Origin of the sequence: Gordonibacter massiliensis (ex Traore et al. 2017), assembly GCF_019731765.1 — a bacterium.
Taxonomy (GTDB): Bacteria; Actinomycetota; Coriobacteriia; order Coriobacteriales; family Eggerthellaceae; genus Gordonibacter; species Gordonibacter massiliensis.
Window position 1 is genome coordinate 57,672 of record NZ_JAASIO010000014.1, and the last position, 57,416, is coordinate 115,087.

The following is a 57,416-nucleotide window of genomic DNA, read 5'->3' on the forward strand; positions in this document are numbered from 1 at the left end:
CGCGCACCGTCTTGGCCAGCGGGGCCACGTAGGTTGCCCGTCGGCTCTTCGGCGGAAGCGTGGGGCGCTCCGCCACCATGCGGGCGGCGGCCTCGGCGTTCACCACCTTGTGGAACAGCACGTATATCTCGCCCGTCGCCAGCTTCTCGGGCACACCGGTCATGCCGAAGATGGACGTGCCGTCGGGGCACGAATGCCGATGCGGGGGCATGAGGATGCTCGCGCCGCGCCGCGCTGCCATCATGGCCTGACAGAAGCGCTGGTTCTCGGGCGGCATGGGCACGTCGGGCAAAAGCTCGTCCTTGTCGATGAGGCTCACGGCCACCGGCTGCCAGCGCAGGCCCAGCTTGTCCATGATGACGCGCTGCCACTCGGCGTACTGCTCGTGCAGCTCGCGCCCGATGGGCTCAGCACGCGGTTCGTCGGCAAAGGGGTCGTACACGGCGTCGCCCGTCGCCTCCACCAGAAGCGCCCGCTGCGGGCAGTTGCCCGAGCACGTGGTGCACCCCACGCAGTCCTCGATACGCGCCGCGAACGGATGCCCGTCCGCGTCGGCCTCGAGCACCTCGCACGGGCAGAACGCGATGCAGAGCCCGCACTTCACGCACCGGTCCGGGTCGTTCACGATTCGGTAGTCAGCCATGAGTCTCCTCTTCTTTGAGCAAACAAATTCGTTCTTGCCGGCCCCATGCAAAGCCGTTCGGGGAGCAGCGTGCGCACGACCATCGTACCCGCGCCGCCGTGCGCTCGCCGCGCGGGTATCGTCGCCGTGCGTCACCGCACCGGGCGATCTGGAGATCGCCCCTACGGGGACCTTTCTGCTCGCATCCCGCTCGTGCGCTTGCCGCACGGGTAGCGTTGCGGCAACTCATCGCGCCGGGCGGGCAGCAGCCCGCCCCTACGGGAACGTCCCCGATCGAACGGCAAAACGGTCCCGACGACGTTCTCGATGCGGCCCTGCGGACCCGCTCGCAACTGCGGGGCAGCCCAATTCGCGCGAAGCGCGAACATCTCATCTCCCAGAGGCAATCCCGTTCGCGCCCCAGCGGAGCGTGGGGACGGGGGCGCCGCGCGCAGATTCCGCACGAGCCAAACGCCCCTGTGGGGCGTTTGCGCGAGCTCAGGACTGCCCGAGCACGGCGTCCCCGTCCCCACGCTCCGCGCCCCGCAGGTCGAAAGCTACCGCAACTCTTCCTTACACCAAGGCGGATACACCCGCCTACCCGCCGAATCCGTCAAGTGGTACGAACAGAACGGGATGGCGCGCCCGTCAGGCACCGTCACCATCATCGAGCACTCCCGCAACCGCTGCGTGTCCATAGAAACCGCGTCCATGTAGTTCATGATGACCACGGAAAGCCCGCTGGACACCTCGACGCCCTTGCGATCCAGGATGTCCAAGAACACCGACCCCTGCGGGCTGTCGGGCGAGTAGCCCTCGTGGTACTCCTCCATCGTCATGGCGCGCGTGGCCGGGTAGAAGCCCGACGGGTGCGCCGGCACGCCCTCGGGCGGCTCGCCGTGCACGAAGAACACGCCCGTGTCGCACAGCGGGTTCGAACATCCCAGCGGCCAGACGTCGCGCGGCTCGATGAGCCCGTTCGACTGCTCGGCCAGCTGGAAGATCACGTCGCCTGAGCTCATGGGCAGGGCGCGCTCGGCGTCGAAGCGTCCGGACGTGAACGCCGGCTGCAGGGCCAAACCGGCCACCACGTCGGCGTTGTCCAGGCAGAAGCGCAGCAGGTCGCCCAGCTGCCCGTCGTTCAAACCGGCCACCACGGCCACGGACAACACCACCTGGATGCCCACCTCGCGGCAGCGCTCGATAACCTTCATCTTGATGTCCAGGATGTCGCGCCCGCACGTGCCTTCGTACACGTCGCCCGTGAGCCCGTCGAACGACAGGTACACGCCGGTGAGCCCCGCCCACACGAGCTCCTCCAGATACCCGTCGCGCGCGGCGATGACCAGGCCGTTCGTATTGACTTCGATGCCCCAGAAGCCCTTCTCGCGGCCCATGCGGATGATCTCGGGCAAATCCTTGCGGCACGTGGGCTCGCCACCCGTGATCTGCACCGCGCCGTCCGTGCCCACCGCGTTCGCGATGACGTCGTACATGTCCGAGATCTCGTCGAGCGTGGGATCGCCCTCGCCCGTCTCGGCGCTCATGAAGCACACGGGGCAGTGCAGGTTGCAGTTGCGCGTGACCTCGATCTCCAGCAGCGTGCCGCGTCGCTGGTGACGCGAGCACGTGCCGCAGCCGAACGGACACGGCTTCGAAGCGGGAATCGTCCCCTGCGGCGCCGTCTTCGGGAACGCGAGCGAGCGCAGCCACTGGTAGTGCTCGGCGTCGGGCCACATGCGCGTGGCCAGACGGCCGTGGTCGGGGCAGGTGCGCTCCATCCACACGACGCCCTCGGCGTCGGCGTACACGTCGGCCGGAAGCTCCTGCAGGCAGTCCGGGCAGAGCGCGGTGGTCTTGTGCAGCGGCGTGCACACTTCGGCTTGCGCGGCTGCGGCGTTCTCGTTCGCGTCCATGGCGTTACTCCTGGTCGATGTATTGGCGCGGGTCGTGCTCGTCGTTCGGCGGCGTGGTCACCTGGATGCCCATGTAGTCGATCCAGTCGAGCACGCGCTGCGGCACGAACAGCTCGGTTTGGTACGCGGCGGCCTGCTTGATGGCGCGCATGCACGAGATGGCGTGCGCCAGGTCGGTGGCCTCGTCGATGTCGGCCACGGGAGAGAGGAACGCCGAGGGAACGTCGTTCTCCTCGAGCTTCTGCATGTAGCCGTCGAGGGCCGGGCGCCCGTCCATGTTGTAGTAGACGCCCTGATGGTCCATGGGCGTGTTGTGGCTGAAGCCCACGAGCGACGTGCCGCACTCCTGACACGGCGCCTGCACGAAGCCGGGCTTGCCGATGGACTGGAAGTAGTCGAGCCACTGGAACGCCTGCACGATGTGCGACTTCGGCATGGTGGGGATGTCGCCGCCCACGGACACGATGTGCTCGTAGCCCTGCGAGAATATCTCCTTGAACGCGTAGTCGAAATGGTCGTCGAACGTGGCGCCCTTGTCCGTGAGGTAGTGGATCTCCATGGGCCACGGGCCGATGGCGTCGTACGTCTCCTTCATGAGCTGCACGTTCTCGGCCGGCGTCGTGGACACGAAGAAGTCGTACGTGATCTTGTCGACGCTCGGGTCGGCCTCGACGGCCGCGTCGTTCATCATCTGCAGCTCCATGAGCGCGTGCATGGAAAGCTCGCTCACGTCGTACAGGCTGCGCTTGAAGAACTCCGCCGCCTGCGCAGGGCTCAAAAACCCGTTGTGCTCGGTCGTCAGCCGCGTCTTCACCATCCCCGCCACCGGGGGCTTGCTGAACAACAGCAGCGCTTGCTTCTTTTCCGCCATAGTAACGATCTCCTTCTCGTCGTTGCCCGTTCATCGTATCGTATTCGCGCGTTCGCCGCACGGGTGTATCTCGTTTTTCAGCCACCGCAGCGGACGGGACCGGTGCCATCGCGCCGGGGGTGTTTTCGGCCCCTAGCCGCTCCGTGCGCTTGCCGCGCGGCGTGCTCACTCCATAGTCGTCGCACCGGGCGATCTGGAGATCGCCCCTACGGGGACCTTTCCGCTCCTTGCCCGTTCCTGCGCTCGCCGCACGGCTCGCCTGTTCCGTAATCTCCGCGCCGGGCGATCTGGAGATCGCCCCCACGAAGTCTGCCGTCGCCGAGAACCCTTCGCCCAAAGGAAGAGCCCCAACCAAAACTCCCCCACATCAACCGATCACGCGACGGCGTTCCGCGCCCCCGCAAGCCCTTCGCGCCTCAACCGCAGCCAGCGCAGGGAGCGGGTGATCGCTGCAACGACCAGCGGGGGATGCGGGCGGGCAAGCCGCGCGCAGATTCCGCACGAGCCGAACAGCCCAGCGGGCTGTTCGTGCGAGCTCAGGACTGCCCGAGCACGGCTTGCCCGCCCGCATCCCCCGCGCCCCGCAGGTTGATCACCCGGCGCTCTCGCTCCCTGCAGGTTGTTCCCAGCTCAAAGGCTCCTCGACCTTGCGCAGAACGCAGTCGATGGCGTTGTACGACCAGGTGCCTATCATCGGTTCGCCGGGTGTGCACGACGTGAGGCAGTTCACGTTCGACTCCCACATGCCGCCGAAGTCCGGCGCCCCCGGCTCCCATTCGGGATGCCACCAGCCGTAGTCCACGTTCACCAGATCGTCGCGCATGCGCGCGGTCTCCAATATAAAGCGCGCCGAGCCGTTGTCGGTGGCGACCTCCACGCGGTCGCCCGGTTTCAAGCCCAGCCGCTCGGCCGTGGCCTCGCTCACCTCTGCCACCGGATGCGGCGACTTCGCGCGGAAAGCGGGGTTGTTGAAGTACATGGACGCGTTGTACGGCTGCTTGCGCGACCCGGTGATCAGAGGCAGGTGGACCGCTCCTTCGGCCTCGCCGGCCGCCACGAGCTCGAGCGAGCAGAGCGACACCTGCTCCGCCGGCTCGGGCAGGCGCGGCCCGCCCAGCGTCGGCAGAAACTCGCTCGCCAGCTCGATCTTGCCCGTAGTGGTGGCGAAGCCCTGCGGCCGCCCGTCGGGGCCGGGCAGCTCGTGCTTGGCGAACGCGGGCGGCTGCCAGTAGATGCCCAGCTCGCAGAACACGTCCCAATCCATGCCCGCGCGCTCGAGCTGCGCGGCGAACGCGTCTGCCAGCGTCTCCTCGGGCCAGGCGTCCTCCTGGCCCAGGCGCATTCCCAAACCGCGGAACACGTCGTAGTCGCAGCGGCGCTCGTAGTACGGCTCGACGGCGGCGGGCCCGCCGTAGCCCATGTTCGCCACGCCGCCGTGCACCTGCAGCACGGGGCGCTCGATGGCGCCGGCGGCGGGCAGCACGTAGTCGGCGATACTCGCCGTGGGCGTCATATAGTAGTCCAGCACCACCAGCAGGTCCAAGCCCATGAGGGCGTTGAACACGCGGTGCGTGTCGGCGTAGGTCAGAAGCGGGTTCGTGGCGTTCACGATGAGCGCGCGCACCGGGTACGGCTCGCCCGTCTCCATGGCGCGCAGCACGAGGTGCGGGTGCGCCGAGGTCAGGTAGCGCTCCGGCAGCGTGCGGCCCAGCTTCTCGGTGAGGGGCCGGGCGCGTGCGTAGCCGTCGTAGCACTGCAGCGGAGTGTAGGGCGTGTTCAGGCAGCGGGCGCGATGCTCGGGCGCCAGCGCATCGGTCATCTCCAGCTCCATCTCGGAGACGAAGTCGGGGCCTTCGGCCAGCACGCACGTGCCGGGCTTGTCCACGTTGCCCGTGACGGCGCGCAAACAGCAGATGGCGCGGTGCGTGGGCGCCACGTTCGCCCCCACCTGGTCCACGCCGCGGCCCGACACGAGCGCCGCGGCCCCCGCCTGCGCGAACAGGCGCGCCGCCCGCACGATGTCGTCCGCCGGCAAACCGCACACGGCCGCCACGTGCTCGGGCGTGTAGGGCTTCACGTGCTCGGCCAGCTCGTCGAAGCCGTGGCACCACGCGTCCACGAACGCATGGTCCACCAGGTCCTCATCGATGATCACGTGCAGAAAGCCCAGCGCCAGCGTGCAGTCGGTGCCCGGACGCACCGGCAGCCACAGATCGGCCACGGCCGCCACCTGCGTGCGGCGCGGGTCGATGCACACGAGCGGGGCATCGGAGCGCGCGAACGCCAAAAGCGAGCGCCAGAACGCCGAGTTGTCGGACTGCGCCGGGTTCGTGCCCCAGATGAACAGGCATTCCGTGGTTCCCGGCACGATGTCGGCCTCCACGGTCCAACCGAACGTGAGCGCGTCCATCCAGATGCGCGGGTTCCAGCATATCTGCCCGATGCCCATATTGTTCGGCGAGCCGAACAGGTTCATGAAGCGGTGCAACGGCCAGAACGACGCGTGCGGTCCGCCGATGGCGCTGGCGAGCGTCTCTGGCCCGTGCTCGGCGGCCAGCGCCCGCAGGCGGGCGGCGATGTCGTCGAGCGCCTCGTCCCAGCTCACGCGCTCCCACTCGTTGCCGCCGCGCGCGCCCACGCGGCGCAGCGGGTGGTTCACGCGGTCGGCACCGTCGAGCGCGTCCAAATTCATGCGCCAGCGACGGCAGCCGGCCAGGATGCGCTCGTCGTAAGGGTAGCGCGTGGGGTCGGGCGCCAGCTCGGTCACGCGGCCGTCCTCCACCGTGGCCAGAAAGGCGCAGCAGTAGCCGCAGTAATGGCAGTTCGTGCGCTTGGTTTCGGCCATCACGAATCCTCTCCCGCCGTCAGGGCGTCGAGGGCGGCGAACGCCCGCGACCCGCCCGTGCCTTCCACGGCCCCGAGCGCGTCATCGAACAGGAACCGCAGCTTCATGTACAGGTCGGCCCCTTCCCAGTCGATGCGCCAATCGTACAGAAGCTCCAGGTAGTGGAACACCGGCACGGACGACTGGGACACCGTGAGCTGGAACGAGCAGCTCATGCACGCCGTGACGATAGCGGCGGCCTCGACCGCCTGCGCCTCCTCGCCGTGCCGCTGGGCCATGGCGTCGGCCACGAACGGTTTGCCCGCCGCGCGCAGAAGCGAGCCGCAACAGTACGAGCGCTTGCGGATATGATCCGTCTCCACCATCAGGCCGTCGGGCAGCAGCGCGCGCAGCCCGTCGGCGAACTCGCCGGTGTCGCGGTCGGGGCAGGAATCGTGCACGCACACCTTCACGTTGGCCGGATCGAGGCCCGCCTCCCGCGCCACCATCCCGCGAGCCGCCTCGTCGTCGATGCGGTATCCCAGATCGGCCAACACGGTGGGGAGCGCCACGACCTCGATAGGCGCCGTGCGCTCGTCGGCGGCGAGCGCCGCGCGCAGCGCCATGACGCAGTTCGGGCAGGCTGCCACCACGCGCTCCACCTGCGCGGCAACCAGGCTGTCCCGCAGCTGGTCCTCGAACGAGGCGCGCACGGCGTCGCCGTCGGGCTCGTAGGACAAGATCTTGCCGCAGCACAACAGCGAAATCCCGTCGACGCGTCCGGCGTCGGCGAGCGTGTTGTAGACGGCCTGCACCAGCGGCAGCCCGTAGTTGATGAACGAGCAGCCGGGGAAGAACAGCGACGCGCAGCGGCGCGGCTCATCCGAACCGGGCGTCACGACGGCTTCGAGCTGCGGGAACCCGCAGGTGACGGTAGTGCCGGTCAAAGCGTCCTCGAACTGATACTGCTCCATGCGAATCCTCTTGCCTCCCCCTGAATCGCGCGGTTATCGCAACCGCGCGGCGAACGTCGCGCGCATCACGCGCGGACAAGCGCTTCCCTTGCCGAAAGCACCTGTCCGCGGGCGGTGCGTCCCAAACGCGGCGAGAGCCCGGCGCGAACGCCGGGCTCCGTCGCATGAGCTGCGGGCCTCATGCGAAGCCCGCAACCCGTCGAACCTCGAACCTTAGAACTGGTTGTCGCCGTACGTCCACTTGGTGATGAACTCCGCGTCGTTCTTCGCAACGCGGTTGTAGTAGCGGTTCTCGCCCGGGATCTCGGCGCGATCGTCGGTGTTGACCACCATGAAGCGCAGCAGGCAGCCGCCGCACAGCACCAGAATGGGGGCTATGAGCGTGGCCGCGGCGGAATGGCCGCCGCCGATGTACATGACCAGCGGAACAACCAGGCCCAGGCCCACCATGCCGACCCAGAACAGGCCCGCGTAGGAGCCCTTCACCCAGCGGAGGGCGGCCGCCTTGGCGGTCACGTTGCCGGCACCCGCGAAGGACAGCACCATCGTCAGCAGGACGATGAGCTCGGCGATGACCAGGACGATGTCCACCACGTGCAGGATCTCGAGCACGATCTCGGACACGACCAGGCTCTCCAGCGAGATAACGGCCGGCCAGCCGCCGATGGACAGCACGACGGCCGCGCAGCCCGTCGAAATGGCCGAGATGGTGAACAGCACGGGCAGCGCCGGGGTGGCCCAGAACGCATGCGCCTTCAGGGTGGACAGCATGATGCCGGTGTACATCATGATGCACAGGCCGAAGAAACCGGCCACGATCAGGAAGAAGTCGGCAGCGGGCTTCAGGAAGTCGGACAAGCCGGCGAAGATCGGCCACGCGTCGCCGATGAACGCCAGGAAGAACAGCAGGGCGAACACCGCGGCGATGACCAGGAACGTCGCGCCCCACTTGATGATGGACTTCGACGTGGTCCACACCCGCCAGAACACGCCCGGCTGACCGAGGTCGATGACGAGGAACACGCAGCCCACGGCCACGCAGGCCAGCGACACGAGCACGGGAAGCGCGAACACCTCGGCATAGCCCGGAACCACGAAGCTGTTGAAAATTGCGGCCAAGAACAGAATGCCGCCCGCCAAGCCGCCCAGGAACAGGTACAGGGCGATAGGCGGTTCCCAGTAATGATGCTTCATTATGCCTTACCTCCCAACTCAGGAATATAGTAGATCTGCGGATCGGTGCCGAACTCCTCGAACAGGCGCTCGGTTTTCACGGAACCGATGAGCTTGGACACTTCGCTGTTCGGATCGTCCAAGTCGCCGAAGATACGGGCTTTCTGGTGGCAGGTCTCCACGCAGTACGGCTTGGCGTCGGGATCCAGCTGGCGCTTGTCGCGGCAGAACGTGCACTTGCGCACGAAGCGGTGCATGCGGTCCTCGAGGTGGGAGGCGTCGCGCATGCCGTACGGGCAGGCGTTCACGCACACCTTGCACGACAGGCACTTCTTGGGGTCGACCCACACGGTGCCGTCCTCGTCCTGCTGGCTCGCGCCGGACGGGCAGCACGGAACGCACTCGGGGTTCTCGCAGTGCATGCACAGCAGGGGCTGCCAGCTCTTGTGGACGTTCGGCCACGTGCCCTGGGCGCCCTCGGTGACCACGGGGTTGTAGACGATGTCAAGCGGAAGCTTGTTCCACGTACGACAAGCAACCGTGCAGGAGTGACAGCCGATGCAACGACGCTGGTCGATGACCATAACGTAACGAGTCATGTATCTATCCTTTCTTCCTACTCGGTGGCTATTCTTCGACGGGCGCGTACGACATGTCGTAGTGCTTGCCCGTTGATTCGTCGACCAAATGACCGGTGGCGGCATCGTACAGCCAGCCGTAGTTGGCGTCGTGGAACGCGCCGTTGTCGGGGTCCAGCATCCAGCCGCTGTTCGGGTCGTACACGTAGGGAAGGTCGCCCAAGGTGGCGTAGCCCGCCTCGACGTTCCAGGTCAGGTTCTCGGGAACCTCGAACGGAGCGGCCTGACCAGGGTAGCAGCGCACGCCGGCCGCGAACACGATCTCTTCGCGCTCCATGGTGTACATCTTGCCGGTCTCGTCGTCCACCAAGCACTCGTTGGCGGCATCGTAGCGCCAGCCGGTGTGGGCGTCGTGGTAGCCCTTCGTGCGCGGGTTGATGAGCCAGCCCGACTCGTCCAGACGGAAGTGCGTGTCCTTCTGGTACAGGCTGTTGTTCTGCCACACCCACTCGTAGCCCTCGGGCACGGCCTCGGCCGGCTGCGGCTTCTCGAACGGGATGGGCTCGCGGGCGAGCTTCTGATCGCTCGGCATGACCGTGATGCCCGGCTCGGACGAGGAGCCCGGGATGGAGAACTGGGTGTCCTCCTTCTTGTACTCCTTGTCGTACTCGCCGCACTTGTACACCTTGCACATGAGGCCGCGGTTGGCCCACGAGCCGCCCATCGGATCGCAATGCTCGTCGTCCACCGAGGTCAGCACGTTGACGTTGGACTCAAGGCAGCCGAAGGGGTTGTCCAGGTCGGCCGAGCCGTCGCGCTCGGGGAACCACCAGCCGCGCGGCGCGAACACCACGTTGGGATGCACCTCGGGCTCCACGTTGGCGCGCATCTTGATGCGGCCGCGGCGCGTCTCGATCCAGCACCAGTCGCCGTAGGCGATGTTCAGCTTCTCGGCCAGATCCGGGTTGATGGAGAAGTACGGGTCGGGATACAGGTAGCGGATGCCCTGCATCTGGAAGTGCTCGGAGTGGTGGTACGGCATGAAGCCGCCGCCCGTGGTGAGCACGATGGGGTACTCTTCCGCCAGCTCCGGCGTGTCGATCTCGTTCTCGATGCAGCCGATGTAGGTGGGCATGCCGGGATAGCCGAGCTCGCGCAGGATGGTGGAGTTGCACTCCACCTTGCCCGACGGCGTCCAGAAGCCGCCGTTGGTCTTGAACTTGTTCTGGTGTAGCGGCGGATAGTACTGGCGATAGTAGTCGACGAAGTCATCGTAGCTCTCCACGCCGGGCAGGTTCAGGGGCTGCAGGATGTGGAAGTACGCCTCTTCCTCGGTCTCCCACGGCCAGTTGGCGGGGTCTTGGCCGCACGCCAGGCCCAGCTTGCGCCAGAACACCATGTCGGTGTGGCGGTCGTACTTGGGCTGCATCGCGCGACGGCCGCCCATGATGGAGTCGGTGGCGCCGTAGTGGGTGACGATGGTGGGACGCTCCAGCGCGCCGGCGGCCGGGAACACGTAGTCCGCGAACAGCGCCGTGGGAGTCATCCAGTAATCGACGACCACCAGGAACTCGCACTTCTTCAGCGCCGCGAGCGTCATTTTGGCGTCGCCGTAGGAGTTGATGGGGTTCGTGGCGTTCACGATGAGCGCACGCACCTGGTACGGATCGCCCGTGAGGATGGCCTTGAACACGCTGGGGCCGTGGGCCTCGCAGAACCACTCGGTGGGCAGGCTCTTGCCCCACGTGCGCTTCGCGTTGTCGGAGATGAGCTGGTAGCCGGGCCAGGAGGTCAGCTTGAACTTGTTGGAGCCGATCTGCTTCGCCTTCTGCTCTTCGGGCAGGCACTCGTTGAGCTCCATCTCCTCGTCGGTGAGGAAGCCCATCGACGGGCCGGGCATGCCGTCGCCGCCGGGAACGTCAAGGTTGCCGCAGACGGCGCGCATGAGGGCGATGGCATGGCTGCCGGTGGTGGAGGCGCGGCCGATCTGGTCCCACGTGCAGCCCCACTGGATGCAGCCGGGCGTGTTCATGGCGTACAGGCGGGCGGCTTGGCGGATCTGGTCGGCGTCGAGCCACGTGATGGGCGCGGCCCATTCCGGCGTGTACTCGGCCACGTGCTCCTGCAGCTCCTCGAAGCCGTCGCACCACTCGCCCACGAACTCCCAGTCGACCAGGCCCTCGTAGATGATGGTGTGCAGCATGGCCAGCGCGAGCGCGGCGTCGGTGCCGGGACGCAGCGGCAACCACAAGTCGGCCTTGGAAGCCGTCTCGGAGTAGCGCGGGTCCACGACCACGATCTTCAGGCCGTTCTTCTGCAGGTCGGTGTAGCCGTCCATGCCGCCCAGCGTGGAAGCGCCCGGGTTCATGCCCCAGAGGATCAGGCACTTCGCCGAGGCCAGGTCGGTCTCGAACGGCGACCAGCCGGCCACGCAGGTCTCGGCCATGAACGTGGGGATCCAGCACAAAAGCGCGTTGTGGAAGCCGTTCGGCGTGCCGAACTGGTTCAGGAAGCGGCGGCGCGCCCAGTCGTCGGTGCGCGTCGTGCCGCCCGCGGAGGCCACGGCCTCGGCGCCGCTCTCCTCTTTGATTTGGTTGAGCCGATCGGCAACCTCTTGGATCGCCTGGTCGTACGGCACCTTCTCCCATTTGCCCTCGCCCTTGGCACCCACGCGCTTCAGCGCGTGGTTGATGCGGGCGGGGTGGTTGACATGCAGCAGCGCGCTGGTACCGCGGCAGCACAGCCCGCCATGGTTCGTGTAATTAGGATCGCCCTCGATCTTGATTACGTCGCCATCCTTGACGTAGGCAAGCACGCCGCAGTTAGCATGGCAGAAATAACAGAGCGACTTGACCATCGTGACGCCGTCTTGATGGATGTCGACCTCGGTCGATACGGTGTCTGGGCTCACAAGGCCCTTGAGACCGGTCGACGTCTTGGAAATCTCCATCTACCTTCCCCTCTTCTTCTCGTCCGTTTACCTTACTTTGAGCCCGTACCGTTCGCATGATTATGCACGGAAGTTCCGCTTGGCTCGAACGCTCGCACTCGTGCGCATCATGCACGCCAGTGTATTAAACGCCCGTTCCATCCACATCACACCGGAAGTTCTAAATTCCGCGAGCGGGTAAGCCCGATGGTATTAATTGATCGGACCGCGATTTCCGCGCCGACCGCTCGTCTGGGCATCCTACCGTTCGGCGGTTCACCACCCCCTGCGCGAGCTTCGGCACAAACGTTCGCACCCCCTGCGCGAAATGACGTTGCAGCTCCTCCGACCGCTCCCGATCGACTACTGGTTGTCATCGAACCGCGCACGTCCTGAACCGTTGTTCGATGCCAACCAGTAGTAGATAGAATCGGCTATTTGATTATAGCTATGCTGAATAGAGTGTGCCACCCTAGCGGCGTGTTTTTGCGGCGAATAACACGTAAACGGGGCATGCGGCGTGTCCGTGATGGAACGGTGCAAGGTCGAGGCGACGGAAGGCCGCCAAACGCGCAAGGTTCGGACGGCGGCCGTGCAAGGTTCGGGCAAGGTTCGAGCGACGCCGGGACGGTCGGATTACGGTCGCCGGGCAAGGTTGCGGCGCTAGGATAGAGGAGGCCGGGGCAAGCCCGGCACCTCGAGTGGAAGGGGGCCGTCGTGGAACCGTCGCACGCACAGCCACGCAATCAACGAGAAACCGGTGCTGTCGAGACCGCGCACCCCCAACGTCCCCCTTCCCTGCCGATCGCGGTGCGCGCCCTGCGCGCGCTGGCCGCGGTATGCGCCCTCGCGCTGGCGCTGGCTCTGTGCGGAACCGCGCGCGCCGAGGCCGACGATGGCATTTCCGGCACGTGCTATGTGGCCTGCGTGAACGCGCATATCGACGGCGCGGAGGGCGGCAACGTGTTCGACGTGTCGTTTCCGCAGTACGGCATAACCGCCACAGGTTATTGCATTTCGGGCTCGGTCTACGGCACGCCGCTGCCGGGAACCTACCCGTTCGTCGGCGAGCCCGCCGACGACGGAGGCTACCTCATCACGGTGAACTGCCGAGGCGCCTCCATGTACGAGAACCACTACTCGCCCTTCGGCGCGCAGAACGTCGGCGGGTTCAAGATCTATCCGACCGGCGCCGTAGAAGTGGTCAAACGATCCGCCGCACCCGACGTCACGGAAGCGAACGGCTGCTACCGCCTGGACGGCGCAACGTACGGAGTCTTCGCCGACGAGGCGTGCACAACCGAGCTGCTCGCAATCGCGACCGATGCAGCGGGTCGCGCCCGCACGGCTGCAACCTTGGCGCCCGGCCGCTACTGGGTGCGCGAGAAGACGGCGCCTGCGGGCTTCGTCCTCGACGAGCGCGCCTCCCCCGTCGAGCTGACCCGCGAGCATTGCCGCACGGGCACGGCGCCCGTCGTGGCTGTCGAGGACGCTCCCCTGCTCGCCCCCGCCGACGTGCTGGCGGCGAAGATCGACCGCGAGACGGGCGCGGCCGAGCCCCTCGGCGACGCGAGCCTGGCGGGCGCCCTCTTCGCCGTCGAGCATTACGCGGGTCGCTTCGACTCGCTCGCGGAGGTGGCCGCGGCAGGCGTGCGCCCCACCCGCGCCTGGACCGTCGTCACCGACGAACGAGGGCGCGCCTCAGTCGGGAAAGACGAGCTTTTCTCCGACGGAGGCGACGGCCGCGGCCTGCCGCTCGGCACCGTGATCGTGCGCGAAGTGCGGCCGCCCGTCGGCTACCTGCCGCCCGAACCCTCCGTGTTCGTGCGTACCGTCGAGGTCGCTCCCGACGCGCCGGGCACGGCCGCGTTCCACGCCCCCGTCGTGGCCGAGCAGGTGGTGCGCGGCGACGTGGCGCTGTTCAAGTTCGGCGTAGCAGACGGAACGGACGGCAACGTCCCAGGCGGGGACGCGCCCGCAAGCGGCTACGAGGACGCCGACGCCCCAAGAAAGCCGCTGGCAGACGTGGCGTTCGACGTGGTGCTGGCCTCGACCGGCCAGACGGTTGCCTGCATCGTCACCGACGAGAACGGCCGGGCCTCCACCGCCGACCTGCACGACGGCGCCAAGGACGGCGCCCTGCCCTACGGAACCTACGAGGTGCGCGAGGATCCGGCCACCACCCCGCCGGGCTACCGCGCCGCCGAGCCCTTCACCGTGCAGGTGGACGAGAACGGCCGCACCTCTTTCTACGAAGTGGAGAACTATCTGGTGCGCGCCTCCGAAGCGCCGGCAAGCGGGCACGGGGCCGAAGGCTCGGCGCTCGCCGAGACGGGCGACGCCCTCGGCATGATGCCTCGCTGGACGGCGCTCGCTGCAGCGATCGGCGCCGCGCTCGCCGCAGCGGCCGCGAAGCGCGGCCGGCGCCCGTAAGGAGCGCATCGGAAAGCGACCATCCCACATCAAAAAACACCCGAGATGCGCATGCGGCGGTCGCGCTGTAGGGCCTGTATCAAAAGTCGTCAGAATACGCGTTTCTCGTAGTCGCCCCGTAGGGCAAGGGCTCTGCCCTTGCCGTCTACCTGAGGAAACGTCGCTTGCCGAGCGGCAAGGGCAGAGCCCTTGCCCTACGCGACGAGCGAAAACGACGCTTTTGATACAGCCCCTACGGGCCTGTCGCAATCGATCGACCAACTTGATTAATTCTTAATTATAGTTTATAATTTTTGAAAGGACGATCATGGTAAAGAGACGCGACCTTGTCAAGGAAGTCGAGGCCCAAGGGTTGAAGAACTACGGTGGAGCCGACCACGACGTTTTCAAAAAACCCGGCTTCCAAACGTCAATCCCACGACATCGGGAAATCGATGAAGGGCTGGCGAGAGCAATCAGAAAGCAGGCGGGAATCGAGAAACGGCCTTGACCCTGCCAAAAACACGAAAGGAACCGCCCATGCTGTATGTGTACGAGTTCGAACTGTTCGAAGGAGAAGACGGCTGGATTCTCGCGTTCCCGTTCGATTTCGATGGAGGAACCCAAGGGGCCGATCTGGCCGAAGCTGCAGCTATGGCAGCCGATTGGCTGAAGCTTGAAATCGAGCATCGCCTCATGCACGGCGAGGACATTCCCGAGGCCACCCTCGGTCATGAGCCTACGCGCGAAGACGGCCGCGTTCTTCTCGTAGCCGTGGAGGCGGGCCTCGACACCATCCCCGCAGTCACCGCGTCCGAAGCAGCCGAGCTTTTGGGCGTATCCCGCGCGCGCGTGTCTCAAATGCTTAAAGCCGACCTTCTCGAAGGCTTCCGCAAGGGTCGCGACTCGTTCATCACGCGCTACAGCGTGGATGCGCGCCTGCGCGAGAAGCCGAAGGCGGGACGCCCGAAAAAGTCCGCGAAGACGTCCTAGCCGCCAATCCCCGCAGGGGCGGGCTGCTGCCCGCCCCTGCGAACGGTTCCCGGCATCGCTTCGGAAACGCAGCCCTACCAGGGGGTCGAGCAGTCGCATCCCGTGCGGATCTGGCCCTTGCCGTCGGCGCGGCGCTTCAGTTGGTCGATCTCCCAACGCTCGAAGATGAGCGCACGGTGCGCGCGGTACACGTCGAACGCGCCCTCGAGCTCGATGCCCGCGCACGTGAACGAGCCGTTGATGGCGCCGTAGAACTCCGCGGCCTTCTCGTTGAAGCCGTTCTCGCGGAACAGGTAGATGCTCGCCGCATGGCTGCGACCGGAAAGCGGGATGAGCAGCTCGTTGCCGCCCCCTTTCAGGAAAACGCCCTTGTTGTCCAGCGTCACGTTCCTCAACGCGCGTTCCGCCTCGAACCGGTCGGCCCACAGCTCCTTGTTCATCTTCGCCCAGTACGCCCAGGCGTTCTCGAAGCGGCAGGCATCGTCGTCGTAGATGGACTTGAAGAAGCCTCGGCAGTCCTGCGCCTGCTCAAGGTGCTTCTTGAATTGGGGCCATACGTCGCCGGCAATGCTCGCCAACGAAAGCAACTCGCGATAGTCCTTCGCCTGCGATGCGGGCACCGCTTTTACCTGCTCCTTCAGTTCCTCGTACTTCATATCGCTCCTTCACGCCGCCGGGATCGAAACCCTCGACGGCACATCGCCCCCTTGCGCGCGGCACTCGCAGCGCCCGCGCTTCCAAACCCTAGCGGCGCGGCTTGTAGATGCGCGCCGTGGTCTTCACGAACCGCACGTCCTCGTCGCTCTCGGCCACCGGCACCTCGCATCCTGTCTGGTAGCCCGTCTCGGGCCGCACGTCCGATTCCTCGTAGTACTCGGGCTTCTCGAACCCGATGCGGGCCATGATGTCCTCGAATTCCTCGCGCGCGAACGCGGCCTGCACGGCGTTGCCAAGCGCCCGCGCGCGGGCCACCGTGTCCGCGTCGCGCGCCCCGGCCGCCACCACGCCGTCGTACACCAGCACGCCGCCGGGCCTGAGCACGCGGAACGCCTCGGCGAACACCGCCTCGGGACAGTAGTCCACGTTCACGCTGCTGTTGGCGAACACCAGGTCGAACGAGCCGTCCTCAAGTCCGGCCGCCGCAAGGTCCTCCGGGTAGGCCACGAGGTATTCCATGTTGTTCTCGGGCAGCCCGTTGCGGCGCCACGCGTCGTCTTGGTAGGAGCGGGCGATCTCTATCCACTCGGGCGTCGGATCGACCCCCACCACGCGCCCGCGGGCGCCCACGTAGTCGGACAGCTTGACGACGCCCTTGCCCCGACGGCAATCGAGGTCGAGCACGCGCTTCCCCTTGATGTCGCCCAAGAGCGTCATCTTGCACTGGCTCGCGAACCCGTATTCGTTGGGAAGCTGCTCGTAGTACGCCCTCAGGCTCTCCTCGTCGATCGGCTTGTCCGCCTGCATGACTCCACCTCCGCTCGGCCGTGCTCGCTACTTGTACGAAACGCGCGAGTTGTTCACCAGCCACGACAGGGCGGCTTCGCGGCGCGCGAACACCCGCGCCTCGTCGCCCAGGCCCTGATCCTCCAGCTGCTGGCGAATCTTCTCGCGCTGCTCGGCGTCGTTGCCGGGCATCTGGGCCGTGATGTCCGCGTCGGTGAGCTCGATGTCCAAGTGGTCGGCCAGCGCGTCGATGGCGCAGGTGATGCGCAGCGCGTCCAGAGGCTGCCCCGGAAGCAGGTCGGCCGGATCGGGATCCTCCACCAGGCGCTTCGCCAGCTCGTCCAGCACGAGGTCGGGGAACTGGGCGTCGTTCTTCGCCATGTCGGGCAGGCCGAACTGCTTGGCAACGCCCTCGCGGAACTCGGCCACCGTCGTGGCGGGTTCGAAGTGCTCGGCGACGAACGCGTCGGTCAGCTCCGGCGTGCGGCAGCTCAGGATCTTCTCCACCGTCACCTGCATGGTCAGACGCGACGCGTCGCCGTCCTTCGCCAGCGGCAGCTTGATCTTCGCCTCGGCGCCCTTCGTCTCGCCCGGGGCCATGCCCACCAGCTCGTCGTCGAACGTGCGGGGCATCTCGCCGCCTCCCACGTGGTACAGCGAATGCTCCAGCACGAAGTTCGAGGCGGGGTTGCCGTCGATGCAGGCATCAACGGTGGTCACGACCACATGGTCGCCCATCATGACCCCGCGCTCCTCGGCGATCTCGTGGTATTCCGCCAAGGGCTCGAGCAGCTTCTCGATCTGGGCGTCCACCAGGCTCGCGGGCACCTGGGGCTTCGGCAGGTCGAGTTCGACCGGATCGTACGAGGTGAGCGTGTACTTCTTCATAATCTTCTTCTCCTTAGCTGTTTGCCTTGCACGTTGGTTTTTCGGCGCGTTGGTTCGCGGTGCTCCCTAGCTTGCCCTACACGTTGAGGTCTTCGACGCGGCGGCGCAGCTCGCGCTGCCGGTCCGACAATATCATATCCGCGTTGTGCGCGAAGTAAGACGCGCTTCCGTACTGGGCGATGTAGCGTGCCGAGCTGGTGCGCGAGGTGAGCTCCGTCGTGAACACCGTCATCTCCTGCGCGTCGCCGAACGCCTCCTCTACGAAAGAGAACGCGCGGGAAAGCCGCTCCTCCACCTCGGCCGCGCGCCCCTGCAGCGCCTCCGCCCTGTCGGCGAACGCGGCCGCCACGAGCGCGTAGCCCTCGGCCGGATCGGCGACCTCCTCGGCGATCCTCGCCAAGGCGGCTATCTCGTCCAGCTCGCGCTCGGCCGTCGCGCGGCGGCCCTTCGACAGGTTGCCCGCGGCCACGCCCAGCTCGAGCTGCGAGGCGCGCACGCGTCCAAGGTCCTCCAAAAGCTCCCGAACGTCGCCGCCCTCCTCCACGGCGGGCTTCATGCCGCGCAAATCGTCGCGCAGCGCCACGAGCACGTCGGTCTCGTCGACGATGTCCTTCATGTCGCCGCACACGGCGTCCAGCAAAAGCCCCACGAGCGACAGGCGTTCGTCGAACTCGGCCGCGCCGGCTCGGTCGATTATACCGGCAACGTCCCCGCCGGCAAGGATCTCGTCGATGCGGTAGTCGTCGCGGTACTTGTTGAACAGGTCGTAGTACGCGGCGAACTCGCGCGCTATCGTCTCGTTCTGCACGTACTGAACGATCAAATCGTAGTCGACCGTCTTGCCCAGCCGCTCGAATATGCCGATCATGTCCGACAGGTCGTCCCACCCGCGCGCGGTGACGAACGACTTGCCGTCGAGCGACGCCTCGATGGAGTAGAAGCGGTTCTTCTTGATCTCCAAAAACGTGAGGATGGCCGGGTGCGTGCCCTTCGACACCGCGTAGGCCTTCCACGCGCCGAAGTCGGGCTCGACGTTGATCTTCTTCACGCGATCGAGCGTGACGATGTCGAACTCGTGCACGGACTTGTTGTACTCGGGCGGGTTGCCGGCCGTGACGATGATCCACCCCTCGGGCACCGCATGGCGCCCGAACGTCTTGAACTGGAGGAACTGCAGCATAGACGGATAGAGCGTCTCGGACACGCAGTTGATCTCGTCGAGGAACAGGATGCCGCGACGCACCTTGCTCTTCTTCATGTAGGAGTACACGGACGCGATGATCTCGCTCATGGTGTACTCGGAGGCCTCGTATTCCAACCCTTCGAAATCCTCGTGCACGATGAACGGCAGGCCGAGCGCGCTCTGGCGCGTGTGGTGCGTCATGGAGTAGGATACCAGCCCGATGCCCAGCTCGCTGGCGATCTGCGCCATGATGGCCGTCTTGCCGATGCCGGGCGCGCCCACCAAGAACACCGGGCGCTGGCGCGCGGTATCCAGAAGGGGCCGCCCGCGGTCGTCGACCGCCAGGTACGCCTCGATAGTGTCTTTCACCTGCTGTTTCGCTTCCGCAATGTTCATAGTTCGCTCCTTGAGTCCACCGATTGCCGCCCTTCGCCTCGCAGGCCCCGCCCGCCGTCCGTCACGTCAATCCCCTCTCGTCCAGAATGACCTTGAGCGCCCACGGGGGCACCGTCGGATCCGAGTAGCCGTCGTCCAAGAACACGAACACCGCGTCGTAGGCCGGCTGCCTGCGCGGGAACGTGCCCTGCCCGTCCGTGAAGTAGACGAGGCCCCGCAAGTCGGAGAACTCGCCCTTCTCAACCAAAAGGTTCACGTATTCGAACACCGGCCGGAAGTCCGTGCCGCCGAACCCCTTGAGCTCCAGGTTCTCCAAGTACAGGTCGAGCTCCTCGAGCGAGGTGATCTTCGTGTCCTCCTGCACGCGCGCGTCGCACTGGATGACGTGGATGTTCACGCGGTCGGTGAAGTTCTCGGCCTGCTTCAGTATGTTGTACGTCTTGCGCATGAACGCCTGCACCAGATCGCCCGACACCGACTCGGACGTGTCGATGGCGATGGCGAAATCGTGCACCGCGCGCGTCTCCTTATACTCGAGCGGCTCGATGAGCGGCATGTTGCCGTACTGGTCCAGGCCGTACGTGTAGTAGATGTAGTCGAACTCGTCGGGGTTCACGCGCATGCGCTCATGCAGCGTGGCGAAGCGCTTGAGGAACTCCGCGTAGTCGTGCTTCTCGCGGTTCACGGCCTCGAGCGCGGCGGCGAAGTTGCCCGCCCCCTCGCCCTGGCGCAGCATATGCGCCTCCAGCTCGATCTGGATGTGCCGGCTCACGTCGGCCCACTGTTCGGCCAGCTCGTCGTCCACGGCCGGCTCGTCGTCGCCGGAGCCGCCCTCGTCGTCGCGCTCGTCGGCCGGCTCGTCGCGCTCGGCCTCGTCGTCGGGCGACTCGCGATCCTGCTCGTCGTCGCCCCCGCTCGGCGCGGGCATCTCGGAGGCGCCGCGCGTGTCGTCGAGCGACTCGCTCCCCTCCGACGTGGGCAGCTCGCCGCCCTCGCGGTCTTCCGACTGCTGGCGCGCGGCGCTCATGGATCCGCGCGCCGAGCCTTCGGCTCCGTCGTTGTACCACAGCCCGTGCGTGTCGCGGTAGAACATGGGCGCCAGCGAGCGCAGGTCGACCTGGCTGCCCTCGTTCGAGAAGAAGTGGTAGAGCCGCTCGGCCGTCACCACCCCTCCCACCTGGGCGCGGATGACCTTGAGCGCCTCGCGCGCGCGTCGGTCGAAGTTGCTGGGAAACGCCTCGCCCACCAGATCGAGCAGCAGCGCCTCGATGGCGATGTCGCAGGCCACGTCCCACGGCTGCCGCAGCACCGAGTACAGCATGAACGGATGCCGGAATATGCAGTGGAACAGGCAGTGGATGACGTCGCGCACCACCTCGTTCGGCGAGAGCTTGAAGCGGTCGACCACGTACTCGGGATCGTAGTACAGCTTCAAGCCGTCGCTCGCGATGCCGTAAACGTCGAAGCTCGGCACGAGCGGCATGCGCCAGAGCGCCCGGTCGAGGAAGCGGAAGCGCACCGCGAGCGACGTGCGCGCGTCCTCCAGAATGTCGTTGGCCACGGGAAGGCACCGCTCGTAGCGCTCGCGCTTCTCGGCCATGCGCGCCTCGGTGGTCAGGGCTATCTTCTCCGGTGCGGTGCCCCGGGCGCGCGCACGCTCCCGTTCCTCGAGAACCACGTCCCCTTCCGCTATGGGCGTCAAATCTTTCATAGGCGTTTACAAGCTGAAGTCTACGCCCGCGCTCGGCATCGTGCGATGCTGCAGCTCGAGCAGGCAGGCGGTGGCTTGCGTCCTCCCCTCAAGCGACGTGGTCCTCAGTTCCGCTTCAACGACGTCCTCGGCAAGCAGCCCCCGGTCTGCCAGCCACGCCAGCGCGTCCAGGTCGCCCTGCTCGGCGAAGTAGCGGCACGCGGCCGCGCTCTTGCGCTGGAATATCCCCTCGTACAGCTCACGCATGCGCTCGTCGAGGCGCATGGGGTGCGTCAGGCGGTACAGGGCGGCCGGCGCGAACTCCCGCATGGTGGCGGCGTGCGTCACCCACGAGTCGTAGTATTCGAAGTCGAACACGGTCCCCGCCGGGCCCGCGTCGAACAGATACGACGGGGAGCGGTACCGCGAGGACAGTTCGGGCACCCGGAAATCGCCCTTCTCGTAGCCGTCGATGGGCTCGGGGAACTCCACGTGCACGACCGGAATGGTACGCGCCGTGGAGAACGCCCCGTTGCAGACGCTGTGCAGGTGCCCGTGCACGTACAGCTCGCTCACGCCCGAGGCGCCGCAGAACGCGAGGCTCGCGACGTGCGTCACCTGGCGCGGAATGCGCACCACGTCGTCGGGCCCTACGTACAGAAGGCAGGTGTCGCCGCCCATCTTGCTGCCGTCGCGCTGGCACAAAAGCCCGTTTTCCAAGTAGAACGCGGGGTTGCCCGCGTCGAGCGAAATCGACTGCAAAGGCGCGCGGGGCATGAGCTGGTTGTCGCCCTGCACGAGCAACGCGTCCTCCCCGATGAAGCGCACGTTCTCCGAAAGGCGCAGCGTGAGAAGCGAGGTGTCCAGGAACGCGCGCGCGCCGATGCGCTCGAGGCTCTCGGGCAGGTCGACCCGCACGAGCTGCCGGTTCCCGCGGAACGCCTCGCGGCCCACGGAGAACACGCCCTCGGGCAGCTTCACCGCACGCACGGTGGCATGGCGCTTGAAGGCCTCGTCGGCCACCGCGTGCGTGCCGGGCCGCACCCGGTAGCTCGCCACCCGGCCCACCAGCTCCAAGAACACGTCGTGGCGATACAGGCCGCCTTCGGCGTCCAGCTCGAGGAAGCGGTTCGCCGCGGACACGCTCAAAGCCCCGTCGGCGATACGCTCCTGCGCGGGCGTGTGGTCGAAGGCGCGGAATCCCAGGTGCTCGAGCGCCGGCGGCAGCTCGACGCGGCAGGCGGCCGTGAAGGCGAACGCCTCGGACCCGATGTCCCGGCACCCGCTCGGCAGGCGCACCTGCGACAGCGCGGCGCAATGGTAGAACGCCTTCTCCCCGATGGACTCCACCGAAGCGGGAAAGCCCACCGCGGCCAGCCCCGTTTTCGCGAAGGCCATGCGGCCCACGCTGCGCAGGGAGTCGGGCAGCGCGACCTGCTCGAGCCCGCCGAGCGAATCGAACGCGCGCTCGTCCACGGCCTCGCATCCGGCGGGCACCTCGTAGGCGGCGCACGGAACGACCAGGCGGTACAGGTGGCGCCGGTCCTTCGAGAGCAGGGCCTTGCCGTCGGTGACGAAGCGCTCGTTGGCCGCGTCGACGGACACGCGCTCCAAATGCGGCAGCCCCAGGGGCTTCGCGTCGAGCGCCTGCACAAGGGGCCCGAACACCACGTGCGCCACCGGCGCGTCTGAGAACGAGTTGCCCTCGAGCCGCACCGTGGGCATGGCGAGCTCCACCTCGACCAGCGAGCCGCATTGCAGGAACATGGTGGGGTCGACCTGGGCGAGCGCCGCCGAGAGCCGGACGCTTCTCAGGTTGACGCAGCCGTCGAACACGTGGTTGCCCGCGAACTCCACCGTGTCGGGCATCGAGGCGCGGCGCAGCTCCGCATGGTCGCGGAACAGGTTCGTGGCCAACGAGGTCACGCGCGCGCCGCCGACCTCGGCCGGAATGTCCACGCACTCCGCGCAACCCTCGTAGGCCACGAGGCGCACCGAGCCGTCCTCGCGCAGGCGGTAGCGGTAGTCCCCGTGCCGCAGCTCCTCGCCGTCCGCGTCCTTGCGCTTGAAGTTCGGCAGGAAGTATCCTTTTGAGACAAGCTCCTCCGCCGGGGAGCGGCGCACGTCGTCGCCCTCGAAGTCCCGCCCCTCGGCGGGGGACCGGCGGATGCCATGGTCGAAGGCCCACGGCTCTCCCCCCTGATCGGCCCCTTCGTCGTCGGGACGCCAAGGCTTGCGCCCATCGAGGTGCCACGGCCTGCGCCCCTCGAACTCCTTGGCCGAGGCATGCGAGGAAGAGCTCCCGTTTCCGGAGCTTTTCTCAAAATGATCTTCTTCGCAAACTTGCATCACTTTAATCCTATAATAAAGTACCAACATACTTGTTACGGGGGGTTCTTCATGGACGACGCGACAGACAGCCTGGACATCAACTACGCGAGCGATCTCCAGCTCATCAGATCCATGCATGAAGACGATTCGTTTTGGGACAGCATCCTCGATGCCAAGCTCGACTTCCTCAACAACGGCACCGATCCCCATCTCGCGCCCTGCGTCAGGCCCGAGATCGCCGATTCGTGGATCAACTCGCGCGACAACGGCCTCGATCCCGACGAGGAGAACCTGGGAGAGTACATATCCGAAGAGGCGTACGAGGAAACGCTCGCGAAGAACGCGCAGCTCATCGCCACGGTGAAATCGCTTTTGAGAAGCGTCGAATCGCTGAACCTGCAAAACGACTACATCTTCGAGTTCCTCGACGCGAACGGAACGCCCCTCGTGCTGATCGGGAACCTGCGGCTCCATCGGTTCGTGGGGTTGAACTACCGCTGCAACGAGCGGAACATGGGAACGAACGCCCACTCCCTGTGCATGCGCCACAAGAAGCCCTTCGTCATCATCGGCCCCGAGCACTATTGCTTCAAACTCCAGGGCCTCATCGCCTGCGCCGCCCCGCTCATCGACCAATCCGGCACGAGCATCGGCGCCCTCACGCTCACCCAGCCCATATCGGACAACTCGCTCACCTCGGCCAACAAAAAGCTGCTCGCCCATGCGATGAGCCTCGTGTCGTCGCTCGCCACCACCATCAACGGGCAGATGAGACTGCACGAGTACGACATCCAACTCGCCGAGACCGAGTCGAAGTACAGCAAGGCCTCGCTCGAAGCCCAGCGGTTCGAGGTCATCTCGCGCAACATCATCGGCACCGTCAAAGACGGCATCCTCATCTGCGACGCGCAGGACACGATCACCCTCGCCACGCCGGAGGCGGCGCACATGTTCAAGACGGCGCCCGACGAGCTGCTCGGTCTGAACGTGAACACCCTCATCAACGACAACCGGAGCTTCGAGGAGGTCATCGAGCAGGGCGGCAGCTCGTCCTTCGCGGTGGACGGCGTGCCCTACGAGGCCAAGATCTCGCGCATCTACGGCAGCGACCGGGACTTCGAGGGTTACATCGTCTCGCTCAAGGAAGCGAAGCCCCTGTCCTCGATGGGAGCCTCCCGCGGCAAGGCCGGCGACGTGGCAACGGTCACGTTCGAGGACATCCTCGGAAAGAGCCTGCAGATATCGCGGGCGAAAAGCCTGGCCGCGCGCTTTGCGAAGTCGAACGAGAACATCCTGCTGGCGGGCGAAAGCGGAACGGGCAAGGAGCTGTTCGCCCAGGCCATACACAACAAGTCGTGCCCGAACGGGCCCTTCATGTCCATCAACTGCGCCGCCATCCCGCCGCGCCTCATAGAAAGCGAGCTGTTCGGCTACGAGAGCGGCAGCTTCACCGGGGCGGAGCGCGGCGGCAAGCCGGGCAAGATCGAGCTTTCGGACGGCGGCACGCTGTTCCTCGACGAGATCGGCGACATGCCGCTCGAGCTCCAGGCCACGCTTCTGCGCGTCCTGGAGAACAAACGCGTCATCCGCGTGGGCGGCAAGTCGTACAAGCAGATCGACTTCCGCCTGGTGGCCGCCACGAACCAGAACCTTCCCCAGCTGGTCGAGCAGCATCAGTTCCGCGAAGACCTGCTCTACCGCATCTCGGTGCTCACCGTCGATTTGCCGCCGCTGCGCGAGCGGCTGGGCGACGCGCTGTACTTCGCGCGCTACTTCCTGAACGAATGCCAGATCAAAACCGGCAACGGCCTGGTAAGGCTTTCGGACGAGGCCGCGAAGCTCATCGAAACGTACACCTGGCCGGGCAACGTGCGCCAGCTCAAGCATGCGATCTACTCCGCCTACTACACCTGCGAGGACGGGACGATCTCCGTCGAGGACTTCCCCAGCTACATCGTCAACGCCGCCAAGACCCCCTCCGACGAGGGCGTCGAAGCCCCGCTTCCGCAAGCTGCTCCGGCACCCCAAAACGAATCGTCTTCATCTTTCAAGGTGCAAAGCGCCCCCGCCTCCGCGCAAAGCGCCGAAAGCGGCGAACCCTCCCCCGCCGCGAAGGCTCCGCTGCCCACGCTCTCGCTCAAGGAGCTCGAGAGCATAGCCATCAACGAGGCCATCCTGCAGGCGGATGGCAACATCGCCACCGCTGCCGCCATCCTCGACATCAGCAAGGCGACGCTGTACCGCAAACTCAAGGAAAGCCAATAGCCTTCCCGCCTCGAACCAAGGGCACCCGAGGTCCGAAAAGCCAAACGGGCTGGAGATGAGCGTTAAGCACCTTCTCCAGCCCGATCATTCAACACAGGCACGGTTTATGCGAGCCATGCCCTCGCCCCCCTCTTTTTCAGGCCGAACCTCGGCGCCCGCACGCGGGAGCCTGGGCACGAGCCTTAGAAGACGTGCCCGCACTTCTTGCACGCCGTACGCGTCCCTAACACGTAACTGCCGCACTCCGGGCATACCTTCGTTCGTCCCGTCTCCACGCATTCGTTGCAGAGCGGCCGCTCGAACGGCGAGCAGAAGAAACAGGCCTTCTTCACCTCTGCGTTGAGGTGGTCGACCGCCTTCTCCTCGTCATGCGCGACCGGGGCCCCGCACTTCTTGCAGGTGTCCCGTTCGTAGGGGTTGTACCACCCGCACTCGGGACACTCGACGGGAAACTTGTAATCCGCCTTCTTATGGCAACGGCGGCACCATGGGCTGCAGGTTCTACAATTAGGCATGTGCGCTTCGCCTCATTCTAAAACATCCGCCGTACGCCGCCGGACAGGTCACGGTTAGTTCGTCGGCGGCTTCGGAGCGCCGGGCGCTTTTGGGGCCGAAGGGGCGCCGGGAGCCTTGGGGGCGCCGTCAAGACCCTGGGGCTTGAGCGAGATTTCCTTGGGAGCGGCAGAAGCCGGAGCCGCAGCCTGGTCCGCAGCCTTGCGGGATTCGTTCAGATCGGCGCCGCACTTCTGGCACGTCTCGTTCGTGGGCTTGTTGAACGCGCCGCACTCGAGGCACTTCACAATGGTAACGGTATTAGCTGGTCTGTAACACATGGCTTTCTCTCCTTACGTTCACGTCTTGCTGAGGCTGGCGCCCCGGCCGGAAGCCGGGGCGCCAGCGAGACGAAAAGTCTTACTGCTCAGGTACGTAGATCCAGGTACGGGGCATTTCCTTGGCCTTCTCGGCCAGCTCGTCCACCGTGCCGTACTTCATGCAAGCCGACTGGCAGTGATGCACGCAGGTCGGGAGCTTGCCCATGGCCGTACGATCGGCGCACAGGTCGCACAGCGACGTCATCACGGGCAGGTAATTGTACTCGAACTTGCCGTTGGGCATCTTGCGCGGGCCGTCCTCGAACAGCTGGATGCCGTTCGCTTCGCCGGCCGCCCAGCCGTGCTCAACCTTGCAGGCCATCTCGCAGGAGTGGCAACCGGTGCACCACGTGTAGTCGATCAGAAGTCCGTATTTTTCCGCCATCTTAGAAACCTCCCTTGCGGGTCACGATCTCGCTGGGCGAGCAGTCGTTCTCCTTCGTGACCGGATAGATCTTGCAAATTTGGTTCGCGTACGGGGCGCCGTACAGCGTAGGACCGGTAACACCCTGAACCGTGAGGTTGTTGATGTTGGAGTCGAACACGCCGAACAGGTTGGGCTCTGCGCCGTCCGTCTCGGGGAACCACCAGCCGTGCTCGGAGCGCACGGTGTCGGGCTTGAGGGACGCGTTGATGCGCACGCGCTGCTTGCACTTGCCGCGCATGTTCTCGACCCAGATCCAGTCGCCCTCGCACACGCCGATCTTCGCGGCGGTGTCGGGATGCAGATCGGTCAGCGGATCGGGATGCGACTCGCGCAGACGCGGAACCTGACGCTCCTCCGAGTGGAAGTACTCCCACGTACGGGCGCCGGTGGTGAGGACGTACGGGTACTCCTCGAACAGCTCCGGCGTGGAGATCGGGGACTCAGGCGGCTCCTCGTAGTACGGCAGCGGATCGAAGCCCCACGCGTCGAACAGGGTGTTGTACAGCTCGCACTTGCCCGTGTTCGTGTTGAAGCCGGGCTGGCCGTCGTCGCGCAGCCAACCGAGCTCGAACTTGCGGTACGCCCAGTCGTCCGGCCAGTCGATGACCTTCTCGGTGAGGTCGAGGAACGTCTGGTCGGTCTTGTGCGGCCAACCGGCATGGAAGCGGTTGCCGGACTGGATCCACCACGTCATGAGCTCGACGTCCGTCTCCCACGGGAACAGCCTGGGATTGAGGCGCTTGCCCAGCTCGAGGATGATCTGCTCGTCGGACTTGGCCTCGTAGTAGTCGGCGACCTTGACGATGGAGCGCAGCGGCCACCACCACACGCGAGCGGAGTTACGCTCGCAGCTCATGCCGCAGGGCAGCACGATGTCGGCGCAAGCCACGGCCGTCGGGGTCATGAACACGTCGACCACGACGTTGTAGTCCACCGAGCGCATGGCGTTGTACACGCGCGGGGCGTCGGCAGCCATGTTGGCGATCGGGTTCGTGGACTGGATGAACAGCATGCGGATCGGGTACGGCTCGCCGGTCTCGATGGCCAGGAGCACCGTGTCGCCGTTGGCGGTCGGGTCGAAGCCGAGGGCGTGCAGCGGGGAGGTGTCCACGCCGAGCATCTTGCCGAGCATCTCGTCGGAGAGGTTCCACATGCCGCAGCCGTAGGAGTCGGGAATGTCGTAAGCGCAACGCGGGATCATCATGCCGCCGGGCACGTCGATGTCGCCGCAGATGGCGCCCAAGGAGAGCAGAGCCTGGGCCAGAGGAATGCCGCAGACGGTCTGGTCGACCTTGAGGCCCCACTGAATCGTGGAGGGGTTGCCGGAAGCGTAGGCGCGGGCAGCGGCGCGGATGTCCTCGGCGTCGATGCCGGCGATCTCGGCGGCCTTCTCGGGCGGGTAGTCCTTGCAGCGCTCGGCCAGCTCGTCGAAGCCGTAGCACCAGTTCTCAACGAAGTCGTGATCGTAGAGATCCTCTTCGATGATGACACCCAGCATGGAGATGACGACCGCGGCGTCGGTGCCGGGGCGCACCTGCAGCCAGTGCTCGGCCTTGGAGGCCAGCCACGTGCAGGAGGGGTCGAGCACGATGAGCTTCGTGCCGCCTTCCTTCATGACGTCGACGATCCAGTGGCCGAAGAAGCCGTCGCCGTTGGACACGAGGGCGTTGTTGCCGCAGATAAGCATGTAGTCGGGGAACACGTACTCCGGATCGGCGAAGCGCTTCTCGAGGTGCTGCGAGCAGTCAGCCACGAAGAAGTCGCCCATGAAGCAGTGACCGATGGTCGTACGGGGCAGGTAGCAGGCGTCGCCGGACAGGAAGCCGAGCACGAAGTTCGGGCTGCCGAAGGCGGCGTAGCTCAGGTAGGGGGTCTGCCAGCAGATGTTACGGCCGGTGCCCTGCATGGACACGATGGACTCGGGGCCGTAGTCCTCCCAGATGGCGCGGACGTGCTCGGCGATGTCGTCGTAAGCCTCGTCCCACGTGATGCGCTCCCACTTGTTCTCGCCACGCTCGCCGACGCGCTTCAGGGGGTACTTCAAGCGGTCAGGATGGTAGAACGTCTCGACGACGTCGAGGCAACGCATGCAAAGACGGCCCTGGTTGTAGGGGCTCAGCGGGTCGCCTTCGATCTTCTCGACCTTGCCGTCCTTGGTGTAGTACAGAACAGAGCAGCCGTTGTGGCAGCCGGGGGCGGTCCACATGTTCGTACGCGTGACCGTGTACTCACCCTCTTGCCACTGCCAATCTGTTTTGTAGACGTCTTTGTTGACGCCTTCGAGTTCGTTGGTAAGCATACTTGCTATCCCTCTCTCTCCGATTCTCCTCTTTCGGGCAGTTCTTAGACTTCCCCGTCTTTCAACGTCGGACGACGAGGCTTCGTCCAGTCGCGTCCCGAAGCATCCTGCGCCTTCTGCTGCCACGCTTCCTTGTTCTTGTTCGGGTCAGCCAGGTGCTCCGTCTTGCGCTTTTCCTGGAACTCCCGATCCAGGTCCAGCCTCTTCTTCTCCTCTGCCATTTGCATGTCCTCCTCTCCGACAAACCTCCGCCATGGTTGAACATGGCCTTACAACGTGAATCAGAAAGGCTTTCGGCGTTGCTCCTTTGCCGGTTGCGCCTTCTGATATAGGTAGTTGCATGCTCCGTGCCAATCGGGCGCATCCTTGCGAGAGAATTTGCAAAATGCCTGTTCAACGGCATGAAAAATGTTTTCATGGCCTTTTTGGCGATCGGGAGGCCGCAGGTGGTCGCAGCGATTGTCTCAATTTGCTTCTCGAAATCGAGCGCCATGCGGCAGGCGCGGCTCGCATATTGAGAACGCCCTTGTCCCTTCCGTCTCAATTTTTGAGACGGGCTCGAAGCCGCGTCGGCACAGCGGGCGCCGCAGCCTGCCGACGCATAAAAAAGCGATGCGGACACCTCTTGGGGAAGTGTCCGCATCGCGGTCATGCGGACGGGCGAACCCGTCCGCGCCCAACCGGGCAGGATCGTATGCCGAAGCAGGCTATCCCGCTACTGCACCTCGCCGGCCGGCGAGAGAACGGCCTCCGGCGTTTCCGAAGAAGGAGCGTCGTCAACACTGTAAAGCTTCGTGAACGACAGCACGACGGCAGCCAGCACGCACGATGCGCAGATGGCTATGGCGCCCACATGCCAACCGGCCGCCTCGACGACGGCGCCGATGATCGGCGGGCCGAGGAGGATGCCCACGTTGAACCCGATGGACACCACGCCCAGGGCCACGCCCGCCAGTTCGGGCTTCTTGACCGTCTGGGCGGCCATCGTCCACAGCACGCAGGGGAACCCTGCGTCGACGAAGCCGTACACGACCACGAAGCCGATGAGGAACGCCGGGTTGTCCATGAACATGCCCACGAGCGACGCGATGCCGTAGCAGATCAGCGCCGCAACGCCGAACAGCTTGCGGTTCTTGACGCGGTTCAGCAGCGCGCCGATGACCACCGCGGCGATCACGCCGAAGATGGAGAAGTACCCCACCCACATGTTGGCTTGGCCCTCATCCCAGGTGAACGTCTGCGCCCAGCACGTGGCGATCCAGTTGACAAAGCCGAAGCAGCCGATGCAGAAGAGCATCGTGGCCAACGAGAGCACCCAGGCCGAAGGCGACTTGATGCCCTCGACGATGGACACGTCCTCGCTCTCCACGTCAGCATAGCTGTCCTCGGGACGGGGACTCTTCACGCACAGGACGTAGAGCACGAACGCGACGACGCACGCAACGAGCCCGAACCACCACACGCCTTGCCAACCGAAGCTCGTCGTGAGCAGCGCGCCCAAGAAGAACATGACAGCCTGGGCGCCCATCTGGTACGCCGCCCAAATGCTCATGGGCAGGCCGCGCTTCGCCTCGGGGAACCACATGGCGATGAGCGACGGTCCGATGACCGACATGAGGCCCACGCCCACGCCCTCGACGATACGGCTCGCCATGAGCACGGGAACGCTGTCGGTGAACACACCGATGAGCGAGCCCAATATAGCGCATGCCAGGGCCACGATGCCGCCCTTCTTCGGCCCGAGCTTGTTCAGCACGATGGAGGCCGGGATGGCCATGATGATGCCCACCAGCGAGAACAGGGAGCTCAGCCAACCGGCCGTGGCCATGTCGATGCTGAATGCGCCCATCAGGGTTGTCATGCAGGGTGCCACTTTGTTCTGCACGAGCGCCAGCGAGATGCCGGCGAAGATAGTCGCGAACGCGACGATCCAAGCTCGTTTCGTCTTCATTAAACTACTCTCCTTCAGTTACACGGAAGCTCGATCTGCTACACCACCGCTTGGGTCAAGTCGTCTTCGATGCCCGTTGCGCGAGCCGTCGCCTTGTCGGAGTCGTGATCGTACGTCTTCACGAAGAAGAACGCGATCGCACCCAAAACCGAAGCGATGGCCAGCGGAATGGTGGCAGTTGCCCATCCGTAGTTCTCGATGAAGAAACCGGTCACCGGGGGGCCAAGCAGCGTGCCGATGTTCAAGCCCACGTTCAGAATACCGATAGCCGTTCCCGAATACTCCGGGCTCTTGGCCGTCGAGGGGCACAAGGTCCAGTACACCGTCGGGATAGAGCCCTCGAGGAACGGGTAGATGAGAATGAAGGGCAGGATCAGGCCCGGCTCCTCCATCCGGAAGCAGAAGAACAGGATGAACGTGTACAGCAAAAAGCCGATGACGCCCACGAAACGACGGTTCTTAAGCTTGATGTGGTTCAACAGCCAGCCGATGAAGATGACGACCGGGATCTCGATGGCGTACATGACCGACACCCACCAGTTCGACTGGTTCATGTCGCCGCCGAAGAGCGTCTGCGCCCAGTACAGCGAGATGTACGTGGCGAAACCGAAGCAGCAGAACGTGAAGATGGTGCCGGCGATGGTGAGAATCCACGTCGAAGAGGACTTGAAGCCGTCACCGAGCTTGAACTCTTCCTCGTCCTCGCCTTCGGCGTAGTTCGGCGTGCCCTCGGGGGGCGCGTCGACCTTCCACATGTAGAGAATGAGCACGACCACGCAGAACGCCACGCAGAACCACCAGACGCCCTGCCATCCGAACGCCGTGCTCAGGCCGCCGCCGATGAAGAACAACAGCGTTTGGGAGCACATCATCCACGAACCCCAGAGGCCCATGGGCAGGCCGCGTTTCTCGGCTGGGAACCACATGGAGATAACCGTTGGTCCGACCACGGCGATCATGCCCACGCCCACGCCTTCCAGCACGCGGGTGGCCATGAGCACCCAGAGTTCGGTCGCGAAGGCGCCGATGATGCCGCCCACGGCCGCGCAGGCCAGCGAGATGACGCCGATCTTCTTCGGACCCATCTTGTGCATGAGCATGGAGGCCGGGATGGCCGTGATCATGCCCATGATGGTGAACACCGACGTCAACCAGCCGGCGTCCGTTTCACCGATGTTGAAGTACGCCATGACGACGTCGATTACGGGCGGTACTTTGTTTTGGACGTTGGCTAGGGCAAAGCCCCCGAAAAAGGCGATGATGACGACGGTCCACGCCGCCGCAGTCTTTTGCTTTTTAGTCAATCCAACTCCTCCTTATTCCGACAGTCCCCGTTTACATACGAAACCGGCTTCGGAAACGCTCTCGGACTCGAACGGCCGCAGGGATGACAGCCCGTCGAACTTCCCCCCGACGAACTGCACGCCCGTTCACCTGGCTGATCCCAACAGCCAAAGTCAAAGACGCCTCGTAATCATCGATGCAAGAACCGTGCCACTTTCCAAGTTGGATGACAAAGCAGGTCAAAGCGCAGCGTTCTCGAAACGGCTTCGCACCGGGCCGCGAAGGAGCCGTCACAATTTGAGAATCGTTCCAAAATAAGAAAAAGCGCCATCGCAGAGAGCGAATGGCGCTTGCGTGCGAACCCAGCTTGCGAGCCTAGCTGCGACGACGCGCTGCGCGCGCGGGGATGCCGAGCTCTTCGCGGTACTTGTTCACCGTGCGGCGCGACACGGACACGCCCTCGCGCGCCAAAGCCTCGGACAGGGCCTGGTCGCTGAGCGGGTTCGAGGAATCCTCCTTGGCCACGAGCTCGGTTATGCGATGCTTGACGCTGATGGAGGACACCACGCGGTCGGCCGCGTGGTAGGCGGACGAATGGAAGAAGAAGCGCAGCTCGAACACGCCGCGCGGCGTTTGCATGTAGTTCCCGCTCGCAATGCGGCTCACCGTGGACTCCGACACCCCCGTGGCCTCGGCCACCTGGACCATGGTGAGGGGGCGCAGGCAGTCGTAGCCTCGCTCGAAGAACTCGACCTGCATCTCCACGATGCAGCAGGCGATCTTGTGCAGCGTCGAATGGCGGTAGTTGATGCCGTCGATAAGGCTCTCGGCTTCCTTGAGCTTCTCCTTCAGATACGTTTCGGCGTCGCGTTCCTTCACGTTCGAGGCCATCGCCCGGTACGTGGGGTTGATCTTCAGATGCGGCAGGTAGAAGTCTTGGAGGCTCACCTCGTACTCGCCGTTGCCGCACGCCTCCACCACGACCTCCGGCCAAATGGGCCGCGACGGGCTGCCGAACTGGCTGGCCGGACGCGGGTTGCACGTGCGGATGACGTCGAGCGCCTCGTTGAGCTCGGCGAGCGAGAGCCCCATGTCGCGCGCGATGGACGCGGGGGTGCGCGACTCGAACTCGGCGAGGTGGCTCTTCACGAGCCGCTCGAGCGTGGGGGTGAACTTGCCGTTCTTCCGCAGCTGCAGCTCGAGGCACTCGGCGAGGTTGCGCGCGCCCACGCCCGTGGGCTCGAACTGCTGGACGAGCGAGAGGACGCGGGCCACCTCCTGCTCGGGCACGCCGAGCGCGGAGGCCACCTGCTCGACGGACGTCCTCAGATAGCCGCTGCCGTCGATGTTGCCGATAAGGTACTCCCCGATGGCCATCGCATGAGGAGAGTCGGCCTGCAGGCGCAGCTGCTCGAGCAAGAACTCGTCGAGCGTCTCCCCTTCGGTCAGGTACCGGTCGAACGAGAACGAGCGCTGGGACATGTCGCCGCGTTCGGCGTCGAACGTCTCCGGGCTGCCGTGCCCCCGCTTTTCGAAGAGCGCGTCGGCGCTCACGTCCTGCACGTACCGGTCGGGGGTCAGAGGGTGGCGCGGCTCGACCCAGTCGTCGTCATCGAAAAACGGGTTCTCCTCGACGCATTTCCGCGCGTACTCGGAAAGCTCCAGCGCCGACATGCGCAGGATGGCGATGCCCTGCTTGAGCTCGGTGGTCAGATGGAGATGCTGCTGCAGGGAGAGGTCGGGCCTCTGGTCGATGTTCACGCGGCCGCCCCTTCCCCGCCGTGCGGACGCGCATCGAAGAAGGCGCCCTTCGCCGCGCCTCGCCGCGCGCGAACGCGTCCGGCGCACGCCGAAAGCCGCAGCCGGCACGGCGCCGACCGAAGCACACGCTGGTTTCCCGCCAAAAAGCCCTGTCGCATGACAGCCTCTTCCCCCCGTCGGAAACAGCTTGCCGAGAGCGCGGGCCTCCTCCAACCCGGAACCCTCGGATGGAACGGTGCCTATAGTAGCACGATCAAACGGAAAGACGACGAAATCGACAGGGGAACGATTCGCGCGCTGCGGACGCTCTGCGAGAGCGGGCCGCTTTCGGAAGCGCGACCGCCGAACCCTCGAAGCGCGCGGCAGCCGGGTCGCGAAAAGCGCTATCATGAGGGCGAAGCACCGACGAGCAAGGAGATTGCGATGGGACACGCAACGCATACGTTCACGTTCATGGGCACGGCCGCCGGATGCGGGGTGCCGGCGTTTTTCTGCGACTGCCCGGCCTGCGACGAGGCGCGCCGCGACCCGCGGGCGCGGCGCGGCGACTGCGGCGTCATGGTGCGCGGCGAGAAGACCGTGCTCATCGACACGCCGCCCGACGTGCGCCATCAGCTTATCCGCGAGGACGTGCGAAACATCGACGAGCTGCTGTACACGCACGCGCACTTCGACCATTTGGGGGGCCTCGGCGAGCTGGAGTACCTGGTGCAGCTCGTGCGCAAAGCGCCGCTGCCCACGTACGGCAGCGCCGAGGCGCTGGAAGGGGCGAGCATCGAGTTCCACTACATGACCTACTGCCTGGACATGCGCGAGCTCGCGCCCTACGAGCAGGTGGAGCTGGACGGCGCGCGCTACACGGCGTTGCCCGTGACCCACGCTCCGGGCACGTACGGCTACCTCATCGAGACGCCCGAGACGCGCCTGTTCTACGCGTCGGACACCGGAAAGCTGCCGCCCGAGACGGCCGAGCGCGTGCGCGACGTGGACGTCATGGCCATGGACGCCACGTTCTGGAAGCGGAACTGGTCGCCCGACGCGCACCACAGCGTGCAGGAATGCATCGAGGAGGGTCTGGAGCTGGGCGCGAAGACGCTCTACCTCACGCACCTGGCCATGCACTACGACGAGCCCGTCACGCTCGCCGAGCTGGAGGAGTACCTGCGGCAGTACGGCGGCCGCGTCAAGCCCGCTGCCGACGGCCTGTCTTTCGCGTTTTGAGAAAGCGCGCCGCCGCGGGGAGGTAGGTTCCGCGGCGGCGGCTTCGTTCCGATGGCCGCCAGGCCACCGGAACCGAAAGGCGTAGACCTACGCCGTGGAGCCGCCTCAACTGCTGCCGGCTCCGGCGGTGCAGGCGTAGCAGTGGTTGCCGAACGCTATGTCGCGCGCCAGCGGCAGCGCGGGGTCGGCCGCCAGCTCCGCGATGGTCAGGCCGTTTTTGCATGGGAGGCCGGCCGCTTGGTTGAAGTCGCAGTCGTACAGCGCGCCGTCCCAACCCACCGACAGCTGGCTGCGGCACATCATGGCCGGCACGGTGTCGGGGTTGAACGCGTTCACGAGTCTGCCCATGTAGCGTTCCAGGTTGCCGGTTTTGTGCAGCAGGTTCCCGAAGCGCCCCAGCGGGTTGTTCGCGATGGCGAACACGTGGTCGAACACGATGCCGTAGTCCTCGGCGAGCTTGGCGCGGTACTCCTTCTCAAGGGCTTCCTGGTCGGGCGGCAAAAACGCGCCGCTCGGGTTGAACACCAAATTGAGCACGAGCCCGTCCTCGTTCGCGCCCTCGGCGCGCCCGTAGCCCAGCGCGTTCAGCTTCTGCAGCATGGCTATGACCCCGTCGAACGTGTGCACGCCGCGCTGCTTCTCCACGGGCTTCTCCGTGTAGTGCGGCAGCGAGGCGAACACCGTCGCACCCAGCTCGGCCAGCACTTCGGGCAGGTGGCAGTACGGCTCGTCCAGCATCACGACGAGGTTCGAGCGCACGATGACGTCCAGGCCGCGCGCGGCGGCCTCGCGCACGAACCACTCGAAATCGGGATTCATCTCGGGAGCGCCGCCCGTCACGTCGAGCGTCTTGAAGCCGCGGCCCGCGGCCACGTCCAAGCACGCCTGCAGGGTGTCGCGCGCCATGACCTCGGTGCGGTTCGGGCCCGCGTCCATGTGGCAGTGGCGGCACGCCAGGTTGCACAGGCGCCCCACGTTCACCTGCAGCACGTCGAGCCGCTCGTGCGTGCGGCGCGTGTCCTCGTCCGTCCGCTCGAAGAACGGCGGGAACGAGTCCATGACGGCTTGGGCTTGTTCGTCGGTTGCGGGCATGGCTACATTTCCAGCTGCTTGACCACGTTCTTCATCTGCACGCCGTGCACGAGCGCCGCGCCGCCGCGGATGGCGTTCGCCACGTGGATGGCCTCGGTCATCTGCTCTTCGGTCACGCCCTTCTCCAAGCACGACTGCGTGTAGGAGTCGATGCAGTACGGGCACTGCACGGCCGCCGCCACCGCCAGCGCGACGATCGCCTTCTCGCGCGCCGTGAGCGCGCCCTCGGCGAACACCTTGCCGTAGTAGGCCATGTACAGATCCCAAAGCTCGGGAGCTTCCTCGCCCATGGTCGAGAACTTGTCGAGGTCCTCCGGGTTGTAGTAGGTTTCCATGCCTTCCGTCCCTTCTCTCGCGCTGCCTGTTCGCTCGGTGATCCGTCGAGTAATGATAGATTATGTCTTATACTAGATTATCACCATTAGCGTGTTTTGGCTAGCCTCGCCTCAGACGGATCGACGGGCCCCGAAGGGGTGCGGACGGACTCGTTCGAGCGGCGAACGGGGTTCGGGGCGCTTTCCGGTGAAGAGTTTCTGGTGATGAACTTTTTCGACGGGGCCGGCAGACGACCTTGCCCTATACTGGAGTCATCCGATGGCATTCGGATTCGCCAGCGCCACGAGCGCTGCCCGTTTTTTCATCATCGACGACATTTTCGATGCAGCCCGCCGCCCGGCGTCGGCTGTTCGTCGTCTTGCGTCGGCGGATGTTTTCCGCCGCGTTCGCGCCCGAAACGCCCGAGCCGCCCGGCTCGGCAGCATGGCGCATGAAAGAAACGACAACGAAATACGCACTTCGACCGAAAGGACCCTATGTCTTTGCATGCTGCACGCTTTTTGCCCGACAACGCCTACACCCGCGCCCTGCGAGGCGCCGTCCCCGTGCCCACCGGCGGAAAGGACAAGCTCGCGTTCCAAACGCTCATGGTATTCTGCATGGTCACGTGCATGGTGACCATCAACTGGCTGCTGCACGCGTCGGACATCACCTGGGCCGCGTACGCGCAGGCGCTCTACGAGTACCCCCTCACGTTCGCCGCCGCGTTCTGCGTGCGCCTGTTCGTCGCCAACCCCATCGTGGCACGTGTGGCGCCCGCCGTCGTGTCGTCCAGCCTGTCCGGGTTCAAGCGCACGGTGGCCATGACGGCCGTGAACGTGGTTTCCATGGTGACGTTCATGACGTTCTTCGGCGTGCTCATCTCGAACGGGCCCGCCGGCTTCACCTGGCTCGCCTACGTCGAGGGCCTGCCCGTGTCCCTTGCGCTCGCGTTCTTCGTGAACCTGCTCGCCGTGGGCCCCTTCGTGAAGATCGCCTACGCGTACGCCGTCAAGCCCGGCCTGGCTCGGACGCGCGAGAAGCTCGGCGAAGCGCGCACGGCCGCCCGCTCCCTCGTTCCGAGCGCCCTCGCCGACAAGGGCGAGTAGCCGCTCGGCCCGCCGGGCACGATTCCGCGAATCGACATGAATTCTCGGTCAAAGCAAAAATACCTGACCGACGGTCTTGCCAACTAGTAGATACCGTCTTATAATCGAGAAGGTCTGAAACACAGGAGCCGGAAGCGCGGAAGCGTTCCCGGCTCTCCTGTTTTCGCCCCTCTCGCACCCCGAGGCCCTCCCCTCGCAAGCGCGCCCTTTCCGCCGCTATTCATCCTCCCGTGTGGACGAAAATCAACAGGGCCTAGTACGCACGGATCGATATCGGCTCTCCTCGCACCGGTACAATGACGGCGTCTCGCGCTTTCGCGCATGTCATACGAACACGTAGAGGGGATGAATCGATGAAAGCCTACAAGACGGTTATCTACAGCTTCCTGATAGGCGGCGTGCTCGCGCTCGTCGCCCAAGCGATCGTCACGGTGTGGACGCAAGCGCTCACCGGCACGCCCATGCAGTTCTTCATCGGCGGGGCGACGCTCATCAGCATGGGCGTTATCGGCTGCGTTCTGGGCGGGTTCGCCACCTACCAGATGGTCGAGGAATGGGGCACGTTCGGCGCGCTGCTGCCGTTTTCCGGCTTCGCCATGGCGGTGGGCATGAAGATGGTGGGGCCCTGGACGAAGCAGAACGCCACGGCGGGCAAAGCGGTGTGGCAGGGATTGTGGCTGGTCATATGGTTCAACGCCGTGGCCGCCGGCATAAGCATCCTGTTCGGCTACGTCTGCGGCGCCGCGGGCGTCGAGCCGCTCGTGTCCGTTGAGAAGAACACGACGGCGCTCGTGTTCCCGCTGGCCTTCCTCGCAGGCGGCCTGCTGTGCGCGCTTTTCCAGGTGATCTACCTGGTGGTGAAGAGCATCACGCCGAAGTGCCAGCCCGTGTGGATCCTGCTCACGGCCTGGTTCTGCGGTGCCGTGTTCGCGCCGCTCGGCGTGTCGGGCGCGCTGGCGAACTTCGCGGGGCAGGGTTTCAGCGTGATGATTCCCGTGGGCGGCTACAACATGTACAATGTGGGCGTGTCGTTCGCGATGGGAGAGTTCGGCGAGGGGATCGTGCACTTGGGCTCGTTCTTCCTGGCCGTGGCCGGCCTGTTCTTCACCGGCTTGGCCACGTTCCTCATCTACAACGCCAAGTTCGGCCGCACGCCCATCCATGAAGTCCACCGCGCGAAGGCGCAGCACCTCATGGACGAGCTCGACGAGATACATCCGAACGCGGCCGGCGCGCCCGTCGTGGCATCGGCCGAGGCGGTGCCCATGGCCGTGGCCGAAGAGGCCGTGGACCGGTCGGTCGGATAGGGCGCGAAAAGCGGCTCCCCGTCGCATAAGGCGGGCCGGGTTCGGGAATAGGAGGCCCGCATGGGCAAAAAGGGAAGCGCCGCGAAAGCGCGTGCCGAGATAGAGCGCCTCAAAGCGAAGCGGCGGCTCGACATCATCAAGATCCTGGCAGCGCTTGCCGTGATGATGCTGATACTGCTGGGCAAACCGATGCTGGAGGTTGCCGGCATCCTGCAAGAAGGCAACATGGTGGTGAGCGGCGCCATGTGGATATCGGCGTTCATCCTGGCCATCTTCGCGGGAACCGCAGGCAGGGACTTCTCGAAATGCGGGCGCAGCATCGAAGAGGTGCGCACGCGATCAGGTCTGTAAGCCGCGCCGAAGCCGGCGCGTTCATACCCTAGAACCATACCAGCAGTGGTATGGTTCGCGAGGGCCCCCTTCGTATAATAGCGGCGTCAGCCGACTCCGAAGGGGGCCCTCATGTCGATCATGTCCGTTCTCGTGCCGTTCGTCGTACTCGCCACCGGCTTCACCGTCATCATGATCCTGCTCTTCCGCAACCTGCAAAGGCTCGACGAAGAGGCCGGCGAGGCCTGGAGCCGCGTTCAGGAGCAGCGCATGGAGCGGCTGGACGCGTCCCGGCGGTTGATCGACGCGCTGTCCGCGAGCGCCGAATTCGGCGACGCTCCCACCGACGACGTCCGCCGAGCGCTGGACGCCTGCAGAAACGCCGACGGAATCGAAGCGGCCGCGGCGGCGGACAGCGCGCTCGCGGACGCATGGCGCGCCCTGTCCGCCGCAACCGACATGCGCCGCGCAACCGCGCTCGAGCGTGCGCACGAGGCGATTGAGCGGCTGGGCGAGATCGACAGCCGTCTGCCTTTGCTCGAACGCCTCTACAACAACGCGGCGACGACGTACAACAACGCCGGCGTGACGTTCCCCACCCTGCTCGTGGCCAAGCGCGCCGGATACGCCGCGCGGCCGCTCTACCGCCCCCTGCACCTCCGCGGCGCCAGCGACCAGGCCAGCGCCGCCGACGCCGAATCGCTCGCCGACAAGTCCCCGCGCATCATGAACGCCTACATGTTATGGGCCGTGGGCATGTCTGACGCCACGCTGGAAGAGGCCGACACGCACTGACGGGGCGGAAAGAGGCTGCGGCAAGCCCCCGCCCGCCTATCCCAGCGGAAGGGCCATGACCAGGGCGTCTTCAGGGGGATCGTCGTAGTACCCCGCGCGCACGGCAACCACCAAAAAACCCAAGCGCGCGTAGAAGGCGCAGGCCACGGCGTTTCCGGCCCGCACTTCGAGCTTGAGCGCGGCATGGCCCTCCTCGCGGGCGCGCCGTGCCGCCTGCTCCACGAGCGCGCGGCCCACGCCCGCCTTGCGCAGCGCGGGGTCCACGGCCACCCGCACGATGGCCGCTCCCTCCGGCGTGCCCCACCAACCCAGGTAGCCCGCCACGTCCCCGTCCACCACGGCGGCCGCGTAATGCGCGCACGGGTTGTGGCGCAGCTCGAGCGCGAAGGCGAGCGGCGTCCACGGATCGCGGAACGACGCCACCTCTATGCCCATGACCCTGCCCAGGTCGCGCTCCGCCAAGGGGCGTATCGCAAGGGTCGAAACCGCTCCCCCTGCCGTCCGCTCCCCCCTCGATATCTCCGCGCCTCCCGCTTTCGCGAAGCGGGGCGCTTCCGCCGCCGCCCCGTCGCCGAACACCGGCCCCGCGTACGTCCACGGCGGCTCGCCCTCCTGCGGCTTCTGCCCTATCACCACGAACGATTGGCTGGAGAAGTAGTAGTCGTCGCGCTCGAACAGGGCGCCCCACGCGTCCGCGAGCGCGCGGATCTCGTTTGCAGCCGCCTCGTCCACGCAGGGCGGCACGTTGCGCCGGAAGTACACGCACCGCTCGAACAGGGCGCGGCGCTCGTCGAGCTCCTTGCCGGCCGTGTCGGCCGAGAACGTGCGCACGCGCACGTTGTCCAAGCCCGCGCGCTTCATGAGCGTGTAGCACTTCTCGCCGTTGTAGCGGTCGGTGCGGGACGTGTGCGGGGTGTTCGGCAGCACGTGCCGCTCGTACAGCGCGAACAGGCGGCGCATGACGGCGTCGGGGTCGGGGTACGACAGCTTCGCGGCGTCGTCGACGGTCTTCACCACCACGAAGCCGCCGGGTTCGAGCAGCCGGCACGCCTTGTCGAGCGCCGCCTGCGGATCAGGCAGATGCTGCAGCACGTGCGAGAAGTACACGAGGTCGAAGCGCTCCTCGTCGCCCGGCTCGTACTCCTCGAACGTCGTGCACGCGAACGAGAAACGGGGGTCGCCGGCCGTGAGCGCTGCCGCCTCGGCCACCGCGTCGGCCATCGGGTCGATGCCCACCACGCGCGTCACGCCGGCGTAGGGGGCGAACTTGAGCCGCGTGTTGAACCCGTCGAAGCACCCCACGTCCAGCACGCGCACGCCGTCCCTCCCGGCCAGGTTCACGGCCTCGAACGCGGCGTAGTCCTCAGGCGCGGTGCGGTACGCCTGCTTCGTGATCTGCCCTTTGCCCCACGACATGGCCGCCTCCTTTCCCTGCATCCTTCTCCAGCGCCCCGTATTTCGCCTGCAGCCGCGCGTTCGCGGGCTTGCACAGCGCTCCGCACACCAGCGACAGCAGCGCGAAGGCGGGAACGAGCACGAAGAACGCCTCGTAGCCGCCCGTCCATTCGAACAGCGCCGCGGCCACGAGCGGGAACACCAGGTTGAACGGCGCCAGCACCACGGCGCTGATGCCGGTGTTCATAGCCAGGTCGCGCTGGCCGAACGTCGTGCGCATGTACGACGTGTTGATGGCCGCGTACATGCCGTACAAAAGCCCCTCGATGAGCAAAAACGGCGCGAACATCCACGGCACCTCGAACCAGTACGCCGCCGCCATGCCCACCGACACGGCCAACGCGAGCGCCGGCAGCACCACGAGCGTGCGGTTCTGCCCGATGCGGTCGTACAGGATGCCGCCGAGCGGCCGGCCGAACCCGTTGCCCAAGCCGAGCGCGCCCACGGCCGCCGTGGCGAACGCAATGGACGACCCGATGCCCGTCATCATGACGGACGCCTCGGCTATCACGGCGCCGCCCGCGCCCATGACCACGCTGCGCCAGATGCAGAACAGCCAAAACGACGGCTCGCGCACCGTTTTCGAACCGGGCAGGCTCACGCCCACGGCGTCGCGCTTCGGCTTGAGCGCCGCGATGCGCGGCGGCGGCTCCTGGATGAAGTTGATGGCGACGAGCGCCTCCACCAACGCCAGCGCCGCGATGACGACGAACGCGAGGCGCCAGCCCAAAGACGAGTAGATGAGCGCCGAGGCCAGCGACCCCAGCACCAGCGCGCCCATGCCGAACCCCATGACCAGCACGCCCGAGGCGAACCCCACCTTGTCGCCGAACCACGCGAGCGTGTTCGTGGTCCACACGGTGTAGCTCATGCCCGAGCCCAGCCCGCAGCACACGCCGTAGAACACGTAGAGCTGCCACAGCTCGGTGATGAACTGGCACGAGAACAGCCCCACCACGATGAGCGACGTGGAGGCGACGAAGCACGTGCGCAGCGAGAGCACCTTCGAAAGGGGGCCGATGGACAGCATGCCGAACGACAACCCTATCATGGCGACGGAGAACACGAGCGACGTCTGGCTGCGCGACCAACCGAACTCGGCCTCGAGCGGAGGGATGAAGATGGACCAGGCGTAGATCGTGCCGAACATGAGCATGGTCAGAATGCCGCATACCAAAATGGCGTAGCGGTTCTTGCGTATGTCGGCCACGCTCCTCGCCTCCCCCTGACGTTCCCCGGCGAAGACGGCGTGCGCCTCCGGACGGAAGCCGCGCGCGGACGCGCGCGTTTGCTCGCCTTGCAACCTACCACCGGCGCGCGGTTCCCCCTACCGTGAGGAGTATGAAAACGGGGGCATCTAGTACGGACGACTATACGCGCGCCCGCGCGCGCACGGCACAATGGTATCTGCCGCACGGCATGCCCGCGTTTGCCCGTGCGCGCGTGTAACCGTTGAAAGAGAGGGGATCCATGCCTGATATGACCGTCGGCCAGATCAAGAGCAAGCGAGTGCTCTATCTGGCCTTATCCACGCTCACGTTGCTGTTTCTGGGGCTCATCTACGCGTTCTCCATGTTCGCGGCGCCCATATGCACCACGTTCGGCCTCGAGAAGAGCGCCGTGGGCCTCACGTTCAACATCATGATGATCACGTTCTGCGTCGGCGCCGTCATCGGCTCGCAGATCGAGGGCAAGATCGGCGTGCGCAACACGCTATTCGTAGCCGCCGTGCTGTTCTTCTGCGGCTTCGCCGGCACCGGCCTGTTCGGCCAGGGGAGCATCACCGTGGTGTACCTGTGCTACGGCGTGCTGGGCGGCCTGGGCGTGGGCGTGGGCTACAACTCCGTCATCGCCACGACCAACGTGTGGTTCCCCGACAAGGTGGGCTTCTCGTCGGGCGTGCTCATGATGGGCTTCGGCCTGGGCTCGCTCATTTTGGGCACGCTCTCGGTGAACCTGGCACCGACGCTCGGCCTGGGCACCGTGTTCGTGGCCATCGGCGTGATCACCGCGCTCGTCGTGGTCGTGCTGGCCTGCACGCTGCGCCGCCCGCCGGCGAACATCGTGGCGCTCATGGCGCCCGAGAAGGCCACCGCCAGCGGCTACGACCCGGGCGAGCAGGACACGCCGCTCAAGTCGTCCACGTTCTACGTGTACTGGGTCTGGGCCATCATCGTCATCGCCATCGGCCTGGCCACCATCGGCAACTGCGCCTCCGACGCGCAGGCCGTGGGCTTCGACGTGGGCTTCGCCACGCTGCTCGTGGGCTTGGTGTCCACCTGCAACGGCCTGGCGCGCGTGGTCATCGGCCTCATCTACGACAAGACGAACGTGAAGATAACCATGCTGGTCGACGGTCTCATCGCCGTGGCCGCCTGCGCCTGCATCATCGGCGCGTTCACCACCGGCATCTCGGCGCTCTACGTGGTGGGCGCGTTCTGCTGCGGCTTCTGCTACGGCGGCGTGCCCGTGGTGGCCTCGGCGTTCGCCCGCCAGCGCTACGGCGCCAAGAAGTACCCGCTCAACCTGTCGCTGGCGAACTTCGCCATCGTGTTCGGCTCCATCCTGAACATCGTGGTGCAGGGCGCCGTGGGCGGCGACAACCGCCTGGCCGTGTTCATGGTCATGGGCGTGCTGTCGCTCGTGGCCGCGCTGGACGTGCTGCCGTTCTCCAAGAAGTGGAACAGCGACATGAAGATGCTCGAAGGCCGCAAGGCCAAGGCGGCGACCGAAGGCGTCGACGCACCCGAGACGGCTACGGCCGCCTCGTAGGCCCTCTCTCGGAGGCCGGCCGCAAGGCCGGCCTCCCCGCAGGGGCGATCAGGAGATCGTCCCTGCGGGGAGAACCGACAGGTCCGAACTCAGGGGAAAGGAACCGTCATGGGAAAGAGCATGAGCGCGCGCAAGGCGAAGGCGTACGAGGACATCGAACGCCTCAAGGCGAACCGCCGCAAGGACATCATAAAGTGCGCCGCCGCCCTCGCCGCCATCATCGTGCTGGTCACGGTGAAGCTGGCACTGGAAACGAGCGGCGTTTTGGAAGTGGGGAACATGGCCGTCGGCGCCGCCATGATGATGGCGGGCATCGGACTGGCCATCCTGGGAGGCACCTCGAGCGTCGATTTCACCCGTTCGGGCAACGAGATCAGGGGCATCCAGGCCAGCGTGGGCATCACGAAGCAGGATATCAAGAACTACGAGCAGGCGAAGCGCGAGGGATAGCGAAACGAGGGGCGAGGGGTTGCCCTCTTCCCTTCGCGTTAACGAAGGGGCGATCTCCAGATCGCCCGGCGCGATCGGCTACGGCAAAACGAAACGATGCGGCGAGCGCACGGTGCGCTCGCCGCATCGTTCATCTTCTTCGGGCGTTTCGGCACCGGGCGATCTGGAGATCGCCCCTACGGGGGTTAACGCGAATTGTTCGAAGGCGTGGTCGTTGTCACTCAGTGGCCGGTGACGCCGTTGCCGGTGAGCTCGGTGGCCAGCACGAAGGCGACCAGAAGCAGCCCTAGGATAACCCAGCAGAATATCTTCGCGGTCTTCGTGGAAACCGGGCCTATCCGGTCGCTGCGCGGGTCGTCTTCCACGCGGTAGGCCGCCGCGCGGATCTCCTTGGTGAAGCGCGTGCGGCACTTCGTGCAATGATCCTCGGATGCCGATTCCTTGCCGCAGAACGGACAGATGATAGCGCCCATCGCGAACCCCCTTCAATCGATTAGGCCGCCTGCGTTCGGCGTCTTCCCGGAAAACGACGCCGCCCGCAGACATCTCGGTCGGGTTTGCCGGAAGGATTCGACGGAGCCGGCCGCACGCGATGCAGCCCTGCAAGCGAATCGGTCGATCACGGAATCGTCCCGGCAAACCCGACCGACGAGGCCTCCGGCAGCAGCCCGGAAACCCCGTCGGTCGGTCGAACAAACCTTCGCGCAACCGTCAACAGCCGCGCGGTGGAACCTTACGCTTTCGCGTCGGCAGCCTCATCGGCGATATCGTCGATGTTCATGCCCTTGGCGCCCTTGGGAAGCAGGAAGCCAGCCAAGAAGCCGAAGGCCATGGGAGCGGCCAACAGAGCGATCAGCGGAGAGAACGCCCAACCCGCAGCCTTCAGACCGCCCAGGATGATGGGCGACAGGATGCCTGCGGACTTGCCCAGAGCGACGATCGTCGCAACGCCGGAGTTACGGAACTCGGTGGGGTAAGACTCGGACATCATCGGCTGAGCAGCGGTGATGGCGTAGTTCAGAGCGAAGCCCATGAACACGAACGCGATCAGGTACGGCCAGAAGCTCGTCTCGGCGGGAAGCTTGACCACCTGGGAAACGATGAGGCAGGCAACCACCGACAGGCCGTAGCCGAAGATGAGGTTGCGCTTGCGGCCCATGGCCTCCGACACGAAACCGGTGGTGCAGTTCGCCACGACGGACGCGGCGTTCTGCGCCATGGCCAGCATGTACGACGCGGTGACGGCGCCGCCCGTGGCCTCGAGCATCAGGGCCGGCAGCCAGGCGTTCACGCCGTAGATGCTGAAGTTGCCGGCGAAGTAGATGATAACCAGCGCGATGGTGGTCTTCAGGTACTTGCCCTTCCACACCTCGGCCGGGCTCGACTTGGCGGAAACCGGCGGCACGAGCACGTTCTCGGGCTTGAGCTCGTAGGGGATCTCCTTGCCCGCGCGCTTCTCGATGCGCTCGAGCGTCTTCACCGCGCCGTCAAGCTTGCCGTGCACGGCGCACCAGTGGGCCGATTCCGGCGTGAACTTGCCGAAGATGAACGCGTAGATAACCGGCAGAGCGCCGATGGCGTAGCACCAGTGCCACGTGGCGACCTGGACCATGACGGTGCCCACGAGAGCGGCCACGACCCAGCCCACGATCATCCAGGCCATGCCGAACGTGATGAAGAACGAACGCTGCTTCGTGGGAGTGAACTCCGTGAACAGCGTGGTGACGATAGGCGTGCACACGCCCAGGAACAGGCCGGCCAGCACGCGGAAGACCGCGAAGACCTCGTAGCTCGGGGCGAAGATGCACGGGATGGTGAGCAGGCCGTACATGAACGTGCCCATGGTGAGGATCTTGCGGCGGCCGAACTTGTCGGACAGCGGGCCGGCTGCGAACGAGCCCACCACGATGCCGATGGTCGACCAAGACGACAGGGCGCCCTTGAGGGCGTCGTTGCCCGCAGGACCGAAGAACTCCTGCATGATCTGGGTGTTGGTGTAGGAGATGATCATGTAGTCGTAACCATCGAACATCATCGCTATGCCAACGAGGAAGAAAATGGAAATGGTAAACTTGCTGACTCCGAGGGAGTCGATCGCCTGGGAAATGGTGAACTTCCCCGGCGACTTAGCAGCTGCACTCATAATCCGCTCCTTGGAACGTTCCCCGACCCTTATGAGCTGTTCTTTCAAGTCGGAGAATCTGATAGGCGGCCGTCGGACAGTGCGGATCCCGCGCAAAAGAAGGCGTTCCCGCTTCGTGCGCTAGCCCTGGATTTGTAGACTCGGATCGAGGCATCGTCTTCTTTTGCTCTTTCAGCATTTCCCCGTGAAAACGTTTCGACCCTGCCAGACGGCCATGGAAAGACGGAGGGGACCCCAATCTCGAGAAAGAGATCCCCTCGCCGTTGGAACTGCTACTCTTCGCCGAGAATCTTCTCGACGGCCTTCTTGTCCTGGTTCAGGCGCTCGGAGTCATCGATCGGCTTGAACGTCGCGCTCTCGATGGACTTGTCAGCAACCTTCTCCTTCTCGGCGCCGCACTTCTTGCACGACGTGGCATCGGCCGCGTTGAAAGTACCGCACTCGGTGCACTTCCACAGAATTTTCCCCAATGGAGGCGGACGGAATCCGCCTTTCTCCTGACGAGCCATAGCTCTACCTCCTTCGTTCCAACATTACTTTGCGAAAAGCACCTGATTGGGCTTCTCAGCCAACTTAGCGGACAGCTCCTCGAGCGTGCCGTAGTACATGATGCCGGACTGGCAGTGATGCACGCAGCTCGGAAGTCGGCCCTCGGCCACGCGGTCGGCGCAGAGGTCGCACAGATCCGTGGGCAGGGGCAGGTAGGTCCACTCCCAATTGCCGTTGACGTTCTTCACGGGGCCGTACTCAAGCGTCTTGATGCCGTACTGGCCGATCGGAAGATCATGTACCTTCTTGCAAGCAACTTCGCACGTATGGCAGTTGGTGCAGAATTCGTAGTCGATCAGCAGACCGTTAGTCGCCTTCGAACCGGGTGTAGTCATAGCCACCGAAGCCACCTCCCTTAGTCACAATCTCGCTGGGCGAGCAATCATTTTCAGGCGTCACCTTGTAGCACTTGCAGAGCGTGCTCTTGTACGGGGCGCCGTAGTGCGTCGGGCCGTACACGCCCATCGTGGTCAGGTTGTTGCCGTTGCTGTCGAACACACCGTACAGGCTGGGCTCGGCGGCCTCCTGCTCGGGGAACCACCAGCCGTGGCGGGCACGGACCAGGTTCGGCATGAGACCCGGAGCGATGTGGGCCTGCTGCTTGCACTTGCCGCGCTTGTTCTCGAACCAAACCCAGTCGCCTTCCTTGATCCCCTGCTCTTTGGCGATCTCGGGCGAGATGTCGGCGATAGCCGTGGGGTGCACTTCGCGCATGGTGGGCAGCTGGCGATGCTCGGAGTGGAACAGGCCGATGTGGCGGTGACCGGACGTGTAGATGTACGGATACTCCTTGTACAGCTCAGGCGTGCGGACCGGGCTCTCGAACGGCTCCATGTGATGCGGCAGCGGATCGAAGCCCCACACGTCGAACAGCGGCGAGGAAATCTCGTACATGCCGGTCGCCGTGACAAAGCCGGGCTGGCCGTCTTCGCGGAGCAGGCCCTTCTCGTACTTGTGGTACGTCTCGTTCCAATCCCAGTAGTCGTACACCTTGTGGGTGAGGTCCTCGAACGTGTAGGGAACGCCGTTGCCCTCGTCCTGGATCATCCACGTGAGGAAGTCGCGCACGGTCTCGAACTGGTTGAAGAAGTCCGGGTTGAAGCGCTTGCCCAGATAGAACACCAGCTCTTCGTCCATCATGCACTCGTAGTAACGGCCGGCGGACGCGGTCAGCGTACGCAGCGGCTGCCACCAGGAGCGGAAGGAGTCGCGCTCGACGGACATGGCCACCGGAAGCACCAGGTCGGCGAAGGCGACCGCGGTCGGGGTCAGGTAGTAGTCGACGACGACCGTGTAGGGGACGTTCTTCCACGCGCGGTACACGCGGGGAGCGTCGCCGGCCATGTTGGCGATGGGGTTCGTGCCGTGGACCCAGAGCATCTGGACCGGATAGGGCACGCCCGTCTCCATGGCCTCGAGCAGCAGGTCGGGCGGAATGAACGGCGTGTAGCCGGCCTTGTGGATGGGCGACTGATCGGTGCCGATACGGCGGTCGAGCATCTCGGGGGAGATGAACTCGAGGCCGCAGCCGTACTTCTTGGAGCTGTTGTACGCGTAGCGCACGAGCACGTTGCCACCGGGGACGTCGAGGTTGCCGCAGAGGGCCGTGATGTCGGAGATGGCGAACGAGGCCTCCATAGCGGAGATCTGCATGTCGATAGCGAGACCCCACTGGATGGCGCCGGGCTTGGCGGCCGCGAACAGGCGAGCGGCGTCGTAGATCTGCTGCTCGGGGATCCAGCAGATTTCCGCGACCTTGTCGGTCGGGTACTCCTGCAGGCGCTCGACGAGCTCGTCGAAGCCGTAGCACCAGTTCTCAACGAAGTCGTGATCGTAGAGATCCTCGTCGACGATGACGCGCAGCATGCCCATGGCGAGCGCGCAGTCGGTGCCGGGACGAACCTGGATCCAGACCTCGGCCTTCGAGGCGAGCCACGTGAGGGCGGGGTCGATCACGATGAGCTTCGTGCCCATGCGCATGAGGTCGACCAGCCAGTGACCGACGAAACCGTCGCCGTTGGAGGCGAGGGGCTCGTTGCCCCACACGATAACGACTTCGGGGCACTTCCACTCCGGGTTGTCGTAACGGTCGGGGTGCAGCTGGGAAGCGTCCAGGATCCAGCAGTCGCCGTCCTTCATGAGGTTGGCGGTCATGCGGGGCTGGTAGCAGGAGTCGGCAGAGAGGAAGCCGAACGACATGTTCGGGCTGCCGAAGACGGCGCGGAGGCACATGGCGCCGTGCCACATGGCGTTACGACCGGTGCCGGACAGGGCGACGATGCCCTCGGGGCCGATGCCGTTGTAGTCGTCATGAATGGTCTTGCAGATCTTCTTGTAGGTGTCCTCGAGCCAGTCGAAGGCCTCTTCCCACGTGATGCGCTTCCACTTGTTCTCGCCCTTTTCGCCGTCGCGGAGGAGAGGCCACTTGAGGCGGTCGTTGTTGTAGATGTTCTCGACCATGTTCAGGCAGCGCAGGCACAGACGTCCCTGGTTGTACCCGAAGTTGGGGTCGCCCTCGATCTTCTCGAGCTTGCCGTCTTTGACGTACGTGAGCACGCCGCAGCCGTTGTGACACCCAGGTCCGGTCCAGACCGAGGTGCGGGTCACTTCATAACCATCCTCGTACCAACGCCAGTCTGTTTTGTACAGATCATGGTTGTATTCGTTGATCATGAAAAGCCCCCCTTTCATAAAAGAGATACCGATAAGATGAACTCTTATTCTTCAGAAACCCCGAAGCACGCTTTCCCGGGATGCGCAGCCTCCTCAAACCACGCATACCGCGTCCCCCGTGTCCGTTCGGTCTCCTCTTCCGAGCGGAAGATCGGGGTTTCTAAAAGACCTGCATGATCCTTTTCTCGGCGTTCGCGCGGCTCTCTCTGAAACCGCTCTTGCCGGAAGGATCGGATCCGCGCGGCGTTTACGCCGTCGGCGGTTTCGGCGCGCCGGGAGCCTTGGGGGCACCGGGAGCGGCCGGGGCGGCGCCAGGAGCCTTGGGGGCGCCAGGAGCACTGGGAGCGGGCGCGTTGGCACCCGTGCCGGCGGCATCCGCAGCGGGAAGCTCGGTGCCGCACTTCTTGCATTTATCGTTCTCGGGCGGGTTGAAGGCGCCGCAGTTCGGGCACTTCTTCATCATCTCGTCGAACGAAGGTGGTCTGAAGCACATATCGTGTTTCCTCCTCTTCCATTGTGTGAAACCGGATCGACAGTAGATCGCAAATACATTGGGGTGCATTCACAGCGCATAAGCTACCATGCGCCGATTCGCGGAAAGTACCTTCGCGGGTATGAAAAAGGGCGATCTAGTACTGGTAGTCATACTCACTAGCGCGCTAGTGTCGAGGCTTTTATCAGGCAAAACGCAAATCGTTCATGCAGATGGGACGATGCGGGGTTTACGGGCCTCAAACAAGCGGAAGGACCCGCGCAGCGGGTCCTTCCAAAGCGGTTGCGACGTTGGCGACGCGCGGACGGCGCGCGGGCGGAAGGCCGGCTAGGCGGTTGCGCCCTCTTCGGTCTCCACGACGGCCGTCTCCACGATGCGGCGCATGATCTTCACGCGGGCGGCGGCCTGGCACGCGGCCTCCACGCGGCCGTTCGCCTCGATCTCGGCCAGGAACGCGTCGGGATCGTTCGTCGACAGGTACTCGGTCAGCTCGGACTTCTCCACCTTGACGCCTTCGGCCTCGATCATCTTGTCGAGCACCACGTTGAACTTGAGCTGGAACACCACGTCGTCGCGCAGCTTCTCCTCGAACTGCTCTTCGGTGAGATGCTCTTCGCGCAGATAGCGCTCCTTCGTCGAGCCCATCAGGCGCAGGCGCTCCTCGTACTGCGTGTGCGAGGCCTCGATGTTGGCGGCGACGACGTCGGCGGGAAGCTCTCCTTCAAGGCGCGCCACAAGGACGTCCGAGCACCTCTGGAACTTCAGGTTGTCCCAAATGCGCCTCTCTTGGCGCTCGAGGTCGCGCTTGATGCCCGCACGCAGCTCCTCGATGGTGCTGAGGCCGTCGAACGAGCTCTGCACCCAGGCGTCGTCCAAATCGGCGATCGACTTGATGCCCGAGCCCTTCTCTGCGGCGGCCACGTACGCGAACAGCTGGGCGTCGACGTCGGTTTCGGAGGCGGCGGGCTCGGGAGGCATCGCGATACGCACGCTGTCCTGCGAGGAAAGCGTGAACGCGTCCAAATCGAGCTGGGGTGCGGTCGAGGTCTCTTCCATGAAGTTCTCCTTACGATTGCGGGGCGCAGCGCCCCTCGATGTTTGCATGACGGCGCGCCGGCAGCGCGCCGCGGTGGGCAAGTTTTCAGTCTTGCTCGTGAGACTTGATATCCTCCTCGCGGAACGTCTCTATCAAGCTGAGCATCTCCTGCGATGAATGCACCCCGAGTTTGTGGTAGATGTTCGCTATATGGGTTTTGGCCGTGTGCATGGATATGACCAGCTTCTGCTGGACGTACTCCGCGTTGCGGCCCTTGGCTATGAGGAAGAATATCTCCGTCTCGCGCGGAGAGAGCTTGTAGAGCTCGGCGATGGTGCGGCACGTGCGCCGCCACGGCGTGTCGACGCGTTTGGATTCCGCGCCGGGCTTCGCCGGCATCGCCGTCTTCGACGAGGTCGCGGCCTCGTCGCGAGCGATGGGCGCGGAAGCGGAGGCCGCAGCGTCGCCCACGGCTTTCTTGGAGGTTGCGGCGTCGGAGGTCGGGGCCGCATCGGTCGCGGCAACGGACGTTGCGCCCGCGGTGCCCATCGCGCCCGCCGCGCCGGCCTCGGCCGTCATGCGGGCAAGCTGCACCTCGAAAGGATCCTGCTCTCGAAACGGGGTGAGCACCGTGGCAACCAACATGGTGATGGCGGCTCCGCACAGCGAGTAGAGCACGAGCGAGGGATCGGCCGCTCCGAGGCCCGTGACCACGCCCTTGCCCACCACAAGGCCCACCGCCAAGCTCACGTACACGAGCACGCGGCCGCCGTCGACGAGCAGGAGCGATCCGGGCTTAAGCCGCCGAGCCAGCCCGACGCCGAGTATCAGGCCGCCGAAGTCGAACAGGTTGAATCCCGCCAAAATAATGGTTTCTGATGCGAGGAGAACCCCCCCCCCCCGCCCAAAAACGAAAGACCCACGATGCCGAGGACGAAGAACAGCAGCGAGAAGCGATGTATCGTGTCGATATCCGCATTCGTCTCGGGCGCTTCGGGGATGAAGAAGATGACGATGCCCGCCACGACGATGCCCACGAGCACCACGGCGTTGCCGGCCATGAGCAGCGCGACGCCGCTGTTGATGAACCCGCCTTGCAGCAGTCCGAACACGAACGCGTACACCGTCGTGGGCAGCAGCGTCTTCAGCGAATGGCGCAGGATGCTTTTGCGGGGCGGATTGATGGCCGGCGCAGGAACCGCCACGTCCACCGGTTCGATGGTGCGCCAGTTGGCGATGAGCGACACCGTGGCCACCGCAGGCATGCACAGGGCTACGATATAGCTGATCGGCGGCACGAAGCTGCACGTGAGAAATGCGATTATGCCGCCGGCCATCATATCGACCGCGAACGAGCGGAACAGGTGCCCCGCCGCCGCCTCCATATAGTAGTGGAGCCATAGGAACATGAGGAACGCCTCGGAGAAGCCCAGCAGCACCACCGACGCGATGCGCCACGGCATGTCGGCCGAAAGCGTGGCGAGCGACAGAGCCGAGGCGACCGTGGCCAGCACGCCCGCCGCTCCCAGCAGCAGCGTGGAAGGCGCCGTTTTGTTGCGGTTCAGAAAGAAGCGGCCCACGCCGACGAGCGCCGCGAAGGACAAGGCCAGCGTCAGGTACAGCGTGAACTGGCGCTCGAGAAAGAACGAGAAGGAAGGGTTGTTGGTCGCGCCGATGAAAATGGGAGAGAACAGTACCAGGTAGTGCCAGCTCAAGATGACCTTGAATCCGATCATGGTCAAAGTCTTCGTGCTGGAAGCCTTCCCCTCTGATCGCTCCGGCACAGATTGCGTCATCCGGCACGCCCCTTTCCCCCTGATGAAAAGAACCGAGCAGCCCGTCACTCGTCCTTTCCAAACCTTACTCGTTTTGTACGAAAGAGCCTATGGCCCATGGTACTAGAGCCATCCATTTTCATACCGCGATAGGTACAAGCGCCTTGGGTTCCATGCTAGGTTGGTTGTTGCGCCCGCGAAGTCCCGCACATCCGCTCTACGCGGCTCGCGCGCCATCGCTTTCGCTTCGGCGCCCGCGCTCGCGCTCGAACGGCAATCGACTCATCATAAAGTATAACGTAACCCGACGGATAAGTTTACTGTTTGCCAACAAAAGGAAGGAAGGCCGCAATGCCGGGAGGATGCTGGATATGCAACCCGTTGTGCGGGAAGTGCCAGCCCGCACCTAAGAAGTCGGGGAAATGCCCCGTTTGCGGCACCTGCACCATCTTCGACCGGCAGGATATCATGGCCGGCGCGCCGCTTCTGTGCAAGAAGTGCGGCGAGGACCTGGCCCCGCTGGTGCGCCCCGAACCTGTGCGCTGCAACTACAGCGGCCTCGTGTGCGCCTATCCTTGCGGCAAGGGAACGACGTCGCACCCCGAGCACGGCTACCAGGTGTGTCGGCGCAACGCTCCTCCGAGCGAAGAGTGGCTGGCAGCGCATCCGAACGTATAGGAAACGCCCAGCGCCGCCGCGACAAGCGCATGTCTTGAAGCGCGCTTCCGATGCGCCCCTCCGCTCACGAACATCATGCAGCCATAACGCGAGAACGCCGCCCCGAAAGGCGGCGTTCTTCTCGCATGCGGTTCAGGGTTGCCGCTAGTTACCGGCGGCCCTTGCCGCCTGGTACGCGTCCACGAGCCTCTTCGTCACGTCGGCGGGAGCCGGGTCGTATCCCTCGAGCTCGAGGGTGTAAGAGCCGGAGCCGCGCGTGATGGAGCGCAGGTCCTTGGTGTACGTGACCACTTCGGCGTAGGGCACGCGCATCATGATGACCGTCTCGCCCGCGTCGTTGGAGTCGGTACCCACGATGCGGCCGCGGCGCGTGGAGATGTCGCCCATCACGGCGCCGGCGTACTCCTCGCCCACCGTCACGTTCAGGTTCGCCATGGGCTCCAGCAAAATGGGGTCGGCCTTCTCGCACGCAGCGCGGAAGCCGATGCGCGCGGCGGTTTTGAACGCCATCTCGTTGGAGTCGACCGAGTGGTACGAGCCGTCGTACACGGCGCACTTGACGTCCACCATGGGGTAGCCCGCCAAAAAGCCCTCGGCCATGGCGTCCTGCACGCCCTTGTCCACGGCGGGGATGAAGCCGCGAGGGATCTTGCCGCCCACGATCTCGTCCAAGAACTCGTAGCCGCCGCCCGGATTGGGCTTGAGGCGCAGCCAGCAGTCGCCGAACTGGCCGGAGCCGCCCGTCTGCTTCTTGTGGCGGCCCTGCGCCTCGGCCGTCTTGCGGATGGTCTCGCGGTACGGTATGCGCACGTCGACGAGCTTCGCCTCGACGCCCGTCTGCTCCTTCAGGCGCGCGAGCAGCGTGTCCACCTGGGCGTCGCCCATGGCGGTGACGACGGTCTGGTGCGTCTCCTCGCTGCGGCTGACGCGGATGGTGGGGTCGGTCTCCACCGCGCGGGCCAGGAACGTGCCCAGCTTGTCCTCGTCCTTCTTGTTCACGGCCTCGATGGCCACGGGATACTGCGGCTCGGGCAGGGGAAGCGGGTCGATGGCCACGGAGCCCGACTTCGACAGCGTGTCGCCCGTGCGGGTTTCCGTGAGCTTGGGCACGACGATGATGTCGCCGGCCTTCGCGCTCTTCACGTCGTTGGTCTCTTTGCCCATCATGACGTAGAGGTGGCCCAGGCGGTCCTTCTTGCCCGTGCGCGCGTTGACGAGCTCCATGCCCGGCTCCAACACGCCGGAGATGACCTTCATGAAGCTCAGGCGCCCCACGAACGGGTCGGACACGGTCTTGAACACGAAGCCCGCAGGCTCGCCCGTCTCGTCGACGAGCGTCTCCTCGCCGTTGGCCAGGCGGAAGCGGCCGTGGTGGCGCGGGTGCGGGAAGTAGGTGGCGATGTCCTCCATGACGCCCTGGATGCCCTGCTCGATGATGGTGGAGCCCACGAACACGGGGATGAACAGCTCCTGCGCGATGGCCTTGTCGAGCAGCTGCTCCAGCTCTTCCTGCGTGAGCTGCTCTTCGCCGTCCAGGTACTTCATCATAAGGTCGTCGTCGGCCTCGGCCACGAGGTCGCACAGCTTGTCGCGGGCCGCCTGCGCCGTTTCAACGTAGTCGGCGGGGATATCCTCGATGCGCTCGGCGTCGCTGTCGGGATCGAAGTAGCGGGCCTTCATGCGGATGATGTCGATGACGCCCTTGAAGTCCGCGTCCACGCCGATGGGGATGGTCACCGGGCCCAGGCGCGAGCCGAAGCGCGCGTGCAGAAGGGCCATGGCCGTGTCGAAGTCGGCGTTCTCGCGATCGATGTGGTTGATGAACACGGCGCGCGACAGGCGCATGTCCTCGGCCTCGCGCCACAGCTTGGTGGTCATGACCTGCGGGCCGGCTACGGCGTCGACCACGAACAGCGCCATCTCGGCCGCCTGCATGGTGGCCAACGTGTCGCCGATGAAGTCGGGGTGGCCGGACGTGTCCAGCAGGTTGATCTTGTAGTCCTTGTACGGAATGGGAGCGATGGACGTGCCGATGGTGAACTTGCGCCGGATTTCCTCCTCGTCGTAATCGAGGTAGGACTTCCCGTCGTGGGTCGTGCCCATGCGGGGCGTGCGGCCCGAGACGTGCAGCATCGCTTCGGCGAGCGATGTCTTGCCGGCGCCGTCTTGGCCGACCAGCACAATGTTTCGTACGTGTTCGGTAGCAGGAGCTGCCATGTTGACCACCAACTTTCCGGTTGCGTGGCCCACGCCGTTGTCGTTGTCTCCAAGGCGCGAACCACAGTCGAGCCTTACCCGTTCCAACCCTCGCGTTGCAAGTCTCGCGAACGCGCGAACGCGCCGCGAATACCGTTGGTTCGTAGTGTATCGCATGTGAGCGGCCGAGATGTCGGAAATGAGGGAATTCGGAGCCCCTTTCGCACGCGGGCCGACCGAGCGCGCTTGCGCGCCGGCTCCTTGGCCGGCGGAGATGAGGACTGCCCTTCGATCCGCAAGCGGAGCGTCCTGAGCCGCAAGTTCGCGCGACGCTACGAGCCAGGCTACTCACTAAGCTCGATAATCTCTCCCGAACTAGCGGCCGCTGTTAAACCAGCACCGGCACGCACCCGGCCAGGCTGTCATCCTGAGCATGCAACAGTCCAGCGGACTGTTGCACTCCCGAGCACGCGGAGCGGACGCAGGGAGGCATCGCGAAGCGATGAGCGGCGTAGCCGTCGCAGTCGAAGGATCCCGCGCGGCGCCAGCCGAGGCGCCTCCGGCTGGCGCCGCGCGGGATCCTTCGACTGCGCTCACTGCGTTCGCTTCGCTCAGGATGACAGAAGGGCGGCTCCTTTGCGCTTCGCTCGCCCGGGACGACGATGCGTCGGCTCGCGGGATGTCGATGGCGGTTTGGCAGCGGGAACTAGCGTTTCTGCTTCAAAAAGACGTTTGTGCATGATCTTGTAGGAGAATAATAGAAGGCTTAAACTTCTCATCTGGTCTTTTATATAATGATATTTTAACTTATATAAAAATCAGTCGAAAATATCGTTCACAAACGCCTTTTTGCAGCAAGTTCGACTGATTCCGCTGTTAAACCAATATTGACATAGTCCCTATTTTGGGACAGCAAAAAAGGCTCTCCGTCTTACGATGCAACTG

At 65.1% G+C, this 57,416-nt stretch carries 48 protein-coding genes (1 of these 48 only partly in view); 12 read left to right on the forward strand and 36 right to left on the reverse strand.

Annotation, left to right across the window (positions count from 1 at the left end; translation table 11 throughout):
* From HCH03_RS13615 to HCH03_RS13650, 8 genes are all read right to left on the reverse strand, one after another.
* Positions 1-643: the 5' portion of a DUF169 domain-containing protein gene (locus tag HCH03_RS13615; RefSeq protein WP_221689929.1), read on the reverse strand. 332 nt of this gene lie to the left of the window's left edge; 643 of the gene's 975 nt are visible here — the first part of the coding sequence; the start codon lies at positions 641-643; its stop codon lies beyond the left edge, outside the window.
* 536 nt (positions 644-1,179) lie between these two features.
* Entirely contained in the window at positions 1,180-2,538 is a 1,359-nt protein-coding gene (locus HCH03_RS13620; protein ID WP_221689930.1) for a radical SAM protein, read from the reverse strand.
* Positions 2,539-2,542: 4 nt separating this feature from the next.
* The gene (locus tag HCH03_RS13625; protein WP_221689931.1) at positions 2,543-3,409 is read right to left on the reverse strand and encodes a TIGR04282 family arsenosugar biosynthesis glycosyltransferase; all 867 of its coding nucleotides are present in this window, start codon (positions 3,407-3,409) and stop codon (positions 2,543-2,545) included.
* 592 nt (positions 3,410-4,001) lie between these two features.
* Complete coding sequence (locus HCH03_RS13630) at positions 4,002-6,254, reverse strand: molybdopterin-containing oxidoreductase family protein (protein ID WP_221689932.1); 2,253 nt, start codon at positions 6,252-6,254, stop codon at positions 4,002-4,004.
* Positions 6,254-7,207, reverse strand: coding sequence for a (Fe-S)-binding protein (locus HCH03_RS13635; protein WP_221689933.1), 954 nt, complete (start codon positions 7,205-7,207; stop codon positions 6,254-6,256). The genes HCH03_RS13630 and HCH03_RS13635 overlap by 1 nt, the downstream gene beginning before the upstream one ends.
* A 213-nt stretch (positions 7,208-7,420) precedes the next feature.
* The gene (nrfD, locus tag HCH03_RS13640) at positions 7,421-8,401 is read right to left on the reverse strand and encodes an NrfD/PsrC family molybdoenzyme membrane anchor subunit (protein ID WP_080144745.1); all 981 of its coding nucleotides are present in this window, start codon (positions 8,399-8,401) and stop codon (positions 7,421-7,423) included.
* On the reverse strand, positions 8,401-8,979 hold the full coding sequence (locus HCH03_RS13645; RefSeq protein WP_080144744.1) for a 4Fe-4S dicluster domain-containing protein: 579 nt from the start codon (positions 8,977-8,979) through the stop codon (positions 8,401-8,403). Before HCH03_RS13645 ends, nrfD begins: the two co-directional genes overlap by 1 nt.
* A 28-nt stretch (positions 8,980-9,007) precedes the next feature.
* Positions 9,008-11,908, reverse strand: coding sequence for a molybdopterin-dependent oxidoreductase (locus tag HCH03_RS13650; RefSeq protein WP_221689934.1), 2,901 nt, complete (start codon positions 11,906-11,908; stop codon positions 9,008-9,010).
* Between the two features lie 696 nt (positions 11,909-12,604).
* Here HCH03_RS13650 and HCH03_RS13655 point away from each other — a divergent pair.
* The 3 genes from HCH03_RS13655 (at position 12,605) to HCH03_RS13665 (ending at position 15,292) form a co-directional block, all read left to right on the forward strand.
* Positions 12,605-14,320, forward strand: coding sequence for an MSCRAMM family protein (locus HCH03_RS13655; RefSeq protein ID WP_221689935.1), 1,716 nt, complete (start codon positions 12,605-12,607; stop codon positions 14,318-14,320).
* A gap of 307 nt (positions 14,321-14,627) precedes the next feature.
* Positions 14,628-14,810, forward strand: a complete 183-nt coding sequence (locus HCH03_RS13660; RefSeq protein WP_080144741.1) for a type II toxin-antitoxin system HicA family toxin — start codon at positions 14,628-14,630, stop codon at positions 14,808-14,810.
* Between the two features lie 29 nt (positions 14,811-14,839).
* Positions 14,840-15,292, forward strand: coding sequence for a helix-turn-helix domain-containing protein (locus HCH03_RS13665; RefSeq protein WP_221689936.1), 453 nt, complete (start codon positions 14,840-14,842; stop codon positions 15,290-15,292).
* Between the two features lie 74 nt (positions 15,293-15,366).
* Here the strand turns inward: HCH03_RS13665 and HCH03_RS13670 are convergent, their stop codons facing one another.
* The 6 genes from HCH03_RS13670 to HCH03_RS13695 form a co-directional block, all read right to left on the reverse strand.
* Complete coding sequence (locus HCH03_RS13670; protein ID WP_080144739.1) at positions 15,367-15,948, reverse strand: hypothetical protein; 582 nt, start codon at positions 15,946-15,948, stop codon at positions 15,367-15,369.
* An 88-nt stretch (positions 15,949-16,036) separates the two neighbouring features.
* Entirely contained in the window at positions 16,037-16,756 is a 720-nt protein-coding gene (locus HCH03_RS13675; protein ID WP_221689937.1) for a methyltransferase domain-containing protein, read from the reverse strand.
* 27 nt (positions 16,757-16,783) lie between these two features.
* Positions 16,784-17,623 carry a hypothetical protein gene (locus tag HCH03_RS13680; protein WP_185905993.1) on the reverse strand — a complete coding sequence of 280 codons (840 nt, stop codon included), beginning with the start codon at positions 17,621-17,623 and terminating at the stop codon, positions 16,784-16,786.
* Positions 17,624-17,699: 76 nt separating this feature from the next.
* Entirely contained in the window at positions 17,700-19,202 is a 1,503-nt protein-coding gene (locus HCH03_RS13685; protein WP_221689938.1) for an ATP-binding protein, read from the reverse strand.
* Between the two features lie 61 nt (positions 19,203-19,263).
* The gene (locus HCH03_RS16905) at positions 19,264-20,880 is read right to left on the reverse strand and encodes a VWA-like domain-containing protein (RefSeq protein ID WP_221689939.1); all 1,617 of its coding nucleotides are present in this window, start codon (positions 20,878-20,880) and stop codon (positions 19,264-19,266) included.
* Between the two features lie 39 nt (positions 20,881-20,919).
* Positions 20,920-23,241, reverse strand: a complete 2,322-nt coding sequence (locus tag HCH03_RS13695) for a leucine-rich repeat domain-containing protein (RefSeq protein ID WP_221689940.1) — start codon at positions 23,239-23,241, stop codon at positions 20,920-20,922.
* Positions 23,242-23,292: 51 nt separating this feature from the next.
* On the opposite strand from HCH03_RS13695, the gene HCH03_RS13700 reads away from it, so the two are divergent.
* The gene (locus HCH03_RS13700) at positions 23,293-25,488 is read left to right on the forward strand and encodes a sigma-54-dependent Fis family transcriptional regulator (RefSeq protein WP_221689941.1); all 2,196 of its coding nucleotides are present in this window, start codon (positions 23,293-23,295) and stop codon (positions 25,486-25,488) included.
* Between the two features lie 182 nt (positions 25,489-25,670).
* Here the strand turns inward: HCH03_RS13700 and HCH03_RS13705 are convergent, their stop codons facing one another.
* The 8 genes from HCH03_RS13705 to rpoN form a co-directional block, all read right to left on the reverse strand.
* A complete protein-coding gene (locus HCH03_RS13705) occupies positions 25,671-26,003 on the reverse strand; it encodes a hypothetical protein (RefSeq protein ID WP_221689942.1) in 333 nt (110 codons plus the stop codon).
* Positions 26,004-26,057: 54 nt separating this feature from the next.
* Complete coding sequence (locus tag HCH03_RS13710; RefSeq protein WP_185905999.1) at positions 26,058-26,321, reverse strand: hypothetical protein; 264 nt, start codon at positions 26,319-26,321, stop codon at positions 26,058-26,060.
* Between the two features lie 79 nt (positions 26,322-26,400).
* Positions 26,401-26,745: an oxidoreductase gene (locus tag HCH03_RS13715; protein ID WP_080144732.1), complete on the reverse strand. Its 345-nt coding sequence runs from the start codon at positions 26,743-26,745 to the stop codon at positions 26,401-26,403.
* A gap of 1 nt (position 26,746) precedes the next feature.
* Positions 26,747-29,086 carry a molybdopterin-dependent oxidoreductase gene (locus HCH03_RS13720; protein ID WP_185906000.1) on the reverse strand — a complete coding sequence of 780 codons (2,340 nt, stop codon included), beginning with the start codon at positions 29,084-29,086 and terminating at the stop codon, positions 26,747-26,749.
* 44 nt (positions 29,087-29,130) lie between these two features.
* On the reverse strand, positions 29,131-29,307 hold the full coding sequence (locus HCH03_RS13725; RefSeq protein WP_185906001.1) for a hypothetical protein: 177 nt from the start codon (positions 29,305-29,307) through the stop codon (positions 29,131-29,133).
* A gap of 494 nt (positions 29,308-29,801) precedes the next feature.
* Entirely contained in the window at positions 29,802-31,037 is a 1,236-nt protein-coding gene (locus tag HCH03_RS13730) for an MFS transporter (RefSeq protein ID WP_221689943.1), read from the reverse strand.
* A 38-nt stretch (positions 31,038-31,075) separates the two neighbouring features.
* A complete protein-coding gene (locus HCH03_RS13735; RefSeq protein ID WP_221689944.1) occupies positions 31,076-32,341 on the reverse strand; it encodes an MFS transporter in 1,266 nt (421 codons plus the stop codon).
* 355 nt (positions 32,342-32,696) lie between these two features.
* Positions 32,697-34,082 carry an RNA polymerase factor sigma-54 gene (rpoN, locus tag HCH03_RS13740; RefSeq protein ID WP_221689945.1) on the reverse strand — a complete coding sequence of 462 codons (1,386 nt, stop codon included), beginning with the start codon at positions 34,080-34,082 and terminating at the stop codon, positions 32,697-32,699.
* 423 nt (positions 34,083-34,505) lie between these two features.
* On the opposite strand from rpoN, the gene HCH03_RS13745 reads away from it, so the two are divergent.
* A complete protein-coding gene (locus HCH03_RS13745; protein WP_185906005.1) occupies positions 34,506-35,303 on the forward strand; it encodes an MBL fold metallo-hydrolase in 798 nt (265 codons plus the stop codon).
* 105 nt (positions 35,304-35,408) lie between these two features.
* Here HCH03_RS13745 and arsS read toward each other — a convergent pair whose 3' ends face one another.
* Positions 35,409-36,395, reverse strand: coding sequence for an arsenosugar biosynthesis radical SAM (seleno)protein ArsS (gene arsS, locus HCH03_RS13750; protein WP_221689946.1), 987 nt, complete (start codon positions 36,393-36,395; stop codon positions 35,409-35,411).
* A 2-nt stretch (positions 36,396-36,397) separates the two neighbouring features.
* Positions 36,398-36,730, reverse strand: coding sequence for an arsenosugar biosynthesis-associated peroxidase-like protein (locus HCH03_RS13755; RefSeq protein ID WP_080144725.1), 333 nt, complete (start codon positions 36,728-36,730; stop codon positions 36,398-36,400).
* A 477-nt stretch (positions 36,731-37,207) separates the two neighbouring features.
* On the opposite strand from HCH03_RS13755, the gene HCH03_RS13760 reads away from it, so the two are divergent.
* The 4 genes from HCH03_RS13760 to HCH03_RS13775 all read left to right on the forward strand — a co-directional run bounded on the left by HCH03_RS13760 (position 37,208) and on the right by HCH03_RS13775 (position 40,251).
* A complete protein-coding gene (locus HCH03_RS13760; protein ID WP_221689947.1) occupies positions 37,208-37,819 on the forward strand; it encodes a hypothetical protein in 612 nt (203 codons plus the stop codon).
* 353 nt (positions 37,820-38,172) lie between these two features.
* Positions 38,173-39,126 carry a SpoVA/SpoVAEb family sporulation membrane protein gene (locus HCH03_RS13765; RefSeq protein ID WP_185906009.1) on the forward strand — a complete coding sequence of 318 codons (954 nt, stop codon included), beginning with the start codon at positions 38,173-38,175 and terminating at the stop codon, positions 39,124-39,126.
* Positions 39,127-39,186: 60 nt separating this feature from the next.
* A complete protein-coding gene (locus HCH03_RS13770) occupies positions 39,187-39,477 on the forward strand; it encodes a hypothetical protein (protein WP_221689948.1) in 291 nt (96 codons plus the stop codon).
* Between the two features lie 111 nt (positions 39,478-39,588).
* The gene (locus tag HCH03_RS13775; RefSeq protein ID WP_221689949.1) at positions 39,589-40,251 is read left to right on the forward strand and encodes a LemA family protein; all 663 of its coding nucleotides are present in this window, start codon (positions 39,589-39,591) and stop codon (positions 40,249-40,251) included.
* Positions 40,252-40,287: 36 nt separating this feature from the next.
* Here the strand turns inward: HCH03_RS13775 and rimI are convergent, their stop codons facing one another.
* Both rimI and HCH03_RS13785 read right to left on the reverse strand, forming a co-directional pair.
* Complete coding sequence (gene rimI, locus HCH03_RS13780) at positions 40,288-41,667, reverse strand: ribosomal protein S18-alanine N-acetyltransferase (RefSeq protein ID WP_221689950.1); 1,380 nt, start codon at positions 41,665-41,667, stop codon at positions 40,288-40,290.
* Positions 41,615-42,916: an MFS transporter gene (locus tag HCH03_RS13785; protein ID WP_185906012.1), complete on the reverse strand. Its 1,302-nt coding sequence runs from the start codon at positions 42,914-42,916 to the stop codon at positions 41,615-41,617. Before HCH03_RS13785 ends, rimI begins: the two co-directional genes overlap by 53 nt.
* A 260-nt stretch (positions 42,917-43,176) precedes the next feature.
* On the opposite strand from HCH03_RS13785, the gene HCH03_RS13790 reads away from it, so the two are divergent.
* Both HCH03_RS13790 and HCH03_RS13795 read left to right on the forward strand, forming a co-directional pair.
* Positions 43,177-44,478 carry an MFS transporter gene (locus HCH03_RS13790; protein WP_221689951.1) on the forward strand — a complete coding sequence of 434 codons (1,302 nt, stop codon included), beginning with the start codon at positions 43,177-43,179 and terminating at the stop codon, positions 44,476-44,478.
* A gap of 108 nt (positions 44,479-44,586) precedes the next feature.
* Entirely contained in the window at positions 44,587-44,928 is a 342-nt protein-coding gene (locus HCH03_RS13795) for a hypothetical protein (RefSeq protein WP_185906014.1), read from the forward strand.
* A 221-nt stretch (positions 44,929-45,149) separates the two neighbouring features.
* On the opposite strand, the gene HCH03_RS13800 is transcribed toward HCH03_RS13795, so the two are convergent.
* The 9 genes from HCH03_RS13800 to HCH03_RS16480 all read right to left on the reverse strand — a co-directional run bounded on the left by HCH03_RS13800 (position 45,150) and on the right by HCH03_RS16480 (position 53,558).
* Positions 45,150-45,401, reverse strand: coding sequence for a hypothetical protein (locus HCH03_RS13800; RefSeq protein ID WP_080144716.1), 252 nt, complete (start codon positions 45,399-45,401; stop codon positions 45,150-45,152).
* 260 nt (positions 45,402-45,661) lie between these two features.
* Positions 45,662-47,071 carry an MFS transporter gene (locus HCH03_RS13805; RefSeq protein WP_185906015.1) on the reverse strand — a complete coding sequence of 470 codons (1,410 nt, stop codon included), beginning with the start codon at positions 47,069-47,071 and terminating at the stop codon, positions 45,662-45,664.
* A 272-nt stretch (positions 47,072-47,343) separates the two neighbouring features.
* On the reverse strand, positions 47,344-47,580 hold the full coding sequence (locus tag HCH03_RS13810; RefSeq protein WP_080144714.1) for a hypothetical protein: 237 nt from the start codon (positions 47,578-47,580) through the stop codon (positions 47,344-47,346).
* Positions 47,581-47,604: 24 nt separating this feature from the next.
* Positions 47,605-47,955 (reverse strand): 4Fe-4S dicluster domain-containing protein, encoded by a 351-nt coding sequence (locus tag HCH03_RS13815; protein ID WP_114602345.1) that lies wholly within the window; start codon positions 47,953-47,955, stop codon positions 47,605-47,607.
* Positions 47,927-50,293, reverse strand: coding sequence for a molybdopterin-dependent oxidoreductase (locus HCH03_RS13820; protein ID WP_185906016.1), 2,367 nt, complete (start codon positions 50,291-50,293; stop codon positions 47,927-47,929). The genes HCH03_RS13815 and HCH03_RS13820 overlap by 29 nt, the downstream gene beginning before the upstream one ends.
* A gap of 247 nt (positions 50,294-50,540) precedes the next feature.
* Positions 50,541-50,786, reverse strand: coding sequence for a hypothetical protein (locus HCH03_RS13825; protein ID WP_080144711.1), 246 nt, complete (start codon positions 50,784-50,786; stop codon positions 50,541-50,543).
* A gap of 327 nt (positions 50,787-51,113) precedes the next feature.
* Entirely contained in the window at positions 51,114-51,842 is a 729-nt protein-coding gene (locus HCH03_RS13830) for a hypothetical protein (protein WP_221689952.1), read from the reverse strand.
* An 85-nt stretch (positions 51,843-51,927) separates the two neighbouring features.
* Entirely contained in the window at positions 51,928-52,686 is a 759-nt protein-coding gene (locus HCH03_RS16475) for a response regulator transcription factor (RefSeq protein WP_246600042.1), read from the reverse strand.
* Positions 52,650-53,558: a hypothetical protein gene (locus HCH03_RS16480; protein WP_185906018.1), complete on the reverse strand. Its 909-nt coding sequence runs from the start codon at positions 53,556-53,558 to the stop codon at positions 52,650-52,652. The genes HCH03_RS16475 and HCH03_RS16480 overlap by 37 nt, the downstream gene beginning before the upstream one ends.
* 390 nt (positions 53,559-53,948) lie before the next feature.
* Here HCH03_RS16480 and HCH03_RS13840 point away from each other — a divergent pair, with 390 nt between their 5' ends.
* Positions 53,949-54,275 carry a hypothetical protein gene (locus HCH03_RS13840; RefSeq protein WP_221689954.1) on the forward strand — a complete coding sequence of 109 codons (327 nt, stop codon included), beginning with the start codon at positions 53,949-53,951 and terminating at the stop codon, positions 54,273-54,275.
* Positions 54,276-54,419: 144 nt separating this feature from the next.
* Here HCH03_RS13840 and HCH03_RS13845 read toward each other — a convergent pair whose 3' ends face one another.
* Positions 54,420-56,492: an elongation factor G gene (locus tag HCH03_RS13845; RefSeq protein WP_221689955.1), complete on the reverse strand. Its 2,073-nt coding sequence runs from the start codon at positions 56,490-56,492 to the stop codon at positions 54,420-54,422.
* Positions 56,493-57,416: the final 924 nt, after the last annotated feature.

What these genes read in the sequence shown, in the direction of transcription:
- HCH03_RS13645 (WP_080144744.1), bottom strand. Translation starts at nt 8,979, where the DNA reads ATGACTCGTTACGTTATGGTCATCGACCAGCGTCGTTGCATCGGCTGT.
- HCH03_RS13635 (WP_221689933.1), bottom strand. Translation starts at nt 7,207, where the DNA reads ATGGAGCAGTATCAGTTCGAGGACGCTTTGACCGGCACTACCGTCACC.
- HCH03_RS13625 (WP_221689931.1), bottom strand. Translation starts at nt 3,409, where the DNA reads ATGGCGGAAAAGAAGCAAGCGCTGCTGTTGTTCAGCAAGCCCCCGGTG.
- HCH03_RS13825 (WP_080144711.1), bottom strand. Translation starts at nt 50,786, where the DNA reads ATGTGCTTCAGACCACCTTCGTTCGACGAGATGATGAAGAAGTGCCCG.
- HCH03_RS13810 (WP_080144714.1), bottom strand. Translation starts at nt 47,580, where the DNA reads ATGGCTCGTCAGGAGAAAGGCGGATTCCGTCCGCCTCCATTGGGGAAA.
- HCH03_RS13710 (WP_185905999.1), bottom strand. Translation starts at nt 26,321, where the DNA reads ATGTGTTACAGACCAGCTAATACCGTTACCATTGTGAAGTGCCTCGAG.
- HCH03_RS13695 (WP_221689940.1), bottom strand. Translation starts at nt 23,241, where the DNA reads ATGCAAGTTTGCGAAGAAGATCATTTTGAGAAAAGCTCCGGAAACGGG.
- HCH03_RS13775 (WP_221689949.1), top strand. Translation starts at nt 39,589, where the DNA reads ATGTCGATCATGTCCGTTCTCGTGCCGTTCGTCGTACTCGCCACCGGC.
- HCH03_RS13665 (WP_221689936.1), top strand. Translation starts at nt 14,840, where the DNA reads ATGCTGTATGTGTACGAGTTCGAACTGTTCGAAGGAGAAGACGGCTGG.
- HCH03_RS13675 (WP_221689937.1), bottom strand. Translation starts at nt 16,756, where the DNA reads ATGCAGGCGGACAAGCCGATCGACGAGGAGAGCCTGAGGGCGTACTAC.
- HCH03_RS13720 (WP_185906000.1), bottom strand. Translation starts at nt 29,086, where the DNA reads ATGCTTACCAACGAACTCGAAGGCGTCAACAAAGACGTCTACAAAACA.
- HCH03_RS13630 (WP_221689932.1), bottom strand. Translation starts at nt 6,254, where the DNA reads ATGGCCGAAACCAAGCGCACGAACTGCCATTACTGCGGCTACTGCTGC.
- HCH03_RS13755 (WP_080144725.1), bottom strand. Translation starts at nt 36,730, where the DNA reads ATGGAAACCTACTACAACCCGGAGGACCTCGACAAGTTCTCGACCATG.
- HCH03_RS13730 (WP_221689943.1), bottom strand. Translation starts at nt 31,037, where the DNA reads ATGAAGACGAAACGAGCTTGGATCGTCGCGTTCGCGACTATCTTCGCC.
- HCH03_RS13705 (WP_221689942.1), bottom strand. Translation starts at nt 26,003, where the DNA reads ATGCCTAATTGTAGAACCTGCAGCCCATGGTGCCGCCGTTGCCATAAG.
- rimI (WP_221689950.1), bottom strand. Translation starts at nt 41,667, where the DNA reads ATGTCGTGGGGCAAAGGGCAGATCACGAAGCAGGCGTACCGCACCGCG.
- HCH03_RS13845 (WP_221689955.1), bottom strand. Translation starts at nt 56,492, where the DNA reads ATGGCAGCTCCTGCTACCGAACACGTACGAAACATTGTGCTGGTCGGC.
- HCH03_RS13660 (WP_080144741.1), top strand. Translation starts at nt 14,628, where the DNA reads ATGGTAAAGAGACGCGACCTTGTCAAGGAAGTCGAGGCCCAAGGGTTG.
- HCH03_RS13685 (WP_221689938.1), bottom strand. Translation starts at nt 19,202, where the DNA reads ATGAACATTGCGGAAGCGAAACAGCAGGTGAAAGACACTATCGAGGCG.
- HCH03_RS13770 (WP_221689948.1), top strand. Translation starts at nt 39,187, where the DNA reads ATGGGCAAAAAGGGAAGCGCCGCGAAAGCGCGTGCCGAGATAGAGCGC.
- HCH03_RS13805 (WP_185906015.1), bottom strand. Translation starts at nt 47,071, where the DNA reads ATGAGTGCAGCTGCTAAGTCGCCGGGGAAGTTCACCATTTCCCAGGCG.
- HCH03_RS13620 (WP_221689930.1), bottom strand. Translation starts at nt 2,538, where the DNA reads ATGGACGCGAACGAGAACGCCGCAGCCGCGCAAGCCGAAGTGTGCACG.
- HCH03_RS13815 (WP_114602345.1), bottom strand. Translation starts at nt 47,955, where the DNA reads ATGACTACACCCGGTTCGAAGGCGACTAACGGTCTGCTGATCGACTAC.
- arsS (WP_221689946.1), bottom strand. Translation starts at nt 36,395, where the DNA reads ATGCCCGCAACCGACGAACAAGCCCAAGCCGTCATGGACTCGTTCCCG.
- HCH03_RS13650 (WP_221689934.1), bottom strand. Translation starts at nt 11,908, where the DNA reads ATGGAGATTTCCAAGACGTCGACCGGTCTCAAGGGCCTTGTGAGCCCA.
- HCH03_RS13820 (WP_185906016.1), bottom strand. Translation starts at nt 50,293, where the DNA reads ATGATCAACGAATACAACCATGATCTGTACAAAACAGACTGGCGTTGG.
- HCH03_RS13840 (WP_221689954.1), top strand. Translation starts at nt 53,949, where the DNA reads ATGCCGGGAGGATGCTGGATATGCAACCCGTTGTGCGGGAAGTGCCAG.
- HCH03_RS16480 (WP_185906018.1), bottom strand. Translation starts at nt 53,558, where the DNA reads ATGATCGGATTCAAGGTCATCTTGAGCTGGCACTACCTGGTACTGTTC.
- HCH03_RS13700 (WP_221689941.1), top strand. Translation starts at nt 23,293, where the DNA reads ATGGACGACGCGACAGACAGCCTGGACATCAACTACGCGAGCGATCTC.
- HCH03_RS13715 (WP_080144732.1), bottom strand. Translation starts at nt 26,745, where the DNA reads ATGGCGGAAAAATACGGACTTCTGATCGACTACACGTGGTGCACCGGT.
- HCH03_RS13680 (WP_185905993.1), bottom strand. Translation starts at nt 17,623, where the DNA reads ATGAAGAAGTACACGCTCACCTCGTACGATCCGGTCGAACTCGACCTG.
- HCH03_RS13795 (WP_185906014.1), top strand. Translation starts at nt 44,587, where the DNA reads ATGGGAAAGAGCATGAGCGCGCGCAAGGCGAAGGCGTACGAGGACATC.
- HCH03_RS13725 (WP_185906001.1), bottom strand. Translation starts at nt 29,307, where the DNA reads ATGGCAGAGGAGAAGAAGAGGCTGGACCTGGATCGGGAGTTCCAGGAA.
- HCH03_RS13765 (WP_185906009.1), top strand. Translation starts at nt 38,173, where the DNA reads ATGAAAGCCTACAAGACGGTTATCTACAGCTTCCTGATAGGCGGCGTG.
- nrfD (WP_080144745.1), bottom strand. Translation starts at nt 8,401, where the DNA reads ATGAAGCATCATTACTGGGAACCGCCTATCGCCCTGTACCTGTTCCTG.
- HCH03_RS13790 (WP_221689951.1), top strand. Translation starts at nt 43,177, where the DNA reads ATGCCTGATATGACCGTCGGCCAGATCAAGAGCAAGCGAGTGCTCTAT.
- HCH03_RS13830 (WP_221689952.1), bottom strand. Translation starts at nt 51,842, where the DNA reads ATGGAAGAGACCTCGACCGCACCCCAGCTCGATTTGGACGCGTTCACG.
- HCH03_RS13670 (WP_080144739.1), bottom strand. Translation starts at nt 15,948, where the DNA reads ATGAAGTACGAGGAACTGAAGGAGCAGGTAAAAGCGGTGCCCGCATCG.
- HCH03_RS13745 (WP_185906005.1), top strand. Translation starts at nt 34,506, where the DNA reads ATGGGACACGCAACGCATACGTTCACGTTCATGGGCACGGCCGCCGGA.
- HCH03_RS13800 (WP_080144716.1), bottom strand. Translation starts at nt 45,401, where the DNA reads ATGGGCGCTATCATCTGTCCGTTCTGCGGCAAGGAATCGGCATCCGAG.
- HCH03_RS13760 (WP_221689947.1), top strand. Translation starts at nt 37,208, where the DNA reads ATGTCTTTGCATGCTGCACGCTTTTTGCCCGACAACGCCTACACCCGC.